Annotated in this window: 46 protein-coding genes; 21 read left to right on the plus strand and 25 right to left on the minus strand. The window is 71.2% G+C overall.

Features of this window, described 5'->3' with window-relative positions:
- Positions 1-35 precede the first annotated feature (35 nt).
- Positions 36-1,631, plus strand: a complete 1,596-nt coding sequence (locus ABD908_RS12795) for a family 2A encapsulin nanocompartment cargo protein cysteine desulfurase (RefSeq protein WP_344996237.1) — start codon at positions 36-38, stop codon at positions 1,629-1,631.
- A gap of 150 nt (positions 1,632-1,781) precedes the next feature.
- On the opposite strand, the gene ABD908_RS12800 is transcribed toward ABD908_RS12795, so the two are convergent.
- The 6 genes from ABD908_RS12800 to ABD908_RS12825 form a co-directional block, all read right to left on the minus strand.
- The gene (locus ABD908_RS12800; RefSeq protein WP_425584377.1) at positions 1,782-3,191 is read right to left on the minus strand and encodes a sulfatase family protein; all 1,410 of its coding nucleotides are present in this window, start codon (positions 3,189-3,191) and stop codon (positions 1,782-1,784) included.
- Positions 3,192-3,262: 71 nt separating this feature from the next.
- Complete coding sequence (locus ABD908_RS12805) at positions 3,263-4,807, minus strand: ABC transporter substrate-binding protein (protein WP_344996124.1); 1,545 nt, start codon at positions 4,805-4,807, stop codon at positions 3,263-3,265.
- Positions 4,804-6,381: an ATP-binding cassette domain-containing protein gene (locus tag ABD908_RS12810; protein WP_344996127.1), complete on the minus strand. Its 1,578-nt coding sequence runs from the start codon at positions 6,379-6,381 to the stop codon at positions 4,804-4,806. Before ABD908_RS12810 ends, ABD908_RS12805 begins: the two co-directional genes overlap by 4 nt.
- A complete protein-coding gene (locus ABD908_RS12815) occupies positions 6,378-7,190 on the minus strand; it encodes an ABC transporter permease (RefSeq protein ID WP_344996130.1) in 813 nt (270 codons plus the stop codon). Before ABD908_RS12815 ends, ABD908_RS12810 begins: the two co-directional genes overlap by 4 nt.
- Positions 7,187-8,233: an ABC transporter permease gene (locus tag ABD908_RS12820; RefSeq protein WP_344996133.1), complete on the minus strand. Its 1,047-nt coding sequence runs from the start codon at positions 8,231-8,233 to the stop codon at positions 7,187-7,189. Before ABD908_RS12820 ends, ABD908_RS12815 begins: the two co-directional genes overlap by 4 nt.
- A gap of 82 nt (positions 8,234-8,315) precedes the next feature.
- Positions 8,316-9,224: an NAD(P)-dependent oxidoreductase gene (locus ABD908_RS12825; RefSeq protein ID WP_344996136.1), complete on the minus strand. Its 909-nt coding sequence runs from the start codon at positions 9,222-9,224 to the stop codon at positions 8,316-8,318.
- Between the two features lie 107 nt (positions 9,225-9,331).
- Here ABD908_RS12825 and ABD908_RS12830 point away from each other — a divergent pair, with 107 nt between their 5' ends.
- From ABD908_RS12830 to ABD908_RS12845, 4 genes are all read left to right on the plus strand, one after another.
- Positions 9,332-10,393 carry a D-2-hydroxyacid dehydrogenase gene (locus ABD908_RS12830; RefSeq protein ID WP_344996139.1) on the plus strand — a complete coding sequence of 354 codons (1,062 nt, stop codon included), beginning with the start codon at positions 9,332-9,334 and terminating at the stop codon, positions 10,391-10,393.
- Positions 10,393-11,184: an IclR family transcriptional regulator gene (locus ABD908_RS12835; RefSeq protein WP_344996142.1), complete on the plus strand. Its 792-nt coding sequence runs from the start codon at positions 10,393-10,395 to the stop codon at positions 11,182-11,184. The genes ABD908_RS12830 and ABD908_RS12835 overlap by 1 nt, the downstream gene beginning before the upstream one ends.
- A gap of 263 nt (positions 11,185-11,447) precedes the next feature.
- A complete protein-coding gene (locus tag ABD908_RS12840) occupies positions 11,448-12,224 on the plus strand; it encodes an SDR family oxidoreductase (RefSeq protein ID WP_344996145.1) in 777 nt (258 codons plus the stop codon).
- Positions 12,225-12,257: 33 nt separating this feature from the next.
- Complete coding sequence (locus tag ABD908_RS12845; RefSeq protein ID WP_344996148.1) at positions 12,258-13,295, plus strand: zinc-binding dehydrogenase; 1,038 nt, start codon at positions 12,258-12,260, stop codon at positions 13,293-13,295.
- 41 nt (positions 13,296-13,336) lie between these two features.
- Here ABD908_RS12845 and ABD908_RS12850 read toward each other — a convergent pair whose 3' ends face one another.
- The 3 genes from ABD908_RS12850 to purS are packed head-to-tail and all read right to left on the minus strand — an operon-like array spanning position 13,337 to position 15,539.
- On the minus strand, positions 13,337-14,629 hold the full coding sequence (locus tag ABD908_RS12850; protein ID WP_344996240.1) for a M18 family aminopeptidase: 1,293 nt from the start codon (positions 14,627-14,629) through the stop codon (positions 13,337-13,339).
- Positions 14,629-15,303: a phosphoribosylformylglycinamidine synthase subunit PurQ gene (gene purQ / locus ABD908_RS12855; protein ID WP_344996151.1), complete on the minus strand. Its 675-nt coding sequence runs from the start codon at positions 15,301-15,303 to the stop codon at positions 14,629-14,631. The genes ABD908_RS12850 and purQ overlap by 1 nt, the downstream gene beginning before the upstream one ends.
- Complete coding sequence (purS, locus tag ABD908_RS12860; RefSeq protein WP_344996155.1) at positions 15,300-15,539, minus strand: phosphoribosylformylglycinamidine synthase subunit PurS; 240 nt, start codon at positions 15,537-15,539, stop codon at positions 15,300-15,302. The genes purQ and purS overlap by 4 nt, the downstream gene beginning before the upstream one ends.
- A gap of 94 nt (positions 15,540-15,633) precedes the next feature.
- Between purS and ABD908_RS12865 the strand changes: the two genes are divergently transcribed.
- The 4 genes from ABD908_RS12865 (at position 15,634) to ABD908_RS12880 (ending at position 19,711) form a co-directional block, all read left to right on the plus strand.
- Entirely contained in the window at positions 15,634-16,281 is a 648-nt protein-coding gene (locus ABD908_RS12865; RefSeq protein ID WP_344996158.1) for an MBL fold metallo-hydrolase, read from the plus strand.
- A 216-nt stretch (positions 16,282-16,497) separates the two neighbouring features.
- Complete coding sequence (locus ABD908_RS12870; protein WP_344996161.1) at positions 16,498-17,385, plus strand: CoA transferase subunit A; 888 nt, start codon at positions 16,498-16,500, stop codon at positions 17,383-17,385.
- The gene (locus ABD908_RS12875) at positions 17,382-18,149 is read left to right on the plus strand and encodes a CoA-transferase subunit beta (protein WP_344996164.1); all 768 of its coding nucleotides are present in this window, start codon (positions 17,382-17,384) and stop codon (positions 18,147-18,149) included. The genes ABD908_RS12870 and ABD908_RS12875 overlap by 4 nt, the downstream gene beginning before the upstream one ends.
- Positions 18,146-19,711: an AMP-binding protein gene (locus ABD908_RS12880; protein ID WP_344996167.1), complete on the plus strand. Its 1,566-nt coding sequence runs from the start codon at positions 18,146-18,148 to the stop codon at positions 19,709-19,711. The genes ABD908_RS12875 and ABD908_RS12880 overlap by 4 nt, the downstream gene beginning before the upstream one ends.
- A 58-nt stretch (positions 19,712-19,769) precedes the next feature.
- Here ABD908_RS12880 and ABD908_RS12885 read toward each other — a convergent pair whose 3' ends face one another.
- From ABD908_RS12885 to ABD908_RS12910, 6 genes are all read right to left on the minus strand, one after another.
- Positions 19,770-20,567 carry an SDR family oxidoreductase gene (locus tag ABD908_RS12885; protein ID WP_344996170.1) on the minus strand — a complete coding sequence of 266 codons (798 nt, stop codon included), beginning with the start codon at positions 20,565-20,567 and terminating at the stop codon, positions 19,770-19,772.
- Between the two features lie 76 nt (positions 20,568-20,643).
- Entirely contained in the window at positions 20,644-21,660 is a 1,017-nt protein-coding gene (locus ABD908_RS12890) for an AurF N-oxygenase family protein (protein ID WP_385922821.1), read from the minus strand.
- Positions 21,661-21,789: 129 nt separating this feature from the next.
- A complete protein-coding gene (locus ABD908_RS12895) occupies positions 21,790-22,893 on the minus strand; it encodes an acyl-CoA dehydrogenase family protein (RefSeq protein ID WP_344996173.1) in 1,104 nt (367 codons plus the stop codon).
- A 2-nt stretch (positions 22,894-22,895) separates the two neighbouring features.
- Entirely contained in the window at positions 22,896-23,867 is a 972-nt protein-coding gene (locus tag ABD908_RS12900) for an acyl-CoA dehydrogenase family protein (protein WP_344996175.1), read from the minus strand.
- Positions 23,864-25,051: an acyl-CoA dehydrogenase family protein gene (locus tag ABD908_RS12905; protein ID WP_344996246.1), complete on the minus strand. Its 1,188-nt coding sequence runs from the start codon at positions 25,049-25,051 to the stop codon at positions 23,864-23,866. Before ABD908_RS12905 ends, ABD908_RS12900 begins: the two co-directional genes overlap by 4 nt.
- Positions 25,052-25,074: 23 nt before the next feature.
- Entirely contained in the window at positions 25,075-25,977 is a 903-nt protein-coding gene (locus ABD908_RS12910) for an enoyl-CoA hydratase (protein WP_344996178.1), read from the minus strand.
- A gap of 129 nt (positions 25,978-26,106) precedes the next feature.
- On the opposite strand from ABD908_RS12910, the gene ABD908_RS12915 reads away from it, so the two are divergent.
- The 8 genes from ABD908_RS12915 to ABD908_RS12950 all read left to right on the plus strand — a co-directional run bounded on the left by ABD908_RS12915 (position 26,107) and on the right by ABD908_RS12950 (position 33,621).
- Complete coding sequence (locus ABD908_RS12915; protein WP_344996181.1) at positions 26,107-27,300, plus strand: acyl-CoA dehydrogenase family protein; 1,194 nt, start codon at positions 26,107-26,109, stop codon at positions 27,298-27,300.
- A complete protein-coding gene (locus ABD908_RS12920) occupies positions 27,297-28,100 on the plus strand; it encodes an SDR family oxidoreductase (protein ID WP_344996184.1) in 804 nt (267 codons plus the stop codon). Before ABD908_RS12915 ends, ABD908_RS12920 begins: the two co-directional genes overlap by 4 nt.
- Positions 28,101-28,110: 10 nt before the next feature.
- Entirely contained in the window at positions 28,111-29,262 is a 1,152-nt protein-coding gene (locus ABD908_RS12925) for an acetyl-CoA C-acetyltransferase (RefSeq protein WP_344996187.1), read from the plus strand.
- Between the two features lie 16 nt (positions 29,263-29,278).
- Positions 29,279-30,184: an SDR family oxidoreductase gene (locus ABD908_RS12930; RefSeq protein ID WP_344996190.1), complete on the plus strand. Its 906-nt coding sequence runs from the start codon at positions 29,279-29,281 to the stop codon at positions 30,182-30,184.
- Positions 30,181-31,062, plus strand: coding sequence for a MaoC/PaaZ C-terminal domain-containing protein (locus ABD908_RS12935; protein WP_344996193.1), 882 nt, complete (start codon positions 30,181-30,183; stop codon positions 31,060-31,062). The genes ABD908_RS12930 and ABD908_RS12935 overlap by 4 nt, the downstream gene beginning before the upstream one ends.
- Positions 31,059-31,814 carry an enoyl-CoA hydratase family protein gene (locus ABD908_RS12940; protein WP_344996196.1) on the plus strand — a complete coding sequence of 252 codons (756 nt, stop codon included), beginning with the start codon at positions 31,059-31,061 and terminating at the stop codon, positions 31,812-31,814. Before ABD908_RS12935 ends, ABD908_RS12940 begins: the two co-directional genes overlap by 4 nt.
- Before the next feature lie 18 nt (positions 31,815-31,832).
- Positions 31,833-32,909 (plus strand): NAD(P)H-dependent flavin oxidoreductase, encoded by a 1,077-nt coding sequence (locus ABD908_RS12945; protein ID WP_344996199.1) that lies wholly within the window; start codon positions 31,833-31,835, stop codon positions 32,907-32,909.
- Between the two features lie 85 nt (positions 32,910-32,994).
- On the plus strand, positions 32,995-33,621 hold the full coding sequence (locus ABD908_RS12950; protein WP_344996202.1) for a TetR/AcrR family transcriptional regulator: 627 nt from the start codon (positions 32,995-32,997) through the stop codon (positions 33,619-33,621).
- 22 nt (positions 33,622-33,643) lie between these two features.
- Here the strand turns inward: ABD908_RS12950 and ABD908_RS12955 are convergent, their stop codons facing one another.
- The 3 genes from ABD908_RS12955 to ABD908_RS12965 form a co-directional block, all read right to left on the minus strand.
- Positions 33,644-34,453, minus strand: coding sequence for a class I SAM-dependent methyltransferase (locus ABD908_RS12955; RefSeq protein ID WP_344996205.1), 810 nt, complete (start codon positions 34,451-34,453; stop codon positions 33,644-33,646).
- 74 nt (positions 34,454-34,527) lie between these two features.
- Entirely contained in the window at positions 34,528-35,229 is a 702-nt protein-coding gene (locus ABD908_RS12960; protein WP_344996208.1) for a DUF2334 domain-containing protein, read from the minus strand.
- 155 nt (positions 35,230-35,384) lie between these two features.
- A complete protein-coding gene (locus tag ABD908_RS12965; protein ID WP_344996210.1) occupies positions 35,385-35,879 on the minus strand; it encodes a glutathione peroxidase in 495 nt (164 codons plus the stop codon).
- Positions 35,880-36,031: 152 nt separating this feature from the next.
- Between ABD908_RS12965 and ABD908_RS12970 the strand changes: the two genes are divergently transcribed.
- The 3 genes from ABD908_RS12970 (at position 36,032) to ABD908_RS12980 (ending at position 39,157) form a co-directional block, all read left to right on the plus strand.
- Positions 36,032-36,535: a MarR family transcriptional regulator gene (locus tag ABD908_RS12970; RefSeq protein ID WP_344996213.1), complete on the plus strand. Its 504-nt coding sequence runs from the start codon at positions 36,032-36,034 to the stop codon at positions 36,533-36,535.
- Positions 36,532-38,133 carry a DHA2 family efflux MFS transporter permease subunit gene (locus tag ABD908_RS12975; protein WP_344996216.1) on the plus strand — a complete coding sequence of 534 codons (1,602 nt, stop codon included), beginning with the start codon at positions 36,532-36,534 and terminating at the stop codon, positions 38,131-38,133. Before ABD908_RS12970 ends, ABD908_RS12975 begins: the two co-directional genes overlap by 4 nt.
- Positions 38,134-38,323: 190 nt before the next feature.
- Positions 38,324-39,157, plus strand: coding sequence for a class I SAM-dependent methyltransferase (locus ABD908_RS12980; RefSeq protein ID WP_344996219.1), 834 nt, complete (start codon positions 38,324-38,326; stop codon positions 39,155-39,157).
- 164 nt (positions 39,158-39,321) lie between these two features.
- Here the strand turns inward: ABD908_RS12980 and ABD908_RS12985 are convergent, their stop codons facing one another.
- The 5 genes from ABD908_RS12985 to purD form a co-directional block, all read right to left on the minus strand.
- Positions 39,322-41,448, minus strand: a complete 2,127-nt coding sequence (locus ABD908_RS12985) for a S9 family peptidase (RefSeq protein WP_344996222.1) — start codon at positions 41,446-41,448, stop codon at positions 39,322-39,324.
- Complete coding sequence (locus ABD908_RS12990) at positions 41,448-42,341, minus strand: phosphoribosylaminoimidazolesuccinocarboxamide synthase (RefSeq protein ID WP_344996225.1); 894 nt, start codon at positions 42,339-42,341, stop codon at positions 41,448-41,450. Before ABD908_RS12990 ends, ABD908_RS12985 begins: the two co-directional genes overlap by 1 nt.
- Before the next feature lie 488 nt (positions 42,342-42,829).
- Positions 42,830-44,251 (minus strand): adenylosuccinate lyase, encoded by a 1,422-nt coding sequence (gene purB, locus ABD908_RS12995; RefSeq protein WP_344996249.1) that lies wholly within the window; start codon positions 44,249-44,251, stop codon positions 42,830-42,832.
- 31 nt (positions 44,252-44,282) lie between these two features.
- Positions 44,283-44,882, minus strand: coding sequence for a TetR/AcrR family transcriptional regulator (locus ABD908_RS13000; protein WP_344996228.1), 600 nt, complete (start codon positions 44,880-44,882; stop codon positions 44,283-44,285).
- Positions 44,883-44,957: 75 nt separating this feature from the next.
- A complete protein-coding gene (gene purD, locus ABD908_RS13005) occupies positions 44,958-46,193 on the minus strand; it encodes a phosphoribosylamine--glycine ligase (protein ID WP_344996231.1) in 1,236 nt (411 codons plus the stop codon).
- Between the two features lie 222 nt (positions 46,194-46,415).
- Between purD and ABD908_RS13010 the strand changes: the two genes are divergently transcribed.
- Complete coding sequence (locus tag ABD908_RS13010; protein WP_344996234.1) at positions 46,416-46,811, plus strand: HIT family protein; 396 nt, start codon at positions 46,416-46,418, stop codon at positions 46,809-46,811.
- 57 nt (positions 46,812-46,868) lie between these two features.
- Here ABD908_RS13010 and ABD908_RS13015 read toward each other — a convergent pair whose 3' ends face one another.
- Both ABD908_RS13015 and ABD908_RS13020 read right to left on the minus strand, forming a co-directional pair.
- Positions 46,869-48,368, minus strand: a complete 1,500-nt coding sequence (locus ABD908_RS13015) for a sensor histidine kinase (protein ID WP_344996252.1) — start codon at positions 48,366-48,368, stop codon at positions 46,869-46,871.
- A 108-nt stretch (positions 48,369-48,476) separates the two neighbouring features.
- Complete coding sequence (locus ABD908_RS13020) at positions 48,477-49,181, minus strand: response regulator transcription factor (protein WP_344996255.1); 705 nt, start codon at positions 49,179-49,181, stop codon at positions 48,477-48,479.
- Between the last annotated feature and the right edge of the window lie 186 nt (positions 49,182-49,367).

Here is a 49,367-nt window from a genome sequence, read left to right on the forward strand (position 1 = left end):
CGAGAGCCGGGCTGCCCGGCCCGGATCTCGCGGCGGTGCCGACGGTGCCGCCCATCCCGGGGTTCGGCCCCGACACCCCCGGCGGGGCGGTCCCACCCGCGCCCCGCGGCGGCGTCCCCGATGCCACCGCCGGGACATCGGGGGCTCGAGCGGCGCTGCGGACACCTCCACGTCCCGAGATCGAACCCGGGCTCGTGCTGCCGGGCTTCGGGCTGCCCGGCGTCGACACCCCCGAGGTCCCGAACCTCGGCTTGCCGGCAGCTGGGAGTACGGCACTGCCGCGCGTCGACATCGCCGACGCCGACCCGGGTGCGCCGCAGTTCTACTTCCTACCCGCGGCTCCCGACGTGGGTACCGGTCCGTCGGACCAGCCCGGCACAGTCCCGTCGGCCGTCGCCGACCCACACGAGGTGTTCGATGTCGCGTCGATCCGCGCCGACTTCCCGATCCTTTCGGAGGAGGTGAACGGGTATCCGCTGATCTGGTTCGACAACGCGGCGACCACCCAGAAACCTCGGGTGGTGATCGACCGGCTCTCGTACTTCTACGAGCACGAGAACTCGAACATCCACCGCGCAGCACACGAGCTGGCGGCGCGGGCCACGGACGCGTACGAGGACGCCCGCGACGTGGTGCGGCGGTTCATCGGTGCGGCGTCGTCGGATCAGATCGTGTTCGTCCGCGGCGCTACCGAGGCGATCAACCTGGTCGCGCAGGCGTGGGGCCGAAAGCACCTGCAGGCGGGCGACGAGATCGTGATCACGCATCTCGAGCATCATGCGAACATCGTTCCGTGGCAGTTCATCTCGCAACAGACGGGGGCTGTGCTCCGGGTGGCGCCGGTGGACGATGCGGGCAATCTGCTGCTCGGTGAGCTGGAACGCATAGTGGGGCCGCGCACCAAGCTGGTATCGGCGACGGCGGTGTCCAACGCGCTCGGGACGGTGACGCCGATCCGGCAGATCGTCGAGATCGGGCACCGGTACGGCGCGCGGGTATTGATCGACGGTGCCCAGTCGATCCCGCACCTACGCACCAACGTGCAGGAGCTGGGCGCCGACTTCCTGGTGTTCTCGGGCCATAAGATCTTCGGCCCGACGGGGATCGGCGTGCTGTACGGCACGGCCGACGCGCTGCGCGACACCCCGCCGTGGCAGGGCGGCGGCAACATGATCGCCGACGTCACGCTCGAGCGGTCGATCTTCCAGGGCCCACCCAACAAGTTCGAGGCCGGCACGGGCAACATCGCCGACGCGGTCGGGCTGGGCGCCGCGCTGCGGTACGTCGAGAAGGTGGGGATCGAGCGGATCGCCGCCTACGAGCACCGTCTGCTCGAATACGCCACGCCGCGGCTCGCCGCGATCGATGGGGTGCGGCTGATCGGCACCGCCGACGAGAAGGCCAGCGTGCTGTCGTTCGTGCTCGCCGGCCACGACCCCGTCGAGGTCGGTAAGGCGCTCAACACCCGCGGCATCGCGGTGCGCGCCGGGCATCACTGCGCGCAACCGATCCTGCGTCGGCTGGGTGTGGAACAGACGGTGCGCCCGTCGTTCGCCTTCTACAACACGACGGCGGAGATCGACGTGTTCATCGATGCGGTGCGACAGATCTCCGACGGGACCCTCCGGTAACCAACATGTGCGCCCTTCCGTCGGCCCCCGGATAGCCCGCTCCAACATGTGCACCCTTCCGTCGGCGCTGGCGCCGACGGAAGGGTGCACATGTTGCTGCATCGGGCCGACGGAACGGTGCACATGTTGAGAGAGTGGACGCCGAATCGATCAGGCCGTCGAAGCCGCCCGCTCGCTCGGCTCCGTCAGCTCGCGACGATCGCCCTGCGGGCGTCGGGACGGCAGTACCTCGGCATCGGCGGCGTCGCGGGTGGCGAAGAACTCGGCCATGAACCGCTCCGCGATCGCGGTGCCGACGGCCTCGTCGGGCAGCACGTCACCGGTGGCGCTGCGCCACTCGGCGAGCGCAGCCTCCAGCCGCCGGGCGACCAGCCGGTACCGGGGCTCGTCGACCACGTTGCGGCCCTCGTGCGGATCGGCGGCCAGATCGTACAGCTCGCGGCGCGCGCGGGGCGCTGCCGCGGCGTAGACGTCGATCGCCTGTCCGGTGGGGCTGTCGGCGATGTCCAGCGGCAGCACCAGCGCGGGCCGCGTCGCGTAGTTCTCGATGTAGCTGAACTGCTTGGTGCGCACGGCGCGGATGGGGTCGAACGCGTCGTGATACGTCTTCTCCGTGAACACCTCGGACCGCACCGCGGCCCCGGTGGGCGCCAGCAGCTCCGGGGCGTGGGACTCACCGTCCATCTCGTCCGGGACCGCGATGCCGAGCAACTCCAGCAGCGTGGGCGCGAGGTCGACACCCGAGAACAGGTCGTCGTACACCCGCGGCGCGATCCCTCGCCGGCGCGGCGGGCGAACGATCAGGGCGATGCCCGTGCCCTCCGCGTAGAGGGTGGACTTGGCGCGCGGCATCGCGAGCCCGTGGTCGGTGATGAACACGATCCAGGTCGACTCGTCCAGCCCCAGCTCCGCGACGGCGTCCAGCAGCCGGCCGACCGCCGCGTCGGCCGTCGCGATGCTGCCGTGCAGTCCCGCGAGGTCCGCGCGCACCCGGTCGTCGTCCGGCAGCCAGCCGGGAACGACGACGGTGGCCGGGTCCGCGCGCTCGTAGTCGTCGTACGGGCGGTGCGTCTCGAAGAATCCGGCGGTCAGCAGGAACGGGCGCGGGTCCACGGCGGTACGCGCAAGCCACGCCTGGGCCTCGGCCGTCACATAGTCGCAGAGCGAGTCCGAGACGTCGACGGTGTCGAAACCGAGCGTCGACGGGTCCGCACTCTCGTGCTGCATCCCGAACAGCGCGGAACGATAGCCCGCCTCCCCGAGCAGGGCGGGAAGGGTGCGGACGTGCTCGCGGTACTCGAATCCGTGGTGCGCGAGCCCGACCAGGCCGTTGTGGTGCGGATACTGCCCGGTGAACAGCGAGCCCCGGGCAGGCGAGCAGAGCGGTGCGGTGGCGTGGGCGTCGGTGAAGCGGATTCCCTCGGCGGCGAGCGTGTCGAGGTTGGGGCTGACCACGCCCTCGGCGCCGTAACAGCTCAAATGGCGCCCGAGATCGTGCCAGTGCACCAGGATCACGTTGTCCCGGGCACGGTGGGATTCTCGAGCCACGCCGATCGACATACTTCCACCATCTCATGATCCGCTCCCGACTCGGGCGATCTGCGCAGCGTGCGTCGAATTGCGCCCGAGCGTCAACGCACGGTGACCGCGTGCGCATCGATGTACTTGTACATGTTCCACGCCAGCCCCTTGGTGTGCGCGGGTGAGACATAGGTCGCCGGGGCGGTCACCACGTCGATGACGAACTGCTGCTCGAGCAGGTGCGCGGTGAAATCGCGGTATGCCGCAGGTCGCTGGTCCGCGGGTGCGTCGGTGAGCCGCCGTACCAGTCCCGTATATCGCGGGTCGGAGTAACGCGACAGGTTCCCCGCAGGCTTGAACGGCGCGGCCCCGGCGGCCAGCGTCGCCGGATCGGACTGCCCGAAGCCGTGCGGGCCGATCCACAGACGCGCCCCGCCGGCGGCCAGGAACGGCGAGAACGAGGCCTGCTCGCGCGGGTCGAGCCGCGCGTCGACGCCGATGTCGGCGAGGTCGTTCTGCACGATCGCCGCGATCGCGGGCGCCACCGCGAGCCCCGTCGGATAGCTCAGGTCCAGCGACCGCCCACCTCCCGCGGCCGCCAGCAGCGAACGGGCCCGGCCGAGATCGCGGGTGTAATGCGCCGCTGCCGCCGGGTCGTAGGCGGGCGAGCTCCGCGCCCACGGCGCCGAACTGGGCGGGGCGGCCCCGCCGAACACCTCCTCGGCGATCCTGTCGCGATCGACCGCATACGACAACGCCTGCCGTACCCGAGCGTCGGAGAGCTCGGGTACGGTGACGTTGGCGCCCACGTAATACGCCGCGTCGTACACGTCTCCCCTGTCGATCCGGTACAGCGATCGGTCCGAGAACCGGCGTAGCGCACGCGGATCCACGTCGAGAACCAGGTCCGATTGGCCCGCTCGGATCGACGTCAGCAACGCCCCGGGGTCGCGGATCACCCGGATCGTCACCCCGTCCAGGCGGGCAGGGCCGCGCCAGTATCCGTCGGCGCGGACGAGGTGGACGCTCGCGCCGGGCTCTCGTCCAACGAACCGGAACGGTCCTGTCCCGATGAAGGATTCACCGGCCAGAAGACCGCCCGCCGAATCGGAGTCGGTGAGCAGCATGAACTCGAGCAGGTCGAACACGTTCGGTACGGGAGCGCCGAACCGGAGCACAGCGGTGTGGTCGTCCGGGGTCTCGACCGCGGCGATCGCCTTCGCCGCGGCCTGCAGCTGGGACCCTGCCGCGTCCGACGCGTACACCGAGACCGCGTAGGCCACGTCCCGCGCCGTGAGCAGCCGCCCCGAGTGGAACCGGACGTCCCCACGCAGATGCAATGTGAGCGCCCGGCCGTCGGGCGAGAACTCCCATGCGTGCGCGACCGCCGGCGTGGGGCGCACGGTCTGATGGTCGTAACGCGTGAGGGTGTCGAAGACCAGTAGCCCGATACCCATCGTGGTCACCGACTGCGTGTAGATCGTCGTGGGATCGACGTCGGTGAGGGAGCCGATCGTGAGGATCCCGCCCGACGAGCCGAGGGCCGCGTTCGCCTTCCGCGCCTGCTGCACCGCGGACGTGCAGCCGGACAGGACCGCGACCGTCCCGAGACCCGCGGCGCCCGCGAGCACGGCACGGCGGCTCACCGTCGTCACGTCCCCTCCCCTGCACGACGGGCACGCTGCGCGGCCGGGTCCGGGATCGGTACCGCGGCGACCAGCGTTCTGGTGTAATCGGATTCGGGGCGGCCCAACACCTCAGCCGTCACACCGTCCTCGACGACGGTGCCGGCGCGGAGCACCACCACGCGGCTCGCCACCTCCGCTACGACGGCGAGGTCGTGCGTGACGAACAACGCCGCGAAGCCGAACTCGGCGTGTAGCGACTCGAACAGCGCCAGAACCCCCTGCTGCACCGAGACGTCCAGCGCGGACGTCGGCTCGTCGGCGACCAGCAGCTCCGGGTCGCCGGCGAGCGCGCGAGCGAAGGCCACCCGCTGCCGCTGCCCGCCGGACAACTCCCGGGGTCGCCGATCCCCCGTCCCCGCAGGCAGTTCGACGGCGTCGAGCAGCTCGGCGACCCGGGCCCGCGTATCCGCGCGCGCACGCCCGGCAAGCCGCAGCGGCTCGGCGATGGTCCGCCGCACCGTCCATCGCGGGTCGAGCGCGGCGTACGGATCCTGGTGCACCAGCGCGATCCGCCGCGTCGCGCGGTCGACCGTGCCGGCCGACACGGGGACGAGACCGAGCACCGCGCGACCGAGAGTCGTCTTGCCCGAACCGGACTCGCCGACCAGACCGACGACCTCGCCGCGCGCCACCGTGATCGACACCCGATCGAGCGCCGGCCTGGGCGTGCGCGGGTACCGCACGGTGAGGCCGACGACGGTGACGATCGGCTCCCGTTCCGGTGCGGGAGTGCGGGTTTCGAGACCAGCGGGGCCGCCCGCCCGTGGATCGAGCACCGGTACGGCGGCGAGCAGGCGCCGGGTGTACTCGGAGGCCGGCCGGGCGAACAGCTCGTCGACCGGCGCCTGTTCCACCAACTCCCCGCGCCGGAGCACGGCCACCCGGTCGGCGATGTCGGCGACCACACCGAGGTCGTGCGTGATGAGCAGGACCGCGAGCCCGCGGGTCTCGCGCAGTTCCCGGAGCAGGCGCAGGATCTGCGCCTGCACAGTCACGTCGAGCGCGGTGGTCGGCTCGTCGGCGATCAGCAGCGCGGGCCGGGCGGCGAGCGCCAGGGCGATCACCACGCGCTGCCGCTGCCCGCCCGAGAGTTGATGCGGGTACCAGTCCGCACGGGCGTGCGGGTCCGGGATGCCCACGGCGGCCAGCAGTTCCACCGCCGTCGCGCGCGCCGGCGCCCGCCCCACTCGGGCATGTGCGCGAAGTACCTCGTAGATCTGCCGCCACACCCGCTGCGCGGGGTTCAGCGCGGTCTGCGGCTCCTGGAAGACCATCGCGGCACCGGGGCCACGTAGCCGCCGCAGGTCCCGGTCACGACGACCGATCACCGGCTCGCCGGTGAGGGTCACCGCACCGGTGGCGGTCAGGCCGGGCGGGAGCAGACCGAGGACGGCGCGCCCGGTCAGGGACTTCCCTGAGCCGGATTCGCCCACCAGTGCGACGATCTCGCCGGGTCCGACCTCGAGGTCCAGGCCGCGCACCAGGTCCCCGGCGGGGCCCGCGATCGTGAGCCCGGCGATCGCCAGGACGGGCGTCGTCACCGCCGCCACCCCGCGACTCCCCGGGCGATCAACAGCAGCGACAGCGACAGCGCGACGATCGCGACCACGGGGCCGATCGCGTACCCGGCGTTGGCATCCCAGTCGTATACGGCCTCGGCGAGCAGCGAGCCGAGCGACGGCTGCGGCGGACGGACGCCCACACCCACGAAGCTCATTCCGGCCTCGACGAACACCCCGAGGGTCATCGCCAACGCCACCTGCACCACCAGCGGCTCCACCGCGTTGGGCAGGATGTGCCGGGTGAGCACCCACGTCGTGCCGGCGCCCGCGAGCCGCGACGCCTCGACATAGGGTCGGCCGCGCAGCCGCTGCACCTCGCTGCGGGTCAGGCGCGCGAACGACGGCGCCTCGGCGACGGCGATCGCGAGGACGACGGTGACCGCGCCCGGCCCCCGCACCGCCGTCAGCAGGATCGCGAGAATCAGCGCGGGGAACGCCAGCACTACCGCCGTCACGCGCGAGACCACCGCGTCGGCGACCCGGCCGGTCGCGCCCAGCAGCCCCGCCGCGATGCCCGCGGCCGCACCGAGCGGCACGGCCGCCGCGATGACCGTCAGGCTCGTGCGAATGCCGTACAGCACCCGGCTCAGCACATCCCGGTCCAACTCGTCGGTGCCGAGCAGGTGTGATGCACTGGGCGGCAACAGGTTCGCTCCGGGGATCTGGCGCAACGGGTCGGCCGGCGCCAGTAGCGGCGCGAGCACGCCGACGGCGGCGATCGCCGCGAGCAGCACGGCCCCCACGAGCAGACCTGCGGGCGGGCGGGGACGCCGCCGTGCCGCGCTCATCCGCCCCGCCGGGTCGGGTCGAGGGCCGCGGTGGCCGCGTCGGTGAGGAGTTGGACGCCGATGAACACCGCGACTGCCACCAGTAGCGTGGCCTGCACCACGGGGTAGTCCCGGGCGCCGATCCCCTGCGCAAGCAGCTGACCGAGCCCCGGCCACGCGAAGATCGCCTCCACCAGGACTGCGGAGCCCAGCAGCTGACCGGTCTGGATTCCGAGGACGGTGACAGTGGCAGGCAGTGCGTTTCGGGCCGCGCCGCGAACCAGGATGCGGTGGGTCGGCACGCCCGCCGCCCGCGCGGTGAGAACGTAGGGCATAGCCCACTCCGTGCGCAGCGCCTCGGAGAAGAAGCGCGTGAGCGTCGCAGCCGCGGGCATCGCCAGGCATACGGCCGGCAGCAGCAGGTACTGCAGGCTGATCCCCGGCGCCGCGAGGTAGCCGCCGGGCGGAGTGCCGCCGGCGGGAAGGACCGGCCACACGACCGCGAAGAGCTCCACCAGGATCACACCGGTCACGAACGGCGGCACCGCTATGCCGACCACCTCGAAAGCCCCGACAGCCGCGTGCAGACACCGCGCCGGCCACCGCTCTCGCGCGGGCGCAGCAGCAGGCGACGCACCGACGGCCAGCAGTGCCAGGGCCGCGGACGCGGCGATGGCGATGACCAACGCCGTGACACCGAGGGCGAGGGTGTTGACCGACCCCTCCCTGAGCAGGGTGCCGATCTCGCCGCCGATCACGTACGACCGGCCGAGGTGGCCGGTCGCGGCGCCGCCGAGCCAGGAGAGGTACTGCTCGACCAGCGGCCGGTCGACGCCCAGCTGGTGCCGCAGCGCGGCGAGCGTGGCGGGCGAGGCGTCGGGCCCGGCCAACGCGGCCGCTGGATCGCCGGGGATCACATGCAGGACACCGAAGATCACGATCGAGGCCAGCAGCAGCGTGAGCGCGGCCCCGGCGACGCGGCGGCTCAGCCAGGCCAGGCCCGCCACACGTCCCGCGGCGACGGGCCGACGGCTCCGGGTTCTCTCGGCTACCTGTGTCGGCATCACATCGATTCAACACCAGCGGCCACCCTCCGTCGCGGATTGGACTCACCGCGCGGCTGGGCCGGCCGACACCGCCCCGGGGCTACCGATCCGCGATGAACCGTCGCGTGACCGACATGTCGCGGTCGCCCAGCCCGGCGTCGACGATCTCCTCGAAGGCGGCCCGCAGCGCCGGGATCAGAACGGCACGGGTGTCCGTCCCCGCCGCGACCTCGGCGGCCGAGCGCAGGTCTTTGAGCATGTACTTGGCCATGCCCGACGGCGAGTCGTCACCGGTGACGAGCTTCTCGCGCCGGGTGTCGAGCAGCCGCGACGACGCGTAGCCGTGCCCGAGCAGGTCCCACATCGCGCCGACGTCGATGCCGGACCGGTCGGCCAGCACCGTCGTCTCACCCAGTGCCATGATGGTCGCGGCGACGACCAGTTGGTTGCACGCCTTCGCCACCTCGCCGGCGCCGAGCGGGCCGAGCCGGATCGGCGTGCCGCACGGGCTGAGTGCAACGGTGGCTGCGGCACAGTCCGTCTCGGTGCCGCCGAGCATGATCGACAGCGTCCCGGCGACGGCGCCGTCCTCGCCGCCCGACACGGGCGCGTCCACGACCCGCACCCGCCCGCGCGTCTCGCCGTCGAGGCGCTCCGCAAGCGCGCGCACACCGGGCGCCGACGAGGTCGATCCGATCAGCAGCAGCAGCGGCGCGGCGTCGACGGGGCGGGCGGCGACCCCGGCGAGCAGGCCGGTCTCGCCGGCGAGCACCTGCTCGATCTCGGGGAGGTCGGGCAGCATCAGCAACACGGCGTCGACGGTGGCGGCGAGCCCGGCAGCGTCGGCGTGCCACACGGCACCGTCGGCGACCAGGCCCGGCTGCGGCCGCCGCGCGCTGATGTGGACGGTGCCGTGTCCGGCCAGGAGGCGGCGCGCCATGGGGGCACCCATGGAACCGAGCCCCACGACTCCCACGACCGTGGTGCTCGGGTGGTCGGACTGGGACATGCGCAGCTGTCCTTTCGTGGGCCGGTCGCACAGTGCGTCCATGATAACGAATGGCGTCCAGCATATTGGCCGTTCGGCCTATGCTGTTCTCGACGAAAGGACCAGCCATGAGCCACACCGCCCCGACGCTTCGCGCCGCCCTCGCAGTCGACCTCCCCGAGGACGACTGCGCCCTGATCGAACAGCTCGAGCCGCGGGTCACACTCGCGCGTGACCACAGCCTCAACGCCCCCGCCCGGTGGAACGCCGATTGGAACGGCGACCCGACCTTCACCCGCAGCCCCGACCAGCAAGCGGCGTTCACGGAGCTGCTCGACGGCGCCGACGCGCTGTTCGGCATCCCCGACGTCGACCCGGCACTGCTCGCCGCCACCGTCCGCGCCAACCCGCGCCTGCGCTGGGTGCACACGACGGCCGCGGGTGGCGGCGCGCAGGTGCAGGCCGCCGGGCTGACGCCCGACGAGCTCTCGCGGGTCACCTTCACGACCAGCGCGGGCGTACACGGGTCGACGCTGGCGGAGTTCGCGATCTTCGGACTGCTCGCGGGCGCCAAGGACCTGCGGCGCCTGGAGCGCGATCAGGCCGCCCGTGATTGGCCCGAGAACCGTTGGGAGATGCGCCATCTCGATGAGATGACGGTGCTCGTGGTGGGCCTGGGCGGCATCGGCGCGGCGACCGCCGAGCGGCTGCACGCGTTCGGCGCGACGGTGTGGGGCACGTCCCGCAGCGGCCGACCGGTGGCCGGCGTCGACCGCATCGTCCCGCTCGCGGAGCTGGCCACCGCCGCCGCCGAGGTGGACGCCATCGTGGTCACCCTGCCCGGCACGGCGGCCACCGACAAGCTGATCGGCGAGAAGGTGCTCGCCGGGGTACGGCCCGGCACCCTGCTGACCAACGTGGGCCGCGGCACCGTCGTCGACGAGGACGCACTGCTCACGGCACTGGACGACGGGCGGATCGGATTCGCGGCGCTGGACGTGTTCGCCACCGAGCCCCTCCCGGCGGCCAGCCCGCTGTGGGAGCACCCGAACGTGCTGGTCAGCCCGCATACCGCGGCGCTGAGCCGGCAGGAGGCACGGCGCATCGCGCGGCTGTTCGCACGCAACGCCACCCGCCTGCTCGACGGCGACCCGATGCTCAACGTGGTCGATACAGTCGAGTTCTACTGATGACCGAGCCGGACGGTGGGCGCGCGCCCGCACCCGCGGTCACCCGGGCGCTGGGCATCCTCGGGCTGTTGGCGGACAACGAGGGACAGCCGATGACGCTGTCCGAGATCGCACGCGGACTGAGCATCGCGAAGTCGTCCTGCGCCAACCTGTGTCAGGCCCTCGAGGAGGGTGACATGATCCGGCGCGTGTCCGAGGGGTTCGCCCTCGGTCATCGGACCGCGGAGATCGGCGGTTCGTACGCGCTGCAGTTCAACCAGGTCAGGGAGTTCTTCGGGGTGGTCGCCGCCTCCCCCACGCTGCACCGAGAGCTGGTGCAGGTGGCCATGCTGGACGGCACCGACGCCCTGTACCTCGCGCGCCACGAGGGCCGCGCCCCGTACCGTTTCGGGACACCGCTCGGCTCACGCCTGCCCGCAGTCTTCACCGCGACGGGCAATGCGCTGCTGGCCGCCCTGCCCGCGGCCGAGCTGGACGCGCTGCTGGCCGCCACCCTTCCGGCGCGGAGCGTCGTCGACGGAACCGAACTCGGCGCGGAGGCACTGCGCGCGCAGCTGGCCGACGACCGGGTACGCGGATACGCCGTCGACCCGGGGCGGGGAACGCCGGGGCTGACGGGCATCGCGGTCTCGATCCCCGCATGGACGCCCGGCGATCCGCCGCTGGCGATGGGCGCAGCCATCCGATCCGACCAGGCCGACCCGGTGCGGGTGGCCGAGATCGGCATCGCGCTGGTCGAGGCCGCCGCGCGGCTACGGAACCCGTGGCTCTCGGGCGGCACCGACGGCTGAAATTCCGCCCAGATTCTGTTCAACTGGTTGTACGGCGTTCGTCATAGTGGTACCTTGGTCGCATCCAGATACGGTCTCGGTCACTCCCGCCGAAGACCGATTGTCGAAGGAGACCGTCGTGTCCACACGCCTCGCGGCCCGCAGGCCCTGGCGACACTCGACTCACCCATCACCGCGACCGATCTCGGGGCGGCCCACGCGGTCGGCATCGGCCTGACCGATCCGCCTCATACCCGCACACCGTAGAAGGAGCTCACACCACCATGACCAGCGACACCACGGCTTTCGACCTGTCCGGGCGCACCGCCCTGGTCACCGGGAGCTCACGCGGGATCGGCCGCCGGCTCGCCGAGGGGCTGTCCGCGGCCGGCGCCACAGTGGTGGTGCACGGCCGCAGCGCCGTCGCGGCCTCGGCCGCCGCCGAGCAGATCGCCGGGCGCACAGGCAATCCCGTGTTCGCCGAGGCGTTCGACGTGACCGACGAGGACGGTGTCGACGGCGGCCTGTCCCGCATCGAGGCCCGGCACGGTGTCCCCGACATCCTGGTCAACAACGCGGGCATGCAGCTGCGGGCGCCGATCACCGAGTTCACGGCTGCCGACTGGAACACGCTGGTGGCCACCAACCTCACGAGCGCGTTCCTGCTGTCGCGGCGGGTCGCCGCCGGCATGATCGCGCGTGGCAGCGGCCGGATCGTCAACATCGGGTCGGTGCAGTCGCAGCTCGCCCGCCCCGGCATCGCCCCGTACTCCGCCACCAAGGGTGGCATCGTGATGCTCACGAAGGGCCTGTGCGCCGATCTCGCACCGCACGGCATCACCGTCAACTCCCTCGCCCCAGGCTATTTCGCGACCGAGCTGACCAAGGCCCTCGTGGACGACGCGGAGTTCTCGGCGTGGGTGGCCGGGCGCACGCCGGCCGGCCGGTGGGGCGACGTCGGAGACCTCGTCGGCCCGCTGGTCTTCCTGGCCTCCGAGGCGTCGGCATTCGTCAACGGACAGATCCTGTACGTCGACGGCGGCATGACCGCTGTCGTCTGACAGGCACACCAGAACCTCTGAGGGAGAACCGTCTTGAGTGAGAACATCGCCATCGTCGCGCACGCCACCGGCGACCTGCGGGTCGATCCCACGCCGGAGCCGGTGCCGGCCGCCGACGAGGCGGTCGTCGAGATCGCGTACGGCGGGGTGTGCGGGTCGGACCTGCACTACTGGCTGCACGGCGCCGCCGGCGCCTCCATCCTGCGGGCGCCGATGGTGCTCGGGCACGAGGTCGTCGGCACCGTACTGACCGCTGCAGCAGACGGTTCCGGGCCCACTGTGGGTACGTCGGTCGCCGTGCACCCGGGCACGCCGCACGACGTCGACGGTGTCGTGTGGCCGGCCGACCGCCCGAATCTCGCCCCCGGCGCGACCTACCTCGGCTCGGCCGCGCACTTCCCGCACTGCGAGGGCGCATTCGCGCGTCGCGTCGCGCTGCCCGGCCGGATGCTGCGGCCGCTCCCCGCGGGACTGTCACTGCTCGGTGCGGCGCTCGCCGAACCGGCCGCGGTCGCGTGGCACGGCGTCGAGCGTGCCGGTGACGTCCGCGGCAAGCGAGTCGTGGTGATCGGCGCCGGACCGATCGGGCTGCTGGTGGTCGCGGTGGCACTGCACCACGGTGCGTCCGAGGTGATCGCGACCGACATCGCGGACGGACCCCGTTCGCGCGCATCGGCATTGGGCGCAGCCCGGGTCCTCGACGCACGGGCGTCGCAGGACATCGCCGAGCTGGCGGCCGACGTGGTGATCGAGTCGTCCGGCACCGTCCCCGGGCTGCACGCCGCCGTCGACGCGGCGGTGCGCGGCGGCGTCGTGGTGCTGCTCGGTCTGCAGCGCAACGGCGACGTGGATGCGCCGCTGGCGCAGGCGATCACGCGCGAGCTCGACCTACGCGGATCGTTCCGGTTCAACGGCGAGATCGACGATGTACTCGCCGCCCTCGCCGACGGCTCCCTGAAGGTCGACGGTGTCGTGACCCACGTCGTGCCCGCCGCCGACGCACTGGACGCCTTCACGACCGCCAAGGACTCCGAGGCGTCCGGCAAGGTGCTGCTCGACTTCACGGCATAACGCTCGCCCGGATGTCGCTCATCCGGGGCGCTCGGCGGTGTTCAGGCCGGGGCCAGGAACGCGGTGAGCGCGGCGGCGTAGTAGCCCACATCCGCCGCCCCCATCAGCTCCCGGGCACTGTGCATCGCCAGCTGCGGCGCCCCGACGTCGACGGTGGTCAGGCCCGTACGTGTCGCGGTGATCGGGCCGATCGTCGAGCCGCAGGGCAGGTCCGCGCGGTGCACGTATCGCTGCAGCGGCACGCCCGCCTGCTCGGCGGCGAGGACGAACAGCGCCTCCCCGTCGGCGTCCGACGCGTAGCGCAGGTTCTGGTTGACCTTGAGCACCGGGCCGCCGCCGACGGCGATCTGATGGCCGGGCTCGTGCCGCTCGGGGTAGTTGGGATGCGTCGCGTGCGCCATGTCCCCCGACGCCACGTCCGACAGCGCGAGGGCACGCAGGAAGTCCTCGCGACCCAGACCGTGGGTCAGCGCGATCCGCTCGAGCACGGTGATCAGGAGATCGGATCCGGCGCCCCGATCGGACGACGAGCCGACCTCCTCGTGGTCGAACAGCGCCAACACGGGCAGCACGCCGGCGTTCCGGTCGGCGGCCTCGATCAGTGCGCGGGTCCCGGCGAAGCAGGTGCACTGGTTGTCGAGCCGCGGCGCCGACACGAGGTCACCGTCGACGCCCATCACCCGACTCGGCGCGAGATCGTGCACCATCAGCTCGAAGCCGAGGACGTCGTCGACGTGATAGCCCTCGGCGACGGCGATGCGCTCCAGGAAGCGCCCCGGATCGCTCGCGCCCCAGACGGCGTCGAGGTGCCGTTGCGGGTCGAGCTCGACGCCTCTGCGATTCTCCGACAGGTGGATGGCCAGCTGCGGTACCCGCAGCAGCGGCTCGTCGATCCGCACCAGCGTGTGCACCACCTGGTCGCCCTGCCGCACGGCGATCCGGCCGGACACGCCCAGGTCGCGGTCGAGCCACGAGTGCAGCCAGGCACCGCCGTAGGGCTCGAGCCGGACCTGCGCCAGCCCCGCGGACTCGCGGTCGTGGTTCTGCTTGACCCGGAGGTTGGGGCTGTCGGTGTGCCCGCCGACGATGCGGAACGCGGGCAGCTCCCCGTGGTCGAAGCCCGACGAGTCGAAGGCGATGATCGAGCCGCCCCGGACCACGAAGTAGCGACCCGGCCCCGGCCAGGCATCGACCTCGGCCAGCGGCGAGAAGCCGGCGTCCTCGAGCATCCGGGCCACCGTCTGGCACACGTGGAACGGCGACGGCGACCGGTCGATGAAGGCGCACAGCGCCTCCGCCTCGGGGTACCGGCCCGGCGTCACCGTCGCCGCCATCATGCCGCCAGGACCGCGTCGAGCACGGAGTAGAACAGGCCGAGGCCGTCGTCGGACGGCCCCGTGAGCGCCTCGGTCGCGTGCTCCGGGTGCGGCATCAGGCCGACCACGCGGCCGTCGGCCGACGCGACGCCGGCGATCGAGCGCATCGCCCCGTTGGGGTTGTCGCCCACATAGCGGAACGCGACCCGGCCCTCCCCCTCGAGCTCGTCCAGCACGGCCTCGTCCGCGACGTACCGGCCCTCGCCCGACTTGAGCGGCACCAGGATCTCGGCTCCGGGCTCGAACCGAGAGGTCCATGCGGTGTTCGTGGACTCGACGCGCAGCCACTGGTCGCGGCAGATGAAGTGCAGTCCCTCGTTGCGCACCAGCGCACCGGGCAGCAGGCCCGCCTCGCACAGGATCTGGAAGCCGTTACAGATACCCAGCACCGGCATGCCCTTCCGGGCGGCGTCGATCACCTCGCGCATCACCGGCGCGAACGATGCGATCGCCCCGGCCCGCAGATAGTCGCCGTACGAGAACCCGCCCGGCACCACGACCGCATCGACACCCTTGAGGTCGGCGTCCTTGTGCCACAGCGAAACCGGTTCGGCGCCGGCGAGCTTGGCGGCCCGGGCGGCATCGACGTCGTCGAGCGTCCCGGGGAAGGTGATGACGCCGATCCTGGTCACTGCGCCACCCGGCTCACCGAGAACTCCTCGATCACCGTGTTGGCGAGCAGCTCCTCGGCGATCTTGTGCAGCGCGTCGTCGTCGAGCGTGTCGTCTACCTCGAGCTCGAACCGCTTGCCCTGCCGGACATCGCTCACACCCGCGAAACCGAGGCGCCCCAGCGCACCCACGATCGCCTGCCCCTGGGGGTCCAGAATCTCCGCCTTGGGCATGACGTCAACCACGATCCGCGCCACTTACAGCCCCTCTCCGGGCGTCAGCGGGCTCACCCTGATGGCGGGCCCGCGGAGTATCACCGCAGGGGCGAGTTTACCGGCGCATACTGGCGCCATGCGAGTCACCCACTTCCATCATTCGTGCGTGCTGGTGGAGTTCGCGGGCACCACGATCCTGTTCGACCCCGGCAACTTCTCGCACGGCTTCGAGGGCGTCACCGGGCTGGACGCCATCGTCGTCACCCACCAGCACCCCGACCATATCGATATGGCTCGGCTGCCGGCGCTCGTGGACGCGAACCCGGGTGCCACACTGCTGGCCGACCCGACCACCGCGGCGCAGCTCGGCGAGGGGTGGCAGGCCGCCGCGCCGGGGGACGTGTTCACCGTAGGGGCGGTCACCGCCCGCGCCACCGGCGGCCGGCACGCGGTGATCCACCCCGACATTCCGCAGATCGACAACACGTCGTTCCTGCTCGGCAACGACTCGAACCCGGCCCGGTTCATGCATCCGGGCGACGCACTGTTCGTGCCGGACGTCCCCGTGGACGTGCTGGCACTGCCGGTCAACGCACCATGGGCCAAGATCTCGGAGACGATCGACTACCTGCGTGCCGTCAAGCCGCGTCTGGTGGTGCCGATCCACGACGCGCTGCTCTCCGGCTTCGGCACCGGTATCTACATGAGCCGGCTGCAGGAGATGGCGGACCCCGCCACGGAGTTCCTGCCGTTCCCGGACGAAGTGGCCGTCGAGCTGACCTGAGCACCCTTCCGTCGATCCGCCGGTGAGAGCGGATACCACCCGGAGAGCTCCCACATCGCGGGATCCCGCAGTACCGACGCTCGGCCCGGCCTGATCCGTCGCGCCGTCCGTCGTGCGTCCCGCACTCCCGTCGCCGGGTGCCGTCCAACTCTGTCGGCGACGGCCGCGCACTGCTACCGTACCAATCAAGCGTTAGGTCTACACGGAGGTTGGCACATGGGCCGGAAGACGATGCCGCTCGACCGACTGCCCGAGCGCCTGCGGTCGGGGATGACGCTCGGGATCGGCGGGTGGGGATCGCGCCGCAAACCGATGGCGCTGGTCCGGGAGCTCCTCCGCAGCGACATCACGGACCTCACGGTGGTGACGTTCGGCGGACCGGACGTGGGCCTGCTGTGCGCGGCCGGGAGGGTCCGGCGGCTGATCTACGGATTCGTCTCGCTCGACAGCATCCCACTCGACCCCCACTTCCGTGCGGCCCGCGAGGCCGGGCGCATCGAGACCAACGAGTACGACGAGGGCATGTTCGTGGCGGCGCTGCGCGCGGGCGCGAACCGGTTGTCGTTCATGCCCACCCGGGCCGGCATGGCCAGCGACGTGCTGCGGATGAACCCGGGCCTGAAGACGATCCGCTCCCCCTACGACGACGACGAGTACGTCGCCGTTCCCGGAATCCGCCTCGACGCCGCGCTGATCCACGTCAACCGCGCCGACGAGGTGGGCAACGGGCAGTATCTCGGTCCGGACCCGTACTTCGACGACCTGCTGGCCATGGCGGCCGACGAGACGTACATGTCGGCCGAGCGGATCGTCCCCACCGCCGAGCTCACCACGGGCGCCACCCACCACACGCTGCTGATCAGCCGGTTGTTCACCACCGGGGTGGTCGAGACTCCGAACGGCGCCCACTTCACCGGCTGCGAGCCCGACTATCCGCGCGACGAGGCATTCCAGAAGCACTACGTGCAGGCGGCGGCCGACGAGCAGGCGTGGGCCGGGTTCAGCGACACCTATCTGTCCGGCGACGAGGCGGCGTACCAGGCAGCGGTCGCGGCCTTCCGCGATGCGCCGACGGGCGCCACGACGCCGGGAGGCAGGGCATGAACGACATCCAGGCGGCAGTGACCCGTGCCGAGGTGTGTGCGGCCGCGTGCAGCGACGCCTGGCGCGATTCGGGCGAGGTCCTCGCGCACGCCGTCGGCACCGTCCCCACCATCGGAGCCCGGTTGGCCCGCCTGACCCACAACCCCGACCTCGTGCTCACCGACGGCACGTGCTTCCTGATGGCGGAGCCGCCCCCGCTCGGCGGCGCCGCCGACGCGGGCGGTGTCATCGAGGGATGGGTCCCGTTCCGCGCCGTCTTCGACATCCTCAGCTGCGGCCGAAGGCATTCCATGATGGGGGCCAGCCAGATCGACCGGTACGGCAACCAGAACATCTCGGCCATCGGCGATTGGCGCAAGCCCGACCGGCAGCTGATCGGGGTACGCGGTGCGCCGGGGAACACCGCCAACCACCGCACCGACTACTGGGTCCCACGGCATTCCCGGCGGGTGTTCGTCGAATCGGTGGACGTGGTGTCCGGGGTCGGCAACGACCGTGCCGCCGCGGCCGGCCCGGCGCTTCGGTTCCACCACCTCGGCGTGGTGATCACGGACCTGGCGGTGCTCGACTACGACGGTGCCGGTCGGCTTCGGGTGCGCTCGATCCACCCCGGTGTGACGCCCGAGCAGGTCTCCGAAGCAACGGGATTCGACATCGACGTGTCGAGCGCGAGCACGACCCGCCGGCCCGACGAGCGCGAGCTCGAGCTGATCCGCACGGTGATCGATCCGAGCGGGCTGCGCGACCGCGAGGTACGGGGATGACCGGTGCCGTTCCGCAGACCATCCCGGCCCTGATCGCCGACGGTGCGGTCAGGTTCGGCGACCGCCTCGCGGTGGTCGACGGTGACGTCCGGCTCACGTATGTCGACCTCGCCGGTGGCGCCCGCCGAGCCGCGGCGGCATACCTGGCATCCGGTGTCCGACAGGGCGATCGGGTGGCGCTGTGGGCCCCGAACCGGTACGAGTTCGTGCTCGCCCTGCTCGGCGCCCAGCTGATCGGCGCCGCCGTCGTGCCGCTCAACACGCGCTACCGCGGCTTCGAGGCACGCGATGTGATCGCGCGGTCCGGCGCCCGGGCTCTGGTGCTGTGCAACGGCTTCCTCGACACCGATTACCTGCGGATGCTGCAGGAGGCCGCCGGGGGGCCGATCCCGGGGCTGGAGACCGTCATCGATCTCGGTGCGGGCGGCGAGGGCACCGTCGCGTGGAGCGAATTCCTCAGCCGCGCAGATGCAGTCGCCGCACCGATGCTCAGCGCGGCCATCGCCGCCGTCACCCCCGACACGCTGTGCGATGTGCTGTACACATCGGGCACCACGGGCCGTCCCAAGGGGGTGATGTGCTCGCACCGACAGACCGTGGGCATCGGTCGGACCTGGGCGGAGGGTGCGGAGCTGACCCCCGACGACCGATACGGGATCGTCAGCCCGTTCTTCCACGGCTTCGGCTACAAGGCGGGGATCATCGCGGCGCTCACCGCGGGCACATCCATCCACCCGGTGCTCACGTTCGACCCGCCGGGCCTGCTGGAACAGATCCAGCGCGAACGGATCTCGGTGCTACCCGGAGCCCCCACGATCTTCATCACGCTGCTGAACGAGCCCCGCCGAGCCGAGTTCGACCTGGGTTCACTGCGGTTCGCGACCTGCGGGGCGGCGACGGTGCCGGACAATCTGTTCCAGCGGATGCGCGACGAACTCGGATTCGACCGGGTGGCACAGGCATACGGCCTCACCGAGTGCATGGTCGTGACCATGACACGGCCCGGCACCCCGATGGCGGGGATCCTCTCGTCGACGGGCCAGGTCGTTCCCGGGCTCGAGGCCCGCATCGTCGACCCGTCCGGCGCGGAGGTCTCGCCCGGGACCGACGGCGAGGTGCTGCTGCGCGGCCCGAGCGTCATGCTCGGCTACCTCGACGACGAGGACGCCACGCGTGCGGCCATCGACGCGGGCGGCTGGCTGCACACCGGCGACGTGGGGCACCTGGACTCGTACGGCGGCCTGAAGATCACGGACCGGCTGAAGGACATGTTCACGGTCGGCGGCTTCAACGTGTACCCCGCCGAGGTCGAGAACACCCTCAGTGAACATGTCGACGTGATCGAGTCCGCGGTGGTGGGTGTGCCGGACGAGCGGTTGGGCGAGGTGGCGCACGCCTATGTGGTGCTCCGGCCTGGTGCACGCTTGGACGAGGCCGCGCTCACCGCCTTCTGTCGCGATCGCTTGGCGAACTTCAAAGTGCCGCGGAGCTTCTCGGCGGTAGAGCAGTTCCCCCGCACCGCTACGGGAAAGATCCTCAAGCGCGACCTCAGCCCTGCCTGACACCACGGCGCCGGATCGGCGCACGCTCCGGATCCGCGGGGCCGGACGGCGGGTCACGCTAGGCCCCGCGAGACCCGCCGTCTGTCCGCGCGTTCGGAGTGTGCGCCAGGAACGCCGGCCATTCCCCTCCCCCGTCGACGGCCAGCACCGCCCCCGTGATGTGCGAGGCGAACGGCGATGCGAGAAGCACACAGGCGTCACCGATCTCGCGCGGGGACGCGAAGACGCCGCGCGGGATGGTCGCGGCCACCCGGGCGGTCTGCTCCGCGTCGCCGTAGTGCCCCACGGCACCCGGCGTGGCGACGAGGCCGGCGCTGACGGCGTTCACCCGGATCCGCGGCGCCCACTCGACCGCCAGCGAGGTGGTCAGACTCTCCAGCGCGGCCTTCGCGGCGCCGTAGACGGCAGTGCCGGGGCTCGACCGGCGCGCGGAGATCGACGTGATATTGAGCAGTACGCCGCACGCATCGTCGAGCGCGGCGTGCGCCGCGTGGGCGACGTAGGCGGGCCCCAGGAAGTTCAACGCGGTCACCCGCTCGTACAGCCGGGGTGAGGCGGCGGCGAAGTCTGCGTACGGGCCCCCGCCCGCGTTGTTGACGACGACGTCGATCCGGCCGCGCCGGGCGAGCACGTCGGCGATCCACGCGCCGACCGAATCCGGCTCGCGCACATCGACCACCGAGTAGTGCACGGCGCCGTGCCGGGCACCGTCGTCACCCGGCTCCGACGCACTGCGCCCGGCGGTCTCGACCTCTGCACCGGCGGCACGGAACGCCTGGACTATCCCACCGCCCACCCCACCGCGCCCGCCGGTCACCAGCACCACGCGGCCGACCAGGTCGATCGTGATCGCCATCGCGCTCCTTCCGCACGACCACGCTACCAATCAATCGTTTGGTTCGGGGCGATCGTGGGAAGGTCGGTGCGATGGACTACTGCGCCGCGTACGCGGGCTCGCTGCGGAAACGGGAGACGCGCCCGTCGATCCCGCACAGCCGCCACATGAACCGGGACAGCGGGTTCATCAGACCCGACCGCTGGGCCATCATCCGTACGTCACCGAACACGTCGCGCTTCGTCGCCTGCGACTCCGGCGAGTGCCAGAAGATCTCCTTCTTGACCTCGCGCGGGATCTCGAAGCGGTCCCAGAACTGCTTGGGCGGCATCATGATCATGGTCACCATGACACGCATGGTGATCGGCAGCATCAGCGAGAGCACGAGCCGCGGCAGGCGACCGCGCATGGGAACCCGGTGCTCGAGCAGCTGGTGCGCGAACCCGATGTGCCGGGCCTCCTCTGCGACATGGATCTGCATGATGGCGGTCATCGCCGGATGCTGCACGGACGAGGTGCGCAGGAACTGCTTCTGCAGGTGGTCGATCGGCTCCTCGCCGCCGAGCACCATCATGTAGAAGAACAGCGGCGTCATGGTCGCGAACAGCGGCACGATCGGCGAGATCCGGCGCAGGAACAGGTTGCCGCCCGGGACGTCCACCCCGACACGGTTGACGAACTCCTGGAACATCAGCGTGTGCTGGCACTCCTCCTTCGCCTCGTGCGTGGCGTAGCGGAACTCCGGCGACCCGTTGGGCAGTGCGGCGGTGTACTGCATGATGCCGCGGATCAACATCGATTCGAACTGCAGCCCGACCTTGGCGACGTTGGCCTGACGCCACATGCCCATCTCGATCTGCTTCGCCACGGGCTGTGCCTGGTACCAGGGGTGCCGGCCGATCGGATCGGTGTGCGGATCGCAGATCCACCGCTCGTCGTCCGGGGTGATCTCGAGGTCCTTCGAGTCCCAGTCGATATCGAGGTACGGGTCGAAGTTCCGACGCACCGACGCCTCCGACAGGTCCAGCAGGACCTGCTCGTACTCGGCCTGTCCAGGAAACGGTCGTCCGTGCATCCGACCCATCTGGGTCAGCGGTCGCCGAGTGATGTTCATGAGAGCCACCGTCGGCCCCCTTTCTGCCCTGACGCGCGGACGCTCTAAGACTGCTCGTGCAGCTTCCCCGCCGACCGACGCTGGTAGACGCGCTACATGAGATGAAATCAGCGGAAGCCTATCATAAAATCAAGCTTGCATGAAGGTTTCTGTCGCGTGCCCGGCCCGCACCCGTCCCCGGTGCCGTCGCGCGTCCCCGAACAGCTGCGCCGTGGCGTGGGCGCGCTTGAAGTACAGGTGCGCGTCGTGCTCCCAGGTGATGCCGACCCCGCCGTGCAGCTGGATCGTCTCGGCCGCGACCTTCGCGAACGCATCGGAGCACCAGGCCTTCGCGACCGAGGCCCGCCGGATGTACCCGGGCTCCCGGTGCGCGACCGCCCATGCGGCCCACCAGGAGATCGAGCGCGCCGTCTCGACGTCCACCAGCATGTCCGCCGCACGGTGCTTGAGCGCCTGGAACGAGCCGATCGGGCGTCCGAACTGATGCCGCTGCCCGAGGTACCGCACCGTCCGGTCGAGGGCGGCCTGCGCGCCGCCCACCTGCAGCGCCGTCACCGCACACGCAGCCTCCGCGAGTAGCGCCTCGAGCCCCAGCCCGCTGCCGAGTGGGACCGCCTCCGTGCCGTCGAACGCGACCGCGGCCAGGTCCAGCGTGGGGTCGAGCGCCGGCGTCCGGGTCACCCGGGCACTCCCGGTCACCTCGAACAGCACCGGGCCCGCATCCGTCTGGCCCACCGCGAGCAGGACGCCCGCACGGCCACCGTCGACGACCAGAGTGGATACGCCGGCCAGGCGCCACGTCTCACCCGTCCGGCGCGCCACCAGCGGGGCGACGTCGGTGCGCCACCGCCCGGCACCGTCGGCCCACGCGAGGGCGCCGACGGTGTCACCGGCCGCCAGCCCGGGGAGCAGTCGCGACCGTTCCCGGTCACGCGCGCCCAGCAGCAGGGCGCGGATCGCGACCGCGGAGCCCAGCAGCGGCGTCGGCGTCAGCGACGCGCCGAGCTGCTCGAGCACGATGTGTGTCTCGAACGAGGTCGCGCCGGCGCCGCCGTACGCCTCGGGAACCGCGAGCGCGGCGACGCCCACCTGCCGGCACAGCGTCGCCCACAGCTCGGCGTCGTACCCGCCGCCCAGGAAGTCGCGCATATCCCGTTGCCGGGCACGCCGTTCCACAGCCGCACGCACAGCCGCGGCCAGTGCCAGCTGCTCGTCGTCGAGGCGGAAGTCCATCGTCACACCGCCGTCAGACAGTCGAGCACGCGGGCCCGGTGCTCTCCGACGGTGCCCCAGGCTCCGAGCAGCGCGCGGGTGCGCAGGTACCAGATGCTCAGGTCCGCCTCCTGCGTGTAGCCGATCGCGCCGTGGGCCTGCAGCCCGGCCGTCGCGGCCCGGGCGGCGGCCGTAGCGGCCGCGACCTTGGCGGCCGAGACCTCGCGCGGCGCGATCAGGTCGCCGGCCGCAAGCGCCTGCGCGGCGCCGTGGACCAGGGGGCGCGCGAAGTCCACTGCGACTCGCACATCGGCGAGCGCGTGCTTGACCGCCTGGAACTCCCCGATCACGCGCCCGAACTGCCGCCGCTGCCCGACGTATTCGACGGTGACGGCGAGCATCTGGTCGGCCGCGCCGACCAGCATCGCCGCGCACGCGAGCGCCGCGGTATCCAGACCGCGGCCTCGCACGATCGGATCCACTGGCGCCTCGGGCTCGGCCGCCACCACCGACCACGGCGTCCGCGTGGGATCGACGGACCACAGGCGCTCCCCCGGCGTCGCCGGCGCCAGACCCGTTGCGGTCAGCAGGAAGACGTCCGTCGCGAGCGCGCAGTCGAGCGCATACGGGGCCCACGGCGGGGCGGCGACGCTGACCCGGGCGCTCCCGTCCGCGATGCGAGACAGCAGGCGGCCGTCGGTCGCCACGACCGCCGCCAGGGCCGCCGTCTCGATCCACGGGCCGGGGACGCCGTGGCACCCGAGCCGCTCGAAGGCGACCACGAGATCGACCGCGGTGCCGCCGATCCCGCCGTAGACCTCCGGAACCAGCAGCGCGGGCACACCCATGTCGGCGAGCCGCGCCCACAGCGCCACCGCCGAGTCGGCCTTCCCGTCGGCGACGGCGCGATCCACCGCCGGCACGTCCGCCTCGGTCAGCAGGTCGTCGAGCGCCTCCGCGAAGGCCCGCTGCTCCGCGGTGATCCCGAACCTCATGCCCGCCCCCGGTCGCCCCGCGGCAGTCCGAGCAACCGCTCGGCCACGATGTTCCGCTGGATCTCGTTGGTGCCGGCGTAGATCGGTCCCGCGACGGCGAACAGGTGATCCTCCACCCAGCGTCCGCCGTCCGGGGCGTGCGGACCACGCAGCTCCTGCTCCGCGCCGAGCAGCTCGAGCGCGGTCTCGTGCAGGTCCACGTCGAGCTGCGACCAGAACAGCTTGTTCACGCTGCCCTCGGCCCCGACGCTGCCGCCGCCCGCGACGTGGTCGACCGTGCCCCAGGTGTACAGCTGGTAGGCGTGCGCCGCGATCCAGGCGTCCACGACTCGGTCGCGCAGTTCCGGTGCAGCGCACCCTCGTTCGCGCCACAGGCCGAGCAGCCGCTGCGCGGCGGCGAGGAACCGGCCCGGCGACCGGAGCGACAGGCCCCGTTCGTTCCCGGCGGTACTCATCGCGACCGACCAGCCCTGGCCGACCGCACCCAGCACGCCGTCGTCGGGCACGAAGACGTCGTCGAAGAAGATCTCGGCGAAACCCGCGTCACCGTCGAGCTGCCGGATCGGCCGCACGGTGACACCCGGCGCGTCGAGCGGGAACAGGAAGTAGGTGAGCCCGCGGTGCCGCCCAGCGGTGCTCAGTGCGCCCGAGTCCGGCGCGGTCGGGCCGGTGCGGAACAGCCCGAATCCGGCATCCGCGAACGGCGCCCGCGAGCTCCACGTCTTCTGGCCGGACAGGCACCAGCCACCGTCGGCGCGCACCGCCCGGCTGCCGATCGCGGCGAGGTCGCTGCCCGCCTCCGGCTCCGACCACGCCTGCGCCCAGACCGTGCTGCCGTCGGCGATCGCGGGGAGCAACCGCTCGCGCTGCTCGTCGGTGCCGTGCGCGAAGATGATCGGGGCGAGCAGCGAGATCCCGTTCTGCGAGATCCGCGTGGGGGCGCCCGCGAGGTAGTACTCCTCCTCGAAGATCACCCACTCGGCGAGTGACGCGCCGCGCCCGCCGTACCGCTCGGGCCAGGAGACCACCGACCATCGATCGGCCGCGAGGGTGGCCTCCCACGCGCGGTGCACCGCCGCACCGTCGGGCGTGTCCATCGACCGGAGCCGCCCCGGCACGTGCGCACGCAGCCAGCCGCGGGCCTCGGCGCGAAAGGCGTTCTCGGCCGCGGTGAACTCGACCATCGATCCGGTGTCCGCGACCCCGGTCACGAGCGCGCACCGTCCTCGCCCGCCGCCCGCTTGTTCGCCTGCGCCATCGCCCGCGCGTCGAGCCCGGCGAGCGAGTCGACCCCCACCTCCGCGTTGTGGGCGTGGGCCGCGTGGTGCAGGCCGAACGCGGAGTCCATCCCCGCGCGCATGCCCTGCAGGTCCTCGGCCTGGTTGACGGCCTTCTTCGTGAGCGCGAGGCCCAGCGGTGGCATCTCGGCGATCTGTCCCGCCAGGGCGAAGACGGTGTCGGCCAGCTCCGCGCGCGGCACGACCCGGTTGACCATTCCGAGCTCGCGCGCCCGCTCGGCCGGGAAGCGGGCACCCGTGTAGAGGAACTCCTTCGCGGCGCGGGGGTTCATCACCCACGGATGCGCGAAGTACTCCACGCCCGGGATCCCCATGCGCACCACCGGATCCGAGAAGAACGCATCGTCGGAGGCGACGATGAAGTCGCACGCCCAGGCGAGCATCAGCCCGCCCGCGACGCACGCGCCCTGCACCATGGCGATCATCGGCTTGGGGATCTCCCGCCACCGTCGGCACATCCCGAGGTACACCTCGGACTCGCGCGCGAACCGCGACGCCACGCCCTGCTTGCCCACGTGGTCCCAGTGGATCACCGCGCGCCGCTCGAAGGAGACGTCGATGTCCCGCCCCGGCGTCCCGATGTCGTGGCCGCCGCAGAAGTGCTTCCCGGCCCCCGCCAGGACGATCACGCGCACCTCGTCGTCGTCGACCGCGGCCACGAACGCGCGGTCGAGGGCATAGGTCATCGCCGAGTTCTGTGCGTTGCCGTACCGCGGCCGGTTGAGGGTGACCACGGCGACGGGGCCGCGCACCTCGTAGCGGACCACATCGTCGGCCGAGTCCCCGCCCGGCGCCGCCTCGGTATCGGTCATGTTCACCTCCGGTGGGTGAAAGTCGTTAGGAATCATCGAAGCACCCGAACTCTACCAAGCATTCGATTGGCTTGATAGGGTGAGCGGAGATGCCGGTTGAGCAGCACAGTCGGCCGATCAGGAGGCGTGATGGACCTGTCCGAATCACCGGCGGACGGCGAGTTCCGCGACGAGGTGCGGACGTGGCTCGCCGAGAATCTGGTGGGCGATTTCGCCCGGCTCGCAGGCATGGGCGGATCCGGTCGCGAGCATGAGGCATTCGCCGACCGCGTCGAGTGGAACCGGCACCTCGCCGCCGCGGGCTGGACCTGCCTGGGCTGGCCCACCGAGCACGGCGGCAGGGGACTACCCCTCGCGCAGCAGGTGATCTTCCATGAGGAGTACGCCCGCGCCGACGCCCCGGCCCGCGTCAACCACCTCGGCGAGGAGCTGCTGGGCCCCACCCTCATCGACCACGGCACCCCGGCGCAGCAGGCGCAGTTCCTACCCGACATCAAGGCTGTGACGCAGCTCTGGTGCCAGGGCTACTCGGAGCCCGACGCGGGCTCGGACCTGGCCGGGATCCGCACCCGCGCGCGGCTCGACGGGGGCGAGTGGGTGATCGACGGGCAGAAGATCTGGACGTCGCTGGCACGGCAGGCGCAGTGGTGCTTCGCGGTCGTACGCACCGATCCCGGGTCGCGCCGGCACGCCGGGCTGTCGTACCTGCTGGTTCCGATGGATCAGCCCGGCATCGAGGTACGGCCGATCGTGCAGCTCACCGGGACCTCCGAGTTCAACGAGGTCTACTTCACCGGCGCGCGGACCGCCGCCGACCTGGTGGTGGGCGCACCGGGCGACGGCTGGCGGGTCGCGATGGCCACCCTCGGCTACGAGCGTGGCGTGTCGACGATCGGCCAGCAGGTCGGCTTCGCCCGCGAACTGGCGGCCGTCGAGGCCGAGGCGCGCAGGAACGGCGCGTACGACGACCCGGTGCTCGCCGACCGGATCGCCGACGCCACCGTGGGACTCGAGGTCATGCGCGCGCACGCCATGCGCACGCTCGCAGCAGAGGAGGTCGGCTCGGCCCGCAAGACGGCCTCCGGCCGCGAGGTCTCGGTGGCGAAGCTGCTGTGGTCGCGTTGGCACCGCGACCTCGGCGAGCTCGCGATGGCCGTGCGGGGCGCGCCGGGTCTGACGGTGGCCGCCGACTACCGGTTGGACTCCGCGCAGGCCCTGTTCCTGTTCAGTCGCGCCGACACCATCTACGGCGGCTCGGACGAGATCCAGCGCAACATCATCGCCGAGCGCGTACTCGGCCTCCCCAAGGAGCCGCGCCCGTGACCGCGCCCCGCGTCGCCCTTCCCGAGCCGGATTACGTTCCGCCGCACGACCTCCTCGCCGGACAGGTAGTCGTGCTGACGGCCGCGGCCGGCGCCGGGATCGGGGTCGCCACCGCCCGCCGCTGCCTCGAGGAGGGAGCGCGGGCGGTGGTGATCAGCGACACCCACGAGCGCCGGTTGGCCGAGACCGCGGCGATGCTGGTCGCCGATTTCGGTTCCGGCCGCGTGGCAGCCGCCCGGTGCGACGTGACCGACCCGGCCCAGGTGGAATCGCTGCTCAATGCCGCCGAGCCCTTCGGCGGGGTGGACGTGATGATCAACAACGCGGGCCTCGGCGGCACGGCGTCGATCCTCGAGATGACCGATGAGCAGTGGGCGGCGGTACTGCGCGTGACGTTGGACGGGACGTTCCACTGCGTGCGAGCGGCAGGCCGACGGATGGTGTCCGCGGGGACCCAGGGCGTGATCGTCAACAACGCCTCGGTCGTGGGCTGGCGCGCCCAGGAGGGGCAGGCCCACTATGCCGCCGCCAAGGCCGGGGTGATGGCCCTGACCCGTTGCGCCGCCATGGATCTCGCCGAGCATGGGATCCGCGTGAACGCCGTGTCACCCAGCCTCGCGACGCATCCCTTCCTCGCGAAGGTCACCACCCCAGAGCTCCTGGCCGAACTCGAGGGCCGCGAGGCGTTCGGCCGCGCCGCACAGCCGTGGGAGATCGCCAACGTCATCGTGTTCCTGGCCAGCGGATACAGCTCCTACATGACGGGCGAGGTCGTCTCCGTGAGCAGTCGACATCCCTGAGAGGCAGTACATGGCAGAAGCATTCATCATCGACGCGGTCCGCACCCCCACGGGGCGACGGGGCGGCGCCCTCGCCGGGGTCCACTCCGCCGACCTGGGTGCGCACGCGCTCCGCGCGCTCGTCGAGCGCACGGGGGTCGATCCCGCGGCCGTCGACGACGTGATCCTCGGCTGCTGCGACACCATCGGCCCCCAGGCCGGGAACGTCGCCCGCACCGCCTGGCTCGCTGCGGGCCTGCCGCAGCACGTGCCCGGGGTCACCGTCGACCGGCAGTGCGGATCCGCCCAGCAGGCCGTCCATTTCGCGGCGCAGGGCGTGATGTCCGGCACGGCCGACCTGATCGTCGCCGGCGGCGTGCAGAACATGTCCGCCATCCCGATCTCGGCGGCCATGCTCGCGGGAGCGCAGTACGGCTACACCACACCGTTCGCCGAGTCCACGGGGTGGCGCGAGCGCTACGGCGACGTCGAGGTCTCCCAGTTCCGATCTGCGGAGATGATCGCCACGAAGTGGAGCATCACGCGGGAGGCCATGGAGGAGTTCGCGTTCCGCAGTCATCGTCGCGCGGTCGACGCGATCGACGCGGGCCGTTTCGACGCCGAGATCACGCCGGTAGGCGACTTCCGCGTCGATGAGGGACCGCGGCGCGACACCTCGCCGGCGAAGATGGCGAGGCTCGCCCCGCTCGTCGAAGGCGGCCGCGTCACCGCCGCGGTCTCCTCCCCGATCTCCGACGCGGCGAGCGCGCTGCTGGTCGCGTCCGAGCGTGCCGTGTCCGAGCACGGACTCACCCCCCGGGCGCGTATCCACCACCTGAGCGTGTACGCCGACGACCCGGTATGGATGCTGACGGCGCCGATCCCGGCCACCCAGCGCGCACTGCGCCGCGCGGGCCTGAATCTCGACGAGATCGACCTGTTCGAGGTCAACGAGGCGTTCGCCTCCGTCGTCCTCGCCTGGATCACAGAGTTGGGCGCGGATCCCGACCGGGTCAACGTCAACGGCGGCGGCATCGCGCTCGGCCACCCGATCGGCGCCACCGGCACCAAGCTCATGGCCACACTGCTGCACGAGCTCGAGCGCCGCGGCGGCCGTTACGGCCTGCAGGTGATGTGCGAGGGCGGCGGGAACGCCAACGTGACGATCATCGAGCGGATCTGAACCGGAGGAGGCGCACATGACAGGAATCCTCGACGGCCGCGTCGCCGTCGTCACCGGCGCCGGCGGTGGTCTGGGCCGCGCCCACGCCCTCGAGCTCGCGCGCCACGGCGCGCGGGTGGTCGTCAACGACATCGGCACCTCGCTCGGCGGTGAGGGCACCTCTGCCGGGCCGGCCGCCGAGACCGTCGAGCTGATCCACGCGGCGGGCGGCGAGGCGGTGGCCGACGGTGCCGACGTGACGGACCCGGCCGCGGTGCGGCGGACGATCGCCGCGGCGGTCGACACCTTCGGCGGGCTCGACATCCTGGTCAACAACGCGGGTTTCGTGCGCGATCGGATGCTGGTGAACACCGGCGAAGACGAGTGGGACGCCGTGGTGACCGTGCACCTGAAGGGGCACTACGCCACCATGCGGTACGCGTCCGAATACTGGCGCGCCGAGTCCAAGGCCGGCCGGCAGCGCGCGGCGCGGATCGTCAACACCACGTCCGGCGCGGGCCTGCAGGGCAGCATCGGACAGGCCGCATACTCGGCCGCGAAGGCCGGTATCGCCACGCTCACCGTGGTCGCGGCGGCCGAGTTCGGGCGGTACGGGATCACCGTCAACGCCATTGCGCCGGCTGCCCGTACGCGGATGACCGAGGGCCCCTTCGCCGCGCGGATGGCCGCCCCCGCTGACGGTTTCGACGCCATGCATCCCGGCAACGTGTCACCCGTGGTGGCGTGGCTCGCGAGCGTCGACGCCGGCGACGTGACCGGCCGGGTGATCGAGGTCGAGGGTGGCTGCGTGTGCGTCGAGGAGGGCTGGCGGCACGGCCCGCGGCTGGACCTAGGGCGCCGCTGGCACGCCGCGGAGACCGGTGCGAAGCTGCGGGGGCTGCTCGCGCAGGCCGTCGCACCCGAGCCGGTGTACGGCGCATGATCTGCGCCCGCTCGCAGGTCGAGACCAACGCTGCCGCAGCACTTCCCGGGCCGGGCGCGCCACCGTCGGCGTGGCTCGGGGTCGCACTCGGCGAGCGGACCGTGCGCTGGACGGCGCGGGACGCGATCCTGTTCGCGCTCGCTGTCGGGGCCCGGGCGGACCAGCTGGCGCTGGTGTACGAGGACGGGCTGCGGGTGCTGCCCCAGTTCGCCCTGACGCTCGCACAGTGGGCACCCGACGCGCTCGGCGCCGCGGGTGCCTTCGACACGGCCACCGCGTTGCACGGGGCGCAGCGCCTGGAGGTACACGCGCCATTGCCGCTCGACGGCGAGGCGGTCCTCACGGCCCGCGTCGACGGGGTCTGGGACAAGGGCGCCGCCGCGGTCTACGACGTGACGGTCGAGTGCAGGTACTTCACGGCCACCTGGTCGATCTTCGCGCCCGGCCGGGGCGGGTTCGGCGGCGCCCGCGGGCCTGCCCGCCCGCCCGCCCCCGGCTCGGCCCCCGCATGGGAGGTCGAGGTCCCCGTCGCCGCCAACGCGGCCGCGCTGTATCGGCTGCTCGGCGACCGGCACCGCATCCACATCGACCCGGCCGCGGCAGCCGCGATCGGACAGCCCCGCCCGATCCTGCACGGGCTGGCGACGCTCGCCACCGCGACACTGGCCGCTGCCGAGCAGCGCGGCGTGCACCCGGCCGACCTGCGCAGCGTGTCTGCTCGATTCACCGGCGTGGTGTTCCCGGGTGAGCCGATCACGCTGCGCGGGTGGGAATCCGGGGCCTTCGACGTGCACACGGCGCGCGGCCCGGCGGTATCGGGCGGCCACCTCACGTTCGGCACCTCGCATCCGGACCCACTGGGAGAGAAGGAATCATGAGCGTCGCCACCGAACTCGTCGACGGTCGGATCGCCGTGATCACCGTCGACTACGCCCCCGTCAACGCCCTGCCGGTCGCGGGCTGGTTCGCGATCGCCGAAGCGGTCACGGGCGCCGCGCGCGACGGTGCCCGGGTCGTGGTGCTGCGTGCCGGGGGTCGCGGCTTCAACGCCGGGGTCGACATCAAGGAGATGCAGCAGACGGAGGGCTTCGCCGCGCTGGTGGGCGCCAACCGCGGCTGCTACGCGGCGTTCAAGGCCGTCTACGAGTGTCCCGTCCCGGTGATCGCGGCCGTCCACGGCTTCTGCGTGGGCGGCGGCATCGGGCTCGTGGCCAACAGCGATATCGTGCTCGCCAGCGACGACGCGTATCTCGCGGTCCCCGAGATCGACCGGGGCGCGCTCGGCGTGGGTACCCACCTCGCCCGGCTGGTGCCGCATCACCTGGTACGTGCCCTGTACTACACCGGCCGACGCATCACGGCCGCCGAACTGGCACAGCACGGTTCGGTGTTCGAGGTGGTACCGCGCGGCGAGCTCGACTCGGCGGCCCTCACCGTCGCCCGCGAGATCGCGGCCAAGGACCCGCGGGTGATCCGCGCCGCCAAGGAGTCGCTCAACGGCATCGATCCGATCGATGTCAATCGGAGCTACCGCTTCGAGCAGGGCTTCACCTTCGAGCTGAACCTGGCGGGGGTCTCCGACGACCACCGCGACGAGTTCGTCGCCACCGGCAAGAACCTGCAGGTCTGAGACCCGGGGAGGGACTGCATGACCGAGTCACCACCGCTGTCCACGCCGCTGACCCGGATGGTGGGCGTCCGCCACCCCATCGTCCAGACCGGCATGGGCTGGGTGGCCGGGGCACGCCTGGTGTCGGCGACCGCCGAGGCTGGGGCACTCGGGCTGCTGGCATCGGCGACGATGACGCTCACCGAACTCGAACGCGCCGTCGTGGCCGTGAAGTCGCGCACCGACAAGCCTTTCGGGGTCAACCTGCGGGCCGACGCGACCGACGCCGACGACCGGGTCTCCCTGCTGATCGACCACGGCGTCACCGTCGCCTCGTTCGCACTCGCGCCCAAGCCGGAGCTGATCGGACGGCTCAAGGAGCACGGCATCGTCGTGATGCCGTCGGTGGGCGCCGCCAAGCACGCCCGCAAGGTCGCGTCCTGGGGCGCCGACATCGTGATGGTGCAGGGCGGCGAGGGCGGCGGACACACCGGCCCCGTGCCCACGTCGCTGCTGCTGCCGCAGGTCCTCGACGCGGTGGACATCCCCGTCGTCGCGGCGGGCGGCTACTTCGACGGACGGGGCCTGGCCGCGGCGCTCGCGTACGGCGCCGCCGGGATCGGCATGGGCACCCGTTTCCTGTTGACCGCGGAGAGCACCGTGCCCGAGCAGATCAAGCGCCGCTACCTCGAGGCCGGGCTGGACGGCACCGTCGTCACCACGAAGGCCGACGGCATGCCGCACCGCCTGCTGCGCACCGACTTCCTGCGGGACCTCGAGGACGAGCGCCTCGGGCACCGGCTCCGTCGCAGCGTGGCGAACGCGATCGAATTCCGTCGTTCCCAACGGATCCCGTGGCGCGACCTACTACGCGACGGGTTGCAGATGAGCCGCTCCGGCGAACGCACCGTCACCCAGACCGCGATGGCGGCGAACACGCCCATGCTGCTCAAGGCGGGCCTCGTCGACGGTGACCTGTCCGCCGGGATGCTCGCGTCCGGCCAAGTCGTGGGCGTCCTCGACGACCTGCCCACGTGTGGCGAGCTGGTGGATCGGATCGTTGCGCAGGCCGCCGCGCGCCTCGACGCGCTCGCGCGGATCCGGCCGGGGAGTTGACCGGGACGCCGTGTGAAACAACTGTTAGGTTGGTCCGAGGTGTGGCGCAGGCGGCGCTGCCGACTGCCGGAAGGAAAGGTGTCCGATGACGCCGCGCAGCGCGACGAGGCCCCGGCGTGAGTCCGGCGGCACCGGCCAGGACCGCCGGGGAGAACTGCTCGGAATCGCCGCCGAACTGTTCGCCACGCAGGGGTATTCGCAGACCACCGTGCGCGACATCGCCGATGCCGCCGGAATGCTGTCGGGCAGCCTGTATCACCACTTCGCCTCCAAGGAGGCGATGCTGGTGGAGGTGCTGCGCGGCTTCATGGAGCGACTGCTCCAGCAGTCCACCGACATCGCCGACAGCGGCGGCTCGCCGACCGAGGTACTCGAGGGGCTGATCCGGTCGTCCTTCCAGACGATCCACGACCACCCTCACGAGGTGGCCCTGTACCAGAACGAGACCAGCCTGTTCCGGCGCCAGCCCGAGTTCTCCTTCGTCCTGCGCACCAGCGAGAAGATCACCAAGATCTGGCTCGGGGTGTTCGAGGACGGCTCCGCGTCGGGCGAGTTCCGCGAGGGGCTCGACAGCACCGCGGTGTACCGCTTCATCCGTGACGCCGTGTGGTCGACGGTGCGCTGGTATCGACCCCGCGGCCGACTCCGCCACGACAAGCTGGCGGACCAGCTGATCGATATGGTCTACGGCGGGCTGATCACGCCGCGCTGACCGGCCGGGCGGGCTTCGCCGGCTAGGCGGCGGTGGTGAACAGGTTGAGCTTGTACGTCCGCACGGGCGGGGCCCACCCGAGCAGGCCCATCAGCAGCCGATACCTGGCCGGCCACGAGCGCGCGACGGAGGTCTGCGGCTGTGCGAACGTCCTGCATTCGCGAAGCGTGAGCCCGAGCGGTTCGAGCGACCGCGGGTCGTCGCACACCCACTGCATCCGCGCGGGCAGCGCCTTGAACACCGGTTTGCGGTCCTGGCTGCCCATCATCAGCCTGCCGCCCGTGTCGAAGGCGAGCGGACTGCCCGGGAACTGTTTCACGAGGCGACGCAGCACCTCTCGCACCTGCGCGTCCGGGAAGTACAGCAGCACCGCTTCGCTCAGCAGGAAGATCGGGCCCGGGCGTTCCGCCACCGTCGGGCCCCAGTCCGTGTCGAACAGCGAGCCCGCGATCATGGTGTACCGGTCGGAGTCGGCGAAGAAGCGCCTGCGTAGCGCCATCGTGTCCGGCACGTCCAGGTCGAACCATCGCACGCGGCCGTTGTCGAGGCGGTCGAACCGGGTGGAGAGTCCGCAGCCGAGGTCGACGACGGTGCCGTCGGGATGTTCGCACAGGAAGTCCCGCACGTAACCGTCGAAGATCGATGCGCGCAGCACGCTGCCGGACAACGACGGTCCCTTGAACTTCGTGAACTCGTAGTCGATCGCGTCGACCAGGTCGATCGCCTTCGTGTCCCGCAGCACGCTGCTGCCGGCCTCGGCGTCGATCGCCCTGCCGTACAGGGGGATCAGGAGGGTCTCCTGGACCTCGCCCAGCTCGATGCGCTCACCCATGAGCCGACTGTAACGTAGGTAAGCCTAAGTTAAAAGTCCTCGAGTCGGGCGATCTCCCCGGCGGTAGCTGCGGATCAGGCCGCACCGAGCGCCGGGTGCGGCTGCCACCGGTAACCGACGGGCTCCGCGCCGTGATGCAACGCCAGGTCGATCGCGTCGATGATCGACCGGCGCGGCGTCGACACAGCGAGTTGCTTCGCATCCACCGCGAGCCGTACCACGCCGCCCCGTCGGGCCACCCGGTTCGCCGTCGCTATGAGGGCCCGGCACCACCACGGCTCGGAGAGGAAGCCGTCACCGATACCGAGCAGCCGGGCCTTCACCTCGATGCCGCGATCGAGGTCGGCGATCGACGTGTAGCCGAGGTTCATCCGGAAGCCGGCGGACGGGAGCGCCGCGACGGCGCCCGGGGACGCGTTCCAGCGGGGCGCGGCGAAGGTTCTGGTTCGCAACCCCACCTCCTCCAGCACACGGTCGGCCGCGGTCAGACGCAGCCGCGCCTCGTGCTCGCCGATGGTGGCGAACTCGGCGCGGCGCCGCTTCGTGGCCGCCTGGTCGAAACCGTGCAACACGATCAGGTCGCCCGACTCGCGCCGCGCCCGCAGCAACGCCTGGGTGGCGGGATCCTCGAGCAGGCGGTACTTGCCCTTCAGCCGCGGAGCGACCAGCAGAGACAGCGGCACGGAGCGCTTCTCCATCGACGCGGCGAACGCCGCGACGTCGGCGCGCGTCGCGTCCGAGATTCCGGATACTGAGACGTAGAGCAGACCAGCCACGTGAATCAGTGTGCGCCGCAGAGATGGACAGGTCGGGGACCGAAGGTTGCGAGTCGCTGAACAGAGCGACGCGGCGGGCTGTCCGCCCACCGCAGCGCGCGTCGCGCCGGTCCGGTGGACCGCCCGATCGTTCGACCGCCCGACCGCGGCACGCGCTACCGGGGAAGCGTCGCCTCGATGGCCGAAACGACCTCGTCGGACTCGGGCTCGGTGCGCGGACGGAAGCGGGTGACGGCCTCGTGGTCGGGGGCGATGAGGAACTTCTCGAAGTTCCACTGGATGTCGCCCGCCTCGCCGGCGGCGTCCGCCACCGTCGTCAACTCCGCGTAGAGCAGATGCCGGTCGTCCCCGTTGACATCGGTCTTGGCGAGCAGCGGGAACGTGACACCGTAGGTGGTCGAGCAGAAGGTGGCGATCTCCTCGGCGGTACCCGGCTCCTGGCCCGCGAACTGGTTGCACGGGACGCCCAGCACCGTCAGGCCGCGGTCGGCGTACCGCGTCGCGAGCGCCTCGAGGCCCGCGTACTGCGGCGTGAGCCCGCACTTGCTGGCGACATTCACGACGAGGACAGCGTTCCCGGCGTAGTCGGCGAGGGATGCGGCCTGACCGTCGAGAGTGGTCAGCGGGATGGAATCGAGCGCAGAAGTCATGTCGCCGACAGTAGTCCCGCCGATGCCCGCCGTGGCGCCGGTGGCCCCACCCAGCGCCATTCCGCAAAGAACCTGGGATCCGGCTATGAGTGAGATGCATGCCACATCTATCGCGTTGGCGCAAAGGTTGCACAGACGATAGTATTTGCGGCGTGCAAGCAATCCCGCATGACGAGCCGGCAACTGCTGCCCGCTGCCTCACCGAGGTCCTGGCGGAGTTCGTCGGCCGACTCATGTGCGGATCGACCCAGCAGATGTTGGGTGCGGTCCTCGCGTCGGAGATCACGGTGCAGCAGTTCCATGTACTGGTGGTGCTGAGCTCCGCCGACCACCCGGTGGCGATCAACCGGCTCGCCGACCAGCTCGGCCTGTCGGTCGCCGCCACCGGTCGGAACGTGGAAAGGCTTGTCCAGATGGGGTTGGTCGATCGCCGAGAAGACGTGCGCGACCGCCGGATCAAGAACCTGACCGTCACCGACGACGGCCGAAGTTCCCTTGCGGCAGCGATCGCCGACAAGCACCGTGATGTGCAGTCACTGGCGTCGCAGCTGCCCGCGGACCTCTGCACTCGGCTGCACGACGTCCTGTCCGAGATCCTCGGACTGGGGATCCTCCCCGAGAACCCGCTGTTCACCGCAACGAAAGTGACCTCATGACCTCCGACAACACAGTCGAGTCCCCGGCGGCCGCGGCCGACCAGGGTCTGGACCGCCGCGTCCTGACAGTGGCGGGCGTCGTGGTGCTGGGCGCGATCATGTCGATCCTCGACATGACCATCGTCGGCGTCGCGCAGAACACCTTCCAGTCCCAGTGGGGCGCCACGCCGGCCACCGTCGCCTGGACCATGACCGGCTACACACTCGCCCTGGCCGCGGTCATCCCGGTCACCGGCTGGGCCGCCGACCGGTTCGGCACCAAGCGCCTGTACATGGCGTCGACGGCGATGTTCGTCCTCGGCTCGGTCCTGTGCGCCACCTCCGGCTCGATCACCGAACTGATCATCTATCGCGTCATCCAGGGGCTCGGCGGCGGCATGCTGATGCCGCTGGGCATGATGATCCTGACCCGCGCCGCGGGCCCGGAGCGGATCGGCCGCGTGATGGCCGTGCTGGGGATCCCGATGTTGCTCGGCCCCATCGGCGGCCCGATTCTCGGTGGCTGGCTGATCGAGTCCTTCTCGTGGCACTGGATCTTCCTGATCAACCTGCCGATCGGCATCATCGCCATCGTCTATGCCTTCATCGTGCTGGACAAGGACGAGACGTCCGAGTCGCAGTCGTTCGACATCGTCGGGTTCCTCCTGCTCTCGCCCGGCCTCGCACTGTTCCTGTTCGGCATCTCGTCGATCCCGGAGGCGCAGCAGGAGCACGGCACGATGTTCACGCCGCGTGTGCTGATCACCGCAGTCCTCGGCGCCGTGCTGATCGTGGGATTCGTGTTCTGGGCGCTGCGCGCCAAACTCGCCTTGCTGGATCTGCGGCTGTTCAAGAACCGGAACATGACCGTCGCAATGATCACCTTCACGTGCTTCGCGATCGCGTTCTTCGGCTCGATGCTCCTGTACTCGCAGTACTTCATCGGCGTCCGCGGCGAGACCACGCTCATGGCGGGCCTGCTGGTGGCGCCGCAGGGACTGGGCGCGATGTTCACGATGCCGGTCGCCGGCGCGCTCACCGACAAGATGGGTCCGGGCAAATTCGTGATGACCGGCCTCGTGCTGATCACCGCCGGTCTGGTCCCGTTCACCCTGCTCGGCGCCGACACCAGCTACTGGATCATCTGCGGCGCGCTGTTCGTGCAGGGCCTCGGCATGGGCATGACGATGATGCCGACGATGTCCGCCGCGATCCGTACGCTCGAGCCGCACTCGATCTCGCGTGGCTCGACGCTGACCAATATCGTCCAGCAGATCGCCGCGTCGATCGGCACGGCCGTCTTCTCCGTGATCTTCACCAACCAGCTGAAGAACGCGGGTCCGAAGCTGCCGGTGCCGCACTCTCCCGAGCCCGTCGCCATCGGCGCACAGGCGTTCGGCGCCAACTCCAGCCCGGCCACCCGCGCCGCGGGTATGCAGGCCCCGGACACGTTCCATCAGCTGCTCGACCAGGGACTTCCGTTCACCGCCCACGCATTCGGGCACACGTACATCGTGGGCGCGATCCTGGTGGCGGTCTGCCTGATCCCCGCGTTCTTCCTGCCGCGCACCCACGACGCCGACACCGGCGCCGCGGAGCGCGCCGTCATGGTGCACTAGGAGCGACGAAACCGCGACTGAGACACCGCTCGACCCGGCAGCCCCGGCCCCTGGCCGGGGCTGCTGCGTCGGTGCGGCAGCGGCCGATTCGGGAGCCGGGCGCGTGCGCACGCTGACGGCCGGTGAATACCGGCTTGCCGGATCGGCAAGGATCGTTGCGCCCCGCGGGCTCCGCTGGGACCGTCGAGGCATGGCGCACACGGACCTCGACTGGAACAGCATGGCCGACCGGCTCACGACCGAAGGCGAGGCGCTGCTGCCGTTCGTCACGGCTGCGGCGCAGGACATCGCCGCGCGGGTCACGCCCCGGCGGATCCTCGACGTCGGCGCGGGTCCGGGCGTCGCGGCCTGCGTGCTGGCGCAACGGTTCCCGGATGCGGAGGTGGTCGCCGTGGACGGCTCGGCAGAGCTGCTGCGCCGGGCCGGCGAGCGCGCCGACCGGATCGGCGTGCGGCTCACCACCCGGGTCGCCGAGTTCCCGGGCGACTTCGCCGAACTGCCGGAGGCCGACCTCATCTGGACGTCGCACGTGCTGCACCACGTGGGCGACCAGGCCGCGGCGGTGGCCGCCCTCGCGAAGCGACTTCGCCGCGGTGGCGTGCTCGCCGTCGCCGAGGGCGGGCTGCCGACACGATTCCTGCCGCGGGACATCGGCTTCGGCCGACCGGGCATCGAATCCCGCATCGATGCCGCGACCACGATCTGGTTCGCGCGGATGCGTGCCGAACTACCGCACGCCGCCACCGTCGTCGAGGACTGGCCGGCGATGCTGTCCGCGGCGGGGCTCGCCGGTGCCGGCAGCCGCAGCTTCCTGGTCGACCGTCCCGCGCCCCTCGCCCCCGAGTACCGCGGCTTCGTGCGCGGTCAGTTCGAGCGCGCCGCCGAGGCGCTGGCGGACGACCTCGACGCCGACGACCGCGCGACGCTCGGCCGACTGACCGGCGAGGGGCCCGGCACCGTCGACACCCGACCGGACGTGTATCTGCTGACCGCCCGCACGGTGCACACCGCGACCCGCCCTTGAACATGTGCGCAGTTCCGTCGGGCCACCACCCCACTGAACATGTGCACCCTTCCGTCGGCCCGCGGGTCACCGGAAGGGTGCACATGTAGGCCGTGCCCAGCCGAGGGCCGACGGAACGGTGCACGTGTTGGGTGCACGGCCGACGGAAGGGTGCACATGTCGATTCAGGCGCGGCCGAGCCGGTCCAGGATCCAGGCGTACTCGAACGCGGTCTCGCGCCACGACGAGTAACGGCCGCTGACCCCGCCGTGACCTGCCGCCATCTCCGTCTTGAGCAGGATCTGGTTGCCCGACGTCGTATGTGTCAGCAGCTTCGCCACCCACTTCGCCGGCTCGGTGGGAAGGACTCGGGTGTCGTTCAGCGATGTGGTCACCAGGAGCGCTGGATACGGACGCGCAGTGACGTTCTCGTACGGCGAGTAGTCCCGCATGTATCGGTAGACCTCGGCGTCGGCGAGCGGATTCCCCCACTCCTCCCACTCCCCCACGGTGAGCGGTAGGTCCGGGTCGAGGATCGAGGTCAGCGGGTCCACGAACGGCACCTGAGCGACCACACCGCAGAACAGCTCCGGCGCGAGGTTCATCGCCGCACCCACCAACAGGCCGCCGGCGCTGCCACCCATCGCCACCAGCCGGTCGGGCGAGGCACGGCCCGTCTCGACGAGATCCGCTGCGACGTCGACGAAGTCGGTGAATGTGTGGTTCTTGCGCAGCATCTTGCCGTCGTCGTACCAGCGGCGTCCCAGCTCACCACCGCCGCGGACGTGCGCGACCGCGAACACGACGCCCCTGTCCAGCAGGGACAGTCGCGCGGCCGAGAACCAGGGATCGAGGCACACCTCGTACGAGCCGTAGCCGTACAACACGGTCGGGGCCGCCCCGGTGGTGGCCACAGCTCGCACCACCGACACCGGGACGCGCTCCCCGTCGCGGGCAGTGACCCAGACCCGTTCCTGCACATACCCCTCAGGGTCGTATTCGGGAACGGGCTGGCGCCGCAGCACGGCAGACTCGCCGGTCTCGGGGACGAGGTCGAGGATCGTCGCCGGAGTCAGATACGACTCGTAGCCCACCCGCAACCGGGGCGCGTCCCACTCCGGGTTGCCGGACAGCGCCACCGTCGACAACTGCTCGCCCGGATCCCACTCGGAGAACTCGGGTTGCACGTCCGTGGCCGCGAACGCGAGACGAGGCAACCCGTCACGCCGGTATTCGAGCACCAGGCGCCGCGCGAACACCTCGACGTCGGTCAAGCGCACGTCTGCGCGGTGCGGCACCAGCACGGTCCACGCGTCGGGAGTCTCTACCGGGGCCGAGGCGAGCTCGAAGTTGATCCCGGACCTGTTGTGCAGGAACAGGAAGTAATCCTCGCCGGATCGATCCGTCCCGCTCGCCCCGCTGCCGGCGCCGCTCAGCACCGCGTGCTCGACGTGGTACTCCACGCCCTCCTCGCGCGGGCGCACCACCGTGAACTCGCCGGTCGGATCGGCGGCGTCGAGCACCCTCGCCTCACTGGTGAGCGACGACGACGCCGAGATCACCAGGTAGCGACGGCTACGGGTGAGACCCACACCCACACCGAAGCGCTGATCATCCTCGCGATAGACCTCGACATCGGCTGCCGCCGAGCCGATCTCGTGGCGCCACACCCGATCAGGCCGCCACGCATCGTCGACGGTGACGTAGAACAGATGCCGCGAGTCGGGCGCCCACGTGACGCCGTAGAACACCCCCTCGACGGTGTCGGCGAGCAGCGACCCGGTCTCGATGTCCTTGATGCGCAGCGTGAACCGCTCGTCTCCGGAGGTATCGACGGAGTATGCCAGCAGCCGGCCGTCGGGCGACACCGCGGCCGCCCCGACGGACAGGAAGTCGTGGCCCTCCGCCTCGGCGTTGAGGTCGAGCATCACGCTCTCGCCGGGCAGCTTCTCCGCCGAGACCTCCGGCGGGGTCCAGTCGTGCGCATCACGGACCGGGGCACGGCACTGCAGCGGATACTGGCTGCCCTCGACGGTGCGCGCGAAATACCAGAACCCGCCACGCCGCAGGGGCACCGACATGTCGGTCTCCTGCGTATGCGCCTTGATCTCACCGAACACCGCCTCGCGCAGCGGTTCCAGACCGGCGGTCGCGGCGGCGGTGTACTCGTTCTGCGCCTCCAGGTACGCCCGCACCTCGGGGTCCTCGGTGTCGGCCAACCACGCGTAGTCGTCGACGACGGTGTCACCGTGGTAGGTCCGGGGCGTCGGCCGCCGGTCGGCCACGGGCGAAGCGGCGGTCTCGCCGGGCATCACGCGGACCCACCCGGCCAGTCGGCGAACGACAGACCCGAGACGCGCTCATATGCCTCGATGTACCGCGCGCGCGTACGGTCGACGACCTCGGCGGGCAGCGGAGGCGGAGGCGTGTCGGATGTCCGGTCCCAGCCGGACTCGGGGCCCGTGAGCCAGTTCCGCACGATCTGCTTGTCGAAACTGGGCTGCGTGCGTCCCGGCTCGTAGTCGGCCGCGTCCCAGTACCGCGACGAGTCGGGGGTGAGTACCTCGTCCGCGAGGAGCAGGTCTCCACTCGGGGTGGTACCGAACTCGAACTTGGTGTCCGCCAGCAGGATTCCGCGTGCAGCGGCGATCTCGGCCCCGCGCGAGTAGACGTCCAGCGTGGCCTCGCGCAGCCGGGCGGCCAACCCGGCGCCGACGGTGGCGGCGATCTGTTCGTACGAGACGTTCTCGTCGTGCTCGCCGAGGGCCGCCTTGGTCGCAGGGGTGAAGATCGGCTGCGGCAGCCGGCTACCGTCGACCAGCCCGGCGGGCAGCGGGATGCCGCACACCGTGCCCGTCGCCCGGTACTCCGCGAGGCCCGAGCCGGCGAGGTAGCCGCGCGCGACGCACTCCACCGGCGCCATCTCGAGGCGCTTCACCACCAGCGCCCGCCCCAGCACCTCGGCGGGGATCCGATCGTCGTCCGGCCCACCCGCGAGGTGGTTGGGAACCCGCAGCTCGTCGAAGAAGAACACCGACATCGCCGTCAGGATGCGGCCCTTGTCGGGGATCGGTGTGGTGAGGATGTGGTCGTACGCGCTGATCCGGTCGCTCGCGACCAGCAGCATGTGCTGGGCGTCGATCGCATACAGCTCGCGGACCTTGCCGGAGTAGATCGGCGGGTACTCGCTCAGTTGGGGTCGCACCGACCCAGCCTAATCGCACGGCACACGATCGCGACCGACAAACGTTGCACCGCAGTCCGCGCGGCCGGAAGAAGCGATAGCGCACCGAGACCTGGCCCCGCGGGACCGCCCGGCAGACGCCGGTCACCGATCGTGACGGCTCGGCACCGTCGTCGCACCCGCAGCGTCGGCTGCACCCCATCCCAACGGTTGGTGGTGCTCCGGATTCGATCCGAGCGGTCATATGCGCGACGAGTACGTCATGTCGGGGCACAAGTTCTCCAACTTCGGCGCCGCCCAGCGGTTCCACGCCGACAGCGGTGCCGTGCACGTGACGCACGACAGCGACCGAACCTGCCGACTCAGGAGCTCGACTCGGGCTCCTGGAGCAGCTGACCGCACCACCAGATCGCCGAATAATACTGGGACACATGACTATCTCTACTAGGATGCCGCTCTCGGGTCGTAGGGAAGCTCCAGCCGCCCGCCGGAGCCGAGTCGAGGGGCCGCTACAGGATCGGGGCCGGGGTGTAGGCGGCGGCATCCGGGAAGCGCTCGACGAGCGCCTGCACCTGCGTCACGACGGCCGCGACCTGCGCGGCCGCCGCACCCGTGAACGCCGCCCGGTCCGCGAGCGCCGCGTCCAACCGGTCCCGGCTCAGGCCGAGTCGCGGATCACGCGCGAGCCGGTCGAGCAGGTCGGGCGCTGCCCCCTCCTCACGCATCGCGAGTGCGACGGCGACGGCGTGCTCCTTGATCGCCTCGTGCGCCGTCTCACGCCCGACGCCCGCGCGCACCGCCGCCATGAGCACACGGGTCGTGGCGAGGAACGGCAGGTAGCGGTCGAGCTCGTTGGCGATGACGGCGGGGTACGCACCGAACTCGGCGAGGACCGTCAGGAAGGTCTCGATGAGGCCGTCGATCGCGAAGAAGGAGTCGGGCAGCGCGACCCGGCGGATCACCGAACAGAAGACGTCGCCCTCGTTCCACTGCGCACCGGCCATCTCAGCGGCCATCGAGCCGTAGCCGCGCAGGACCACAGCGAGGCCGTTGACCCGCTCGCACGAGCGGGTGTTCATCTTGTGCGGCATCGCGGACGAGCCCACCTGCCCCGGCTGGAAGCCCTCGGTGACCAGTTCGTGGCCCGCCATCAGCCGGATGGTGGTGGCCAGCGACGACGGCCCGGCGGCGAGCTGGACCAGCGCGCCCACCACGTCGTGGTCCAGCGACCGCGGGTACACCTGGCCCACCGACGTCAGGGTGCGCGTGAAGCCGAGGTGCTCGGCGACCTTGTGCTCGAGCTGCTCGAGCTTGGCCGAGTCGCCGCCGAGCAGGTCGAGCATGTCCTGCGACGTACCCATGGGGCCCTTGATGCCGCGCAGGGGGTACCGGGCGATCAGGTCGTCGAGGCGACCCAGCGCGAGAAGCACCTCGTCGGCCGCCGACGCGAAGCGCTTGCCCAGCGTGGTGGCCTGGGCGGCGACGTTGTGCGAGCGGCCGGCCATCACCAGCGCCGCGTACTGTGCAGCCCGCTCGGCGATCCGGGCGGCGACGGTGACGCCGTGCCCGCGCACATACTCGAGCGAGCGCAGGATCTGCAACTGCTCGACGTTCTCGGTGAGGTCGCGGCTGGTCATGCCCTTGTGGATCTGCTCGTGACCGGCGAGCGCGTTGAACTCCTCGATCCGCGCCTTCACATCGTGGCGCGTGACGCGCTCGCGGGCCGCGATCGACTCGAGGTCGACCTGATCGACGACGGCCTCGTATGCGGCCACGGCACCGTCGGGCACGTCGACGCCCAGCTCTGCCTGGGCCTTCAGCACGGCGATCCACAGCTGCCGCTCGAGCACGATCTTGTGCTCCGGCGACCACATGCGGCGCATGTCGGGGCTGGCATAGCGGTTGGCGAGGACGTCGGGGATCTGCTGCACGTACTCCAGTATTTCACGCAATTTTGGAGTATCAGCCCGGCGGCGCCAGGCTGTCGATGACGTCGACGACCGCGTCGCGGACCGCGCGGTGTGGGTCACCCTCGGGCAGCGTGAACGCGGCGAGCGCGGCACCGTCCTCGACCGCCATGAGGCGCTGCACGCGCCGCCGCTCGACGCCGCGGCCGGACCGCTCGAGTACCTCGATGTGCAGGGCGGTCAGCTCCTCGCGCAGCCGCTCCTGCACCGCCTGCAGCCGTGGCTCGCGCGTCGAGACGACGAGCCGCTCGTAACGGGAGACCACCTCTCGCATGCCGTCGGCGGAGTCCGCCGGGAAGAAGACGGTCGCGAGGATGTCCGCCGTCGCCTGCGCGCCACGCCGACGGCGGCTGACGGTGTCGGCGCGGGCGCGGACGTCGGCCACGTCGTGATCGCCCGCGTAGGTGACGGCATTGGTCACCAGATCGCCCAGCGACTCGAAGTAGTACGTCGTGGCAGCAAGCGGGATTCGCGCTCGCTGCGCAACGGAACGATGTCGGACACAATCGAATCCGCCCTCGACGAGGAGTTCGCCCGCCGCCGCGACCAACGCAGCGCGCCGGCGCTCCCCTTTAGGTGTGGTCGCGGCTGTCACCCTGGCAATGGTGCCAAAGGTGCAGGCTTGGAGCGGGCGCTTTCGCGCAAGTCGCGGCGAACCCCGACCGCGGTGTCAGAGCGCCTGGTGACCGATGTCGGTGCGGAAATGACTGCCCGGCAGTTTGATCCGCCCCAGCTTCGCGTAGGCATCGGCTCGCGCGGCGGCGAGATCGCCGCCCACGCCCACCACATTGAGCACCCGCCCCCCTGCCGAGACCAGCCGGCCGCGGTCGTCGATCGCCGTCCCGGCGTGGAAGACACCGGGCTCGTCGGCGCCGGTGATCGGGTCGCCCTTGCGCGGCGTTCCCGGGTAGTTCTCCGCCGCCAGCACCACGGTGATGGCGGCGCCGTCGCGCCAACGCAGCGCCGGGAGGTCGGCGAGGCGGCCGATCGCCGTGGCGAGCAGCGCCTCGCCGAGCGGGGAGTCGAGCAGCCCGAGGACCGCCTGCGTCTCGGGATCTCCGAACCGACAGTTGAACTCGACCACCGCGGGGCCGTCCGCCCCCATGGCGAGCCCCGCGTACAGCAGGCCGTTGAACGGGGCGCCGCGCCGTGCGAGCTCCTCCGCGACCGGCCCGACCACGGTGTCGACGATCTCGTCGACCGCACCCGGCGCCAGCCACGGCAGCGGTGCGTACGCGCCCATGCCGCCGGTGTTGGGCCCGGTGTCGCCGTCGCCGACGCGCTTGTGGTCCTGCGCGGGCAACAGCGGGACCACCGTCGTGCCGTCGACCAGGCAGAACAGCGACACCTCCGGTCCGTCGAGGAACGATTCGAACAGCGCGGGCCGACCGATCTCGAGCAGCTCTGCGGCGTGCGCCCGGGCCTCGGCCCGATCGGCCGTCACCACGACCCCCTTGCCGGCGGCGAGCCCGTCGTCCTTGATCACCCAGGTGGGGCCGAACCGGTCGAGGGCGGCGTCGATCTGCGCGGGGCTGTCGACGATCTCGCTGTGCGCGGTGCGCACACCCGCGGTGGCCATCACATCCTTGGCGAAGGCCTTCGAGCCCTCGATCCGCGCCGCCGCGGCCGACGGCCCGAACACCGCGATGCCGCGGGCCCGCACGACGTCCGCGACGCCGAGCACGAGCGGGACCTCGGGACCGATCACCACGAGATCCACGCCGAGCTCCTCGGCGAGGTCGGCCACGGCGTCGCCGGACGCCTGATCGACGGCGTGATTGGTCGCGATCGCGGCAGTGCCCGGATTACCCGGTGCGGCGTGCAACTCGGTGACCGAGTCGTCGCGGGAGAGCGCGTCGAGGAGGGCGTGTTCGCGGCCGCCGGAGCCGATGACGAGTACTCGCACACGCAGACCCTACCGCGCGGGTGCGGACATCCCATCCGGCCGCATTCACGCTGTTCCGCGATTCTGTTGCACCGGAGACGATCGATGATCCGCACACTCGGGCGCCGTGGAGACCGGAGGCGCGCCGGACCGACGGCACCGTCGCCGTGGCCCCGCGACGGGCGTTGCCGGGAGCCGACCGCAGCACCGCGCGCCACCACCGGCCTCGACTAGCCTGAGGCCATGTCATCCGTCTTCTCGGCAATCATCAACGGCGACCTGCCCGGCAGATTCGTGTACCAGGACGACACGGTGGTCGCCTTCCTCACCATCGCCCCCGTGGCGCCCGGCCACGTCCTGATCGTGCCGCGCGCCGAGGTGGATCACTGGGAGTCGGTGGATCCCCAGCTCTGGCAGCACATCAACGACGTGGCCCAGAAGATCGGGACCGCGATCAAGAAGGCCTTCGACGCGCCGCGCGTGGGCCTGCTGATCGCCGGACTCGAGGTCCCGCACCTACACGTGCACGTGTTCCCGGCGCACTCGCTGGAGACCTTCGACCTGTCGAAGGCCGAGCAGAACCCCAGCCCCGAGTCGCTCGACGACGCCCAGAAGCGCATCCTCGCCGCCCTGCGTTAGGACGGCTCTGGCGACAGGGCATGACCCGCGACCGGGCAGGCGCACGGCGCGACCCGCTCAGGCCGCGCCATCGCGCTCGCTGGGCCCGCCGTCGGCGTCCGCGGGCTCCCTGTCGTCCCCCGGCTCCCCGCCGTACTCCCCCGGCTCACCGTCGTAGTCACCGGAATCGTCGTCGTAGTCACCGGGCTCGTCGTCACCGTCGGCGCGCGCAGCCGGCAGGATGCGTGGCAGGCGGACGATGAATGCCGCGCCCTCGCCCGGCGCGGTCTCGACGGTGACGGTGCCGTTGTGCGCCTCGACGATGCCGTGCACGATCGACAGGCCGAGACCCGCGCCGCCGCTGCCGCGACTCCGCGACGCGTCGGTGCGATAGAACCGCTCGAAGACGCGCGCGGCCTCCTCGGGCCGCATACCCGGCCCCGTGTCGCGGACCTCGATGACGACGCAGTCCGGCTCGGCCCGCAACCGTACGGTGGTCACCGCTTCGGGGGGCGTGTGCCGCAGCGCGTTGGACACGAGGTTCGTGACCACCTGGGTGATCCGACCCTGGTCGCCGGGCAGCTCGAGGTCGGTCGGGTCACCGTCGAGCTCGAGGTGGATGGTGCGCTCGGGCTCGCGCGCCTGCGCAGCGTGCACCACATCGGACGCCACGGTGAGCAGGTCGACGGGGCGGTGCTCGAGCGGCCGGCGCGCGTCCAACCTCGCAAGCAGCAGCAGATCCTCGACCAGCAGCCCCATGCGCTGTGCCTCGGACTCGATGTGCTTCATGAGGAACCCGACGTCGCTGCTCGCCCCCTGACGATAGAGCTCCGCGAACCCGCGGATCGAGGTGAGTGGCGTGCGCAGTTCGTGCGAGGCGTCGCCGATGAACCGGCGCATGCGCTCCTCACCGCGCCGCGCCTGCTCCTCGGACGCCTCGACGCGCGCGAACGAGTCCTGCACCTGATGCAGCATCGCGTTGATCGACTGGGCGAGGCTGCCGACCTCGGTGTTGGGCGGGCTCGCCGGGACGCGGCGGGTGAGATCCCCCGCGGCGATCAGCTCGGCCGTCGCCTCCACCTCGACGAGGGGCCCGAGCGACCGGCGCACCACCAGGTAGCCGAGGCCGCCGGCCACCGCGAGCACACTGCCGCCGATCAGCAGCTCGAGGATCACCAGCTGGCGCATCGTGTCGTAGACGTCGCTGAGGGTGACCGCGACGTAGGCGTAGCCGTACTGCGACCGGGACTCGACGATCCGCCAGTCGGGTCCACCGCTGTTCGCCGAATGCACGGTGATGGCCTCGGAGCCGATCTCACCGACCTTGCTGAGATCCGGCCGCGTGGTGAAGTCCGGGTTGCCGCCCTGTTGCACCTGCGTGCCGTCGAATCGGTACGTCACGACGAAGTATCGGGTGGGTGGGCGCTTGTCACCGCGGGCGGCGTACGGGAGCTGTACGGCGCGCGGCTTCGCCCAGGTATCGGCCTGCTGCCGGAGGTTCTGGTCCTCGCGGGCGATGAGGCGATCCTTCATGGACGTCGTGAGCGCCGCGCCGGAGGCGAGCAGCCCCAACGCCATCAACCCGACGATGACGGCGACGAGCGAGAACCGGAGCGGCACCCCGTTGCGTAACAACGGGATGCCGTTCCGACGAAAGCCTGCTGGACTGCGGCTCGACCGCACGCGCTACCGCGGTTCCCGCAGGACGTACCCGACGCCGCGCAGAGTGTGGATCAGCCGCTTGTCGCCGGTGTCGACCTTGCGCCGCAGATAGGAGACGTACGACTCGACGACGTTGACCTCGCCACCGAAGTCGTAGTGCCAGACGTGGTCCAGGATCCGGGGCTTCGACAGCACCACCCCCGCGTTGACCATGAAGTAACGCAGCAGGGTGAACTCGGTGGGCGACAGCTGAACGAGCTTGCCGGACTTCCACACCTCGTGGGTCTCGTCGTCGAGCTCGATGTCGGCGAAGGTCAACCGCGTGCGCTGCTCGGACGCGCCGAAACCGCTGCGCCGCAGCAGAACGTTGACCCGCGCCACTACCTCCTCGAGGCTGAACGGCTTGGTCACGTAGTCGTCACCGCCGAGGGTGAGGCCGGCGACCTTGTCCTCGACCGAGTCCTTCGCGGTAAGGAACAGGGCCGGCGCCTCGATGCCGTCCTGCCGCAAACGCTTGAGCAGTCCGAGGCCGTCCATCCCCGGCATCATGATGTCGAGGATCATGACGTCTGGTTTGAACGTACGGGCCCGGTCGATCGCAGCCGGCCCGTCCAGGGCCGTGGCGACGTCGAACCCCTGGAACTTGAGGCTGACCTGCAGCAGCTCGACGATGCTGTTCTCGTCGTCCACTACCAGGACGCGGGGTTGCGGTTCGTTCACGACAACCAGTGTTCCTTTCCCTGCTGCGGCTGCTCTGACAGCTTCCTGGACGGTTACTGGGAACGATACCCAGGGAACACTCCGAACCGGCCGATACGCAGCCCGCGGCCGGGGCCGGCCGGCGGACTGGCGGCCGTGCCGCGGCGCCTGCTCCCAGACCTCGAGCGGATCCTGCCGCGGCGCCGATCCGCCGCG

Source organism: Tsukamurella soli (genome assembly GCF_039541155.1).
Taxonomy (GTDB): domain Bacteria; phylum Actinomycetota; class Actinomycetes; order Mycobacteriales; family Mycobacteriaceae; genus Tsukamurella; species Tsukamurella soli.

Bases quoted from the DNA above. Each gene is read 5' to 3' on its own strand.
- ABD908_RS12830 (WP_344996139.1), top strand. From the start codon at position 9,332: ATGAGCCACACCGCCCCGACGCTTCGCGCCGCCCTCGCAGTCGACCTC.
- ABD908_RS12975 (WP_344996216.1), top strand. From the start codon at position 36,532: ATGACCTCCGACAACACAGTCGAGTCCCCGGCGGCCGCGGCCGACCAG.
- ABD908_RS12800 (WP_425584377.1), bottom strand. From the start codon at position 3,191: ATGTCGATCGGCGTGGCTCGAGAATCCCACCGTGCCCGGGACAACGTG.
- ABD908_RS12840 (WP_344996145.1), top strand. From the start codon at position 11,448: ATGACCAGCGACACCACGGCTTTCGACCTGTCCGGGCGCACCGCCCTG.
- ABD908_RS12885 (WP_344996170.1), bottom strand. From the start codon at position 20,567: ATGGCGATCACGATCGACCTGGTCGGCCGCGTGGTGCTGGTGACCGGC.
- ABD908_RS12850 (WP_344996240.1), bottom strand. From the start codon at position 14,629: ATGGCGGCGACGGTGACGCCGGGCCGGTACCCCGAGGCGGAGGCGCTG.
- ABD908_RS12910 (WP_344996178.1), bottom strand. From the start codon at position 25,977: ATGACCGATACCGAGGCGGCGCCGGGCGGGGACTCGGCCGACGATGTG.
- ABD908_RS12895 (WP_344996173.1), bottom strand. From the start codon at position 22,893: ATGGACTTCCGCCTCGACGACGAGCAGCTGGCACTGGCCGCGGCTGTG.
- ABD908_RS12950 (WP_344996202.1), top strand. From the start codon at position 32,995: ATGACGCCGCGCAGCGCGACGAGGCCCCGGCGTGAGTCCGGCGGCACC.
- ABD908_RS12965 (WP_344996210.1), bottom strand. From the start codon at position 35,879: ATGACTTCTGCGCTCGATTCCATCCCGCTGACCACTCTCGACGGTCAG.
- ABD908_RS12945 (WP_344996199.1), top strand. From the start codon at position 31,833: ATGACCGAGTCACCACCGCTGTCCACGCCGCTGACCCGGATGGTGGGC.
- ABD908_RS12940 (WP_344996196.1), top strand. From the start codon at position 31,059: ATGAGCGTCGCCACCGAACTCGTCGACGGTCGGATCGCCGTGATCACC.
- ABD908_RS12935 (WP_344996193.1), top strand. From the start codon at position 30,181: ATGATCTGCGCCCGCTCGCAGGTCGAGACCAACGCTGCCGCAGCACTT.
- ABD908_RS12835 (WP_344996142.1), top strand. From the start codon at position 10,393: ATGACCGAGCCGGACGGTGGGCGCGCGCCCGCACCCGCGGTCACCCGG.
- ABD908_RS12890 (WP_385922821.1), bottom strand. From the start codon at position 21,660: ATGAACATCACTCGGCGACCGCTGACCCAGATGGGTCGGATGCACGGA.
- ABD908_RS13010 (WP_344996234.1), top strand. From the start codon at position 46,416: ATGTCATCCGTCTTCTCGGCAATCATCAACGGCGACCTGCCCGGCAGA.
- ABD908_RS12875 (WP_344996164.1), top strand. From the start codon at position 17,382: ATGAACGACATCCAGGCGGCAGTGACCCGTGCCGAGGTGTGTGCGGCC.
- ABD908_RS12980 (WP_344996219.1), top strand. From the start codon at position 38,324: ATGGCGCACACGGACCTCGACTGGAACAGCATGGCCGACCGGCTCACG.
- ABD908_RS13015 (WP_344996252.1), bottom strand. From the start codon at position 48,368: ATGGCGTTGGGGCTGCTCGCCTCCGGCGCGGCGCTCACGACGTCCATG.
- ABD908_RS12925 (WP_344996187.1), top strand. From the start codon at position 28,111: ATGGCAGAAGCATTCATCATCGACGCGGTCCGCACCCCCACGGGGCGA.
- ABD908_RS12905 (WP_344996246.1), bottom strand. From the start codon at position 25,051: ATGGTCGAGTTCACCGCGGCCGAGAACGCCTTTCGCGCCGAGGCCCGC.
- ABD908_RS12870 (WP_344996161.1), top strand. From the start codon at position 16,498: ATGGGCCGGAAGACGATGCCGCTCGACCGACTGCCCGAGCGCCTGCGG.
- ABD908_RS12955 (WP_344996205.1), bottom strand. From the start codon at position 34,453: ATGGGTGAGCGCATCGAGCTGGGCGAGGTCCAGGAGACCCTCCTGATC.
- ABD908_RS12915 (WP_344996181.1), top strand. From the start codon at position 26,107: ATGGACCTGTCCGAATCACCGGCGGACGGCGAGTTCCGCGACGAGGTG.
- ABD908_RS12820 (WP_344996133.1), bottom strand. From the start codon at position 8,233: ATGCCGACACAGGTAGCCGAGAGAACCCGGAGCCGTCGGCCCGTCGCC.
- ABD908_RS12880 (WP_344996167.1), top strand. From the start codon at position 18,146: ATGACCGGTGCCGTTCCGCAGACCATCCCGGCCCTGATCGCCGACGGT.
- ABD908_RS12985 (WP_344996222.1), bottom strand. From the start codon at position 41,448: ATGCCCGGCGAGACCGCCGCTTCGCCCGTGGCCGACCGGCGGCCGACG.
- ABD908_RS12930 (WP_344996190.1), top strand. From the start codon at position 29,279: ATGACAGGAATCCTCGACGGCCGCGTCGCCGTCGTCACCGGCGCCGGC.
- ABD908_RS12825 (WP_344996136.1), bottom strand. From the start codon at position 9,224: ATGTCCCAGTCCGACCACCCGAGCACCACGGTCGTGGGAGTCGTGGGG.
- ABD908_RS12900 (WP_344996175.1), bottom strand. From the start codon at position 23,867: ATGAGGTTCGGGATCACCGCGGAGCAGCGGGCCTTCGCGGAGGCGCTC.
- ABD908_RS12865 (WP_344996158.1), top strand. From the start codon at position 15,634: ATGCGAGTCACCCACTTCCATCATTCGTGCGTGCTGGTGGAGTTCGCG.
- ABD908_RS12815 (WP_344996130.1), bottom strand. From the start codon at position 7,190: ATGAGCGCGGCACGGCGGCGTCCCCGCCCGCCCGCAGGTCTGCTCGTG.